The sequence below is a fragment of the Vibrio sp. 10N.237.312.B06 genome, assembly GCF_041464685.1.
GTDB classification, from domain to species: domain Bacteria; phylum Pseudomonadota; class Gammaproteobacteria; order Enterobacterales; family Vibrionaceae; genus Vibrio; species Vibrio tasmaniensis_A.
This window is the reverse complement of record NZ_JBFSPI010000017.1, coordinates 1-57,671: the sequence shown is the minus strand read 5'-3', so window position 1 is coordinate 57,671 and position 57,671 is coordinate 1. Positions and strand designations below refer to the sequence as shown.

The window sequence follows — 57,671 nt, the reverse complement described above, 5'->3', positions numbered from 1 at the left end:
CTCGTGGGCTTTCTAAGTTAGCCCTTTTGCTTGCGAGGCTATCAGTTGTACTGAGGCTGATCACCGAAAAAGCGACGACGATACCGACTACCACTGATACACACCATCCGTAGAAGCGCTTCTTGGTCGAGAACTTGTAAAGGTAAGGCAGAATGCAGACAAACCCGATTACGGCAGCCAACCATCCTGTACGTGATGCAATGATGATCAGCAAAGGTACGGTTAAGGTTGGTGTCAGGTATAGTAAGAATGACTCGCTAATTTTGCGATTATATTTAGCAGGCTGTCTCGCTAAAAGATAAGCTGAAAGCACAAAACCGGTAGCTAAAAAGCTGGCCATAACATTCGGTTGTTGAAATATCCCATAAGGTCTATTGGCCGCAGTGTTATAACCAAATAGGTTGCCAGGTTCCAGTAAGAAATATTGCACATAGCCAAAAAGTGCTTGTAGGACGACAGCAAGAACAATGAACCACAACATGCGTTGTTTGTGTTTGTTACTGAATTTAAATTGCTGAAGCACCACGAATAAAGCGAAGCCCGCCCACAATCCCAGTAGTCGGCCTGATGCGGCTTGAGGAGCGGCGTTGCTGTATAAAATCGGCAGTGTGAGTATGATGCAGCTTATCAACAAGCCAATCGTTAATTTGGAATACTTGAGTACTCGGTTAGTAGCAAGTTGGTAGAAGCCAATCGCCAACGTAAAGCTAAGAGCTAACCAAGTGGTTGGATTAAAGGATAAAGCGAGGCCTGAGCCTCCAGGATTGGGCATGAAAAAGTGCATGGCTAATAAGAATATAACAGCTAAAGAGGCAAGGAATGCCTTGTTAAGCGGAAGCTGAGTTCTCTGATTTTCTAGCTGGGTACCGCTAGTATGTATTGTTGCCATAAATCCCTAACCTTATAAAAACAGAGCTTGTTCCTTCTGAAAAAAGCCCTGTTACTTTAACATTTTTCTGTCTGCTCGCAGGGAGCTATTTTACACCTACTTCAAATTTAACATAGGCTTAAGGAAGCGAGCAGTGTGCGAACCTTCGACTAACGCCACATCTTCAGGTGTACCTTCTGCAACAATTTCACCGCCTCCTTGACCACCTTCAGGGCCAAGATCTAGGATCCAGTCCGCTGTTTTGACGACGTCTAGGTTATGCTCAATCACGACAACCGTATTACCGTGATCCCGTAATCTATGCAGTACCGTTAACAGTTGCTGGATATCGTGGAAATGTAGGCCTGTTGTTGGCTCATCGAGAATGTATAAGGTTTTCCCCGTGTCTCGCTTAGATAACTCTCTTGCCAACTTAACACGTTGTGCTTCACCGCCAGACAAGGTTGTTGCTGCTTGTCCGAGGCGAATGTAGGAAAGGCCAACATCCATCAATGTTTGCAGCTTACGAGCAATAACAGGAACAGGGTTGAAGTATTCTCGAGCATCTTCGACAGTCATCTCTAGAACTTCGTCAATGGTTTTCCCCTTGTAGCGGACCTCTAGCGTTTCACGGTTATAACGCTTACCTTTACACACATCGCACGGTACATACACATCTGGCAAGAAATGCATCTCTACTTTGATGACGCCGTCTCCCTGACACGCTTCACAACGACCACCACGAACGTTAAAACTGAATCGACCTGGCTTGTAGCCACGAGATCGTGATTCTTGTGTACCTGCAAATAACTCTCGAATTGGAGTGAAAATACCAGTGTAGGTTGCAGGATTCGATCTTGGTGTTCGACCGATAGGGCTTTGATCAATATCGATTACTTTGTCGAAATGCTCTAAGCCTTTAATCTTTTTGTGCTGCGCCGGAACTGCAGTTGTTGCACCGTTCAATTGAGTGTGGGCGACTTTAAAGAAGGTGTCATTGATGAGTGTTGATTTACCGGATCCCGATACACCGGTAATACAGCTGAACAAGCCTACAGGGATTGTCGCAGTGACATTCTTTAGGTTGTTCCCAGTCGCGCCAACGATCTCGACGACCTTTTTCTTATCGATAGGCGTTCTTTGTTTGGGGATCGCAATTTCTTTGGCGCCGCTGAGGTATTGCCCAGTTAAAGAATTCGGATTTTCGATGATGTCTTGCATGGTGCCTTCAGCGACCACGTGACCACCATGAACACCTGCGCCTGGGCCTATATCGATAACATGGTCAGCGCAACGAATCGCATCTTCGTCATGCTCAACAACAAGTACGGTATTTCCTAAGTCTCTTAGGTGAACCAGAGTTTGCAGTAGACGTTCATTATCACGCTGGTGGAGGCCAATCGATGGTTCATCCAGCACATACATAACGCCAACTAAACCGGCCCCAATTTGACTTGCTAGACGAATTCTTTGCGCTTCACCACCTGACAGTGTTTCTGCACTGCGTGATAGGTTCAGGTAATTCAAACCAACGTTCACCAAAAAATGCAGACGATCATTGATCTCTTTCATCACTTTATCAGCAATTTGTCCACGCTGGCCGTCTAACTTCAACTCTTGGAAAAATTGTAGTGCGTCAGCAATGCTGAGCTGAACGATTTCTGGCAGTGTGGTATCGCCAATAAAGACATTTCGAGCTTCTAATCTTAAGCGTGTACCATCACAGCTAGAACATGATTTCGTTGATATGTACTTGGCAAGGTCTTCACGCACCGCGCTAGATTCAGTGTCGCGGTAACGGCGTTCTAACGTATTTAAAATGCCTTCAAAGGGGTGGCGTTTTACTCGGATATCACCACGGTCATTGATGTATTTGAATTCAACTTCAGTTCTACCAGAGCCCTTGAGGATGATCTCTTGGGTTTTCTTTGGTAGAGAATTAAATGGCGCATAAAGGTCAAAACCATAATGGTCTGATAGCGATGTCAGCATCTGGAAATAGTAATAATTCTTCTGATCCCAGCCTTTAATCGCACCTTCCGCAATACTTAGGTTATCATCTAAAATCACTCTGCTTGGGTCAAAATACTGTTGAATCCCAAGTCCATCACACGTACCACAAGCACCTGCCGGGTTATTGAATGAGAACAGGCGAGGCTCAAGTTCTTGCATGCTGTAACCACACTTTGGACAAGCGAAGTTTGCAGAGAATACGATCTCTTCTTGTTCTTTATCATCCATCCAACCGACTACGGCGATGCCACCAGAGAGCTCTAATGTTGTCTCAAACGATTCAGCTAAACGCTGTTGAAGATCTGGGCGAACCTTAAAGCGATCAACGACAACTTCAATGGTGTGCTTCTTGTGCAGTTCCAATGTTGGTGGATCGGACAAATCACAGGTCTCGCCATCAATACGGGCACGGATAAAGCCTTGAGCCGCTAGATTCTCAAGCGTTTTAACGTGCTCACCTTTACGTTCTTTGACCATCGGAGCCAGCAGCATCATCTTTGAACCAGCAGGCAGTTCTAAGACTTTATCGACCATTTGACTGATGGTTTGTGCTGCAAGAGGGGTATTGTGATCAGGACAGCGTGGTTCACCGACACGAGCATAAAGCAGTCTTAGGTAATCATAGACTTCAGTGATGGTGCCAACCGTTGAACGAGGATTGTGAGAAGTTGATTTCTGTTCGATAGAGATGGCTGGAGATAAACCTTCGATGTGGTCGACATCAGGCTTTTCCATGAGAGATAGAAATTGACGAGCATAGGCCGACAGAGACTCAACATAACGACGTTGACCTTCTGCGTAGAGGGTATCAAACGCAAGTGACGACTTTCCTGAACCTGATAATCCAGTGATAACCGTTAGCTTATCACGAGGTATGGTTAGGTTAATGTCTTTGAGGTTATGCGTACGAGCGCCTCTAATTTCTATTTTATCCATCTCAACAGACCATGTAATTTTAAGTGGCTAAAGTATTACATAGAGTGAGATTTGTGCAAAGTTTTACTGGATAAAAAAACAGTAAACAAAAAAGGGTGACTCAAAGAGCCACCCTTTCTACCAATTTAAACGTTGATTATTAACCCGTTGTCACGCTTCTTTCTTTGTCGAGTGTTTACCTAGTTCGATTTGCTTTTGGTCTTTTTTGTATAGATTTTCAAAGCAGTAGTTTGTTGCTTCGATATAACCTTCAACACTACCGCAATCAAAACGTTGGCCTTTAAATTTGTAAGCCAACACACAGCCTGCTTTTGCTTGTTTTAGCAATGCATCAGTGATCTGGATCTCACCGCCTTTGCCTGGTTCAGTCTGCTCGATCAGTTCAAAGATATCTGGAGTCAGAATGTAGCGGCCAATGATCGCTAGGTTGCTTGGTGCAGTACCTGGTTCTGGCTTTTCTACCATGTCATCGACACGGAAAAGATCGTCTTTGATCATCTCGCCCGAGATAACACCGTATTTATGAGTTTCGTTTTCAGGCACTTCTTGTACTGCAACGATTGAGCAACGGAACTGCTTGTATAGCGCAACCATTTGAGCCAGAACGCCTTGCTGCTCGTTCACACAAAGGTCATCAGCAAGCACAACGGCGAAAGGCTCATCACCCACAAGTTCACGACCAGTCAAGATAGCATGGCCTAGACCTTTCATTTCGCGTTGACGAATGTAGGTAAAGTTTGCTGCTTCAATCGTCTCACGAATATTGATCAGCAAGTCTTCTTTATTGGTACCGCTAATTTGGTGCTCTAGCTCGTAGTTCTTATCAAAGTGATCCATCAGAGAATGCTTACCACGACCGGTAACGATGCACATTCCATCCATACCGGCTTCGATAGCTTCCTCTACACCGTATTCAATCAGAGGTTTGTTTACTACAGGCATCATTTCTTTCGGCATTGACTTAGTTGCTGGTAAAAAACGTGTACCGTAGCCTGCTGCCGGGAAAAGGCACTTTTTGATCATGATAAGACCCTTTATCTATAATAATTATTGATTCAACTGATTTGTTGATATTTCTGAGGGCAACTCTAGCATATGTTATGTCGAAATTTCAGCAACAATACCAATGATTACTCGAGCTTCCCTCAAAATTATTGTCAGATTAGAGGCGGAGTGGTTATGCAAGCAAGTTTTGGTTTGCCCATGCAATAGCTTGGACTCTATTTTTCACCGCTAACTTACGGAATATTTGATAGAGGTGGGATTTGACCGTGAATTCGCTAATGAAAAGGTCATCGGCTATTTGAGTATTTGATGATCCTGATTGAAGGCAGCGAATGACTTGGATTTCACGAATAGTTAAATCAACATTGGTTGGGGTCGTATTGGTATTGACCATGTTACGATAATAAAACAGAAGTTGATTAGTCACCTTCCTAGGTAGCCAGTTGTCACCATCGCTCACTTCTTGAAGACCACGAGCAATCTTGTCCTTTTGTTCAGTGTTGTAAAAGAGTCCTTTTAGTACCCCATAGGTAAGAAGCTCTGAGGTTGGAAGTTGCTGGGGGACATTGAATAAAATGATTTCGTGATTTTTCCACATAACAGTCAGGTTAGGACAAATAACCAGTAGTTGTGGTACCTCTCTATAATCGACGAGCAAGATCCGGTTACTCTGCTTTCTATCAACTAACATTAATTCGTCGGGTGTCATTTTGTAGAGAATAATAGATAAGTGCTTTTCTATCTCCTTTACATGTAGATAGGTATCGTTTGGGTCGATGCACAGAAAGTGTAAAGTGCGAGCGTATCTTGATTTTCTCATTGAAACGTCCTGTTTGAGTGGGATTAGATTCCACGTTGTCATGCAGGCTTTCGCTTCTCTAGCGCCTTGATAGTGACTTGCGTTGAATATCAATTATCAAAGTAAATGAGTGGTTTGTAAGTGGAGAAAAAAGCAACATCGCTCTGAATATCATGATTTGTTACGTTTTTATTCTTTGTGGTGGAGTGAGAATAGGAAGCGATTTATCACAGCAGAAAAGCATGCTATTCTTGTGCGCTAAAATTTTCTGAGACTATGAATTTAGACGGAGCAAATCATGGCTAGCCGTGGAGTTAACAAAGTTATATTAGTGGGTAACCTAGGTAATGACCCTGAAATTCGTTACATGCCAAATGGCGGTGCAGTAGCGAACATTACCATTGCAACGTCAGAGTCATGGCGTGACAAAGCAACTGGCGAACAGCGCGAAAAAACAGAATGGCACCGTGTTGCTCTGTTTGGCAAGCTGGCGGAAGTTGCTGGTGAGTACCTACGTAAAGGTTCCCAAGTTTACATTGAAGGTCAACTTCAAACGCGTAAATGGCAAGATCAAAGCGGTCAAGATCGCTACACAACAGAAGTCGTTGTTCAAGGCTTCAACGGTGTAATGCAAATGCTTGGCGGTCGTGCTCAAGGCGGTGCTCCTGCCCAAGGTGGTATGGGTAACAACCAACAGCAAGGTAGTTGGGGGCAACCACAGCAGCCACAACAACAGCAGCAACAATACAGTGCGCCAGCTCAACAGCAGCCGAAAGCACCTCAACAAGCTCCTCAGCAGGCTCAACCTCAATATAATGAGCCGCCGATGGATTTTGATGATGACATCCCATTTTGAGCACTGTTTTTAATATATTATAAAAGCAGTATTAAATTGGAAGAAGCCGCGTTCATCGCGGCTTTTTGTTACCTACAATTCTTAACGCTTTATTTACAACGTCAATTTATAGTATAAGTAGCAATACGGTATAATGTGAGTTGAAAAGGATTTCGTTATTCATGAGATATACCCCGACACTAAAATTGAGCACTCGATTGGTCGCATTTGTCACCGTGATAGTGATCAGTGCGATGTTCATCCTTTTTATTGGTGGCACACTCTCCTTTAAGCGTATAGGACAGGAATATTTAGATCATTATTTGGTTGGCATTGTTGACGTCGTAGATAAAGAGATGGAAGATCCAGATGCTGCGTATTCAATGCAACGTTGGATGCCGAAGATGTTGCAGGCAAGCAATATTGTTGAGATGAAACTCTCAAACAAAACCGGCATTGTGTATCGCTTCAAAGATACCTCTCCTCAGATTGATCCTAATCGACTTTATGAAAAAAGCTTTGTCCTTGAGCGCAATGAAGGTTATCGAATCGAGTTTAAGGCTCTTCCTCCTTATATAGGCTATAGCTATTCGCTTGAAGCCATGTGGTCAATTACTCTAGCGGTTGCTCTCATTATTTTCTGCTTAGCCCGTGGTGTTCGATGGCTCAAAGAGCAGTTGATGGGTTCAGAAATGCTAGAGGAGCGAGGAAGAATGCTTCTTGCTGGGCAAGTTGAAGCTCATGCTAAAGGGGATGAGCGGGAATGGCCCTATACGGCAAGTGAAGCGCTTGATGTGTTAATTGAAGAGCTACAAGATGCTCGTCAAGAAAGAAGCCGGTTTGATACCTTTATTCGTACCCATACCTTCTTAGATAAACTGACTGGTACAGCCAATCGCGTTCTATTTGATAACAAGCTCGAATCGGCATTGCATGAAAGTGGTGCTCGGGGCGGCGTTTTACTGATACGTATTGATGAATGGGATCAGGTTCGTGATGTGAACGACAAGCAAATCACTGACGGATTTATTATTGAAGTGGGCGAAGTATTGTCGAATATTGTTCAACGCTATCCCGATGTTATCTTTTCTCGTTATTACGATGCTGATTTTGCCGTATTTATTCCGCATCAAGGGGCTAAAGATATTGGTACTCTTGCCGCTCAGTGTTTAAGGCAGTTAGATAAACTAACCCCGCCAGAGCCTTTGGAATCGGATAACTGGTGCCATATTGGTGTGACCATGTACACGGAAGGTGAGCGCCATAGCCAGATCATGGATGAAACGGAAACAGCGCTAAAAAGTGCTCAGTTAGAACGCATCAATAACTGGAGCCGCTACCCTAAATCAAATAAAAATGAGCTTGATCGCGGCAGTGTTCGTTGGAGAACATTACTTGATAAAGCTTTGCTCCCAGAAAATTTAGTAATCTTTGCTCAGCGATGTTACCTTATGCCGGAATCTGGTCAAGCTAATGAATTACATAGAGAAATATTCACTAGAATTCAGGACCCTGAAAAAGGTTTATTGAAATCATCTCGGTTTATGCCGGCTGTCGAGCAAGTCGGTTATCAAGCGCAAATGGATCAATCGGTTTTGACGGTTTTGTTTAAGTCGCTGAAAGTATCAACACAGCCTGTCAATTATTCGGTGAACTTGAGTGTCACTCCGTTTGCAAATAAATCACATTTTAAATGGTTCAGAAGTGAGTTGTTACAGCTCTCTGCTCAGCATCGTTCTCAGCTTGCTTTTGAGTTTTCAGAAGGCCATCTAATTACTCACCTTGATTATATGCGACCAGTGGCGAAGATGTTACGAGGGTTAGGGTGTAAAGTGGTGGTTGGCCAAGCTGGGCGAACCATTGTTAGTACTCATTATATAAAGGATTTGAAGGTTGACTATATTAAGCTTCATCGAAGTTTGGTAAAGAAAATCGATCAAAGGCATGAAAACCAACTGTTTGTTCGAAGTCTGATTGGAGCATGCGGTGATTCTCCAACTGAAGTGATCGCGGTCGGAGTTGAGACAAAGCAAGAAAAGAATACCTTGATAGAGTTAGGCATTAACGGTTATCAAGGGAGATATTTCGACGAAGAACAACAAATCATTCCCTTGCCTACTCAAGGGAAGAAGACAGTGAAAGCTGAATCCGTTGTAAAAGTCGGTCGAAGAAATCGATGGCGTAAGAGTAATAGTTAAGCATGAATTTTAAAGCGATTTTAGACAAAATAAAGCCAACGAATAATAACGGTAGTTCTCAAATTGTCCTTTTGGGTAATGATACCGTTTATATTTCATCGACTGAGTCAAAACCTCAAGTCACCAGTTTCCCTGTGGTTAACGGTGACTGGGAAAGTGCGCTGAAAAAATTGTTGAGCAGTGAGTCGCTTACTAGTGATAGCCTTCAGCTAATTGTATGTGCGAACTACTACCAAACCTATCAAATTGATAAACCGGACATTCCACAGAGTGAATGGTCGGTTGCATTGCCTTTTCTATTGAAAGATCTGATCTCTGAAAGGGTGGCTGATATTACAGCGAGTGCGGTAGCGCTACCGACCTCGAATAAGCTACAAGTGTATGTTTTGCCTAAAAAACTATTGGACAAGCTTGTAAGCATTACTAATTCAGCACAAGTTGATCTTAAAGGTATTGCTCCCGAAGATGAAGTTTGGGGCTACAGTGCTGGTGAGCTCTCTAATTTCATTCTGTTACAACGCAGCCCCAACTCACATTTTAAGCTTGGTGCATTTGTTGAGAACACGGTTTGCTTCCAAAGAACAATCCGCAGTGTTGCCCCCCCCTTAACTGGTACCGCATCAAGTGCATTGCAGTTGGATGGTCTAGCTTTAGAACTCCAACGATCGATTGATTACCTGTCTTCTCAAATTAAAGGCACTCAACTTCATCAGTTAAAAATATGCTGTGATGATGAAGATGAAGCTGAATTACAGAGTGTGTTAAATAGCACATTGAGTTCGACCGTTTCTTTGCTTGTTGAAGGTGAACGCGAAAATTCAGAGAAATGGTTAGTTACGCTCGCGGCTGAAAAGAATATTTTTTACGTTAATCTCTACCCTGAGCACCTTAAGCCTAAAAAAGAGTATTTCACTCTAGTGAATGTGGTTATGGTTTGGGGGCTTGTGTGTACCTTGTTGCTTGGCAGTTATTGTGTAATGCAGTATCAAGCATCGAGTTTGGATGAAGAGCTAGCAGCTTTACAATATGATTTGAATCAGCTTAACCAAGAAGTTAACCAATTAAATAGTAAGTTGGTTCAACATAAACCGTCTCCAGTGAAAGTAGCTGCGGTTGCTCGTCTCACTAGTGAGATACAAGCGAATAAAGAGGCGTTGAAGGCGGTCGGTCAATACGATGAATCCCAGCAAGTCGGGTATTCTGGCGTCATGAACTCCTTCGCTCAATTAGGCCGAAATGACATCTCGCTTTCGCACATATACATGACTCACGATACCTTAGAGCTTAATGGTTTTGCCCGTGATGCAAGTGTAGTTCCAAATTGGGTTGGTCAATTTAAGAATGAACTTAATTTAGTCGGACGTACCTTTGAAAAGATAAAGATAGGTCGTAATGAGCAAGATGTGGTGACGTTTGAGTTAAGTACTCATAGGGAGGGTGAATAATGCAACTGTGGAATCAGCTTAGCGATAAGTTTCTTGCATTAAGCCTAAGAGAGAAATGGCTACTTTTCGTGTGTGGTCTAGTGGGCTTATCCATGCTTGTATTTACCTTATTGATTGAACCTGCATATCTTGATTTACAAGAAAAGAATGTGAAGTCGATGAGCCTTACGCAGTCAAATCAGAAACAACAAGGTGAATTACTTGTTCTACAAGCCAAGTTGAACAAAGACCCAGATAAAGAAATTGCTCTTGAGTTAAAAAAACTATTGGTTGAGAGCCAAGAGCTATCATTTGAGCTCGCTGAAATCGTTGATAGGTTGGTTACGCCTTCTCAAATGGCGCAGTTATTAGAGAGCGTTCTTAATGCAGGTAATGGACTGAAGCTTGAGTCTTTAGAATCGTTACAACCAGAAGCTATTTCGGACAATCAAGAGAACAGTGACAATTCAAAGTACTTTCTCCATCCTGTTAGAATGGAGTTGACGGGTAGCTACTTCGATATTTCAATTTATCTTCAAGCACTTGAGTCACTTCCTGTGAGCTATTATTGGCGCACGTTTGAGTATTCAGTAGAAGAATATCCCAAAGCTCGACTTGTGTTCGAGGTTTACACCCTAGGTACCAGACAGGAGTTTATCGGTGGTTAGAACTCTAGTGTTATCTTTGCTGTTTGGTAGTTCAGTGGTATGGGCAGAACAAGACCCAACTGCGCCATTAGGTTGGCTTTCGCCCCAACAGAAATCAGCATCAGCTAAAAAGGCGCCAGTTCAATATCGTTTACCGTCTCTAGAGAGCATTGTTTGCAAGGGCGATACACCTTGCTATGCGATTATGAATGGTCAGATTCTCGAACAAGGAGAAACGATCAGAGGGTACCGAGTTAAGAACATAGATCCAGAGTACGTCACTCTGCAGAGAAGCTCTAAGCAGTGGAAATTAGAGATGTTCTCTTTAGATGTTAAGAATAATTAAGGTTAGAGTGAAGACATGCGTAAACTTGTAGTAGCAATTCTAGTGTCATCTTTAGTCGGCTGTTCGATGGGGCATAGAGATCCTGTTGAGATAAAAGAGTCTTTAAACGAATCTATTAATGAAGCGAATAGCAAAGCACTTCATGACTTACCTTCGTCGGTACAAGATGACCTTATGCCTCAGCTAAGTTCGGACTCTATGTCTCCGAGTGTGGAAACCGTCAAGCGCTTTCGTATTCAAGCAAAAGGTGTTGAAGCGAGAACCTTTTTTGCAAGCCTAGTGAAAGGTACTGAGTACAGTGCCGCGATTCATCCAAGCGTTGCTGGAAAACTCACTCTAAATCTAACAGACGTGACGTTAGATGAAGTACTGGCTGTTGCTCAGGATATGTATGGTTACGATATTGAAAAGCGTGGCAAGGTCATTCAAATTTACCCTGCTGGCCTGCGTACAGTCACGATTCCAGTGGATTACTTGCAAGTAAAGCGTTCTGGTCGTTCTTTAACGACGATTACTACTGGAACAATTTCCACTTCAGACTCTAACTCGAACTCATCTAACTCGAATTCTAATTCGTCTAACTCGAATTCAAACTCATCGAACTCGAACTCTAATTCGTCTAGCTCCACATCTAACGGTGGTACGGAGATTGAAACGATATCTGAAAGTGATTTTTGGCCGCAGCTTGAAGCGGCAGTCGCTCACTTAATTGGTTCTGGTGATGGGCAAAGCGTTGTGGTTACGCCACAAGCGAGTGTGATTACGGTACGTGCTTACCCCGATGAAATCCGAGAGGTTCGTGAGTTCCTTGGTATTTCTCAGAAACGTTTGCAGCGCCAAGTTATCTTGGAAGCCAAAATCATGGAAGTGACACTTAGTGACGGCTATCAACAAGGCATTAACTGGACCAAGATGTTTTCGTCGAACGGTACTAACTACACGCTAGGTATGGGTTCTATCGTTAAAAATGCAGCCGGTACGATCATCCCAGGCAAACTACCAGGCATGGACCCAATCGGTACCGCTTTAGGTGGTCAATCTAACCTCGTTGTTTCTGGTGGTAGCTTTGAAGCAGTATTGAGTTTTATGGATACACAGGGTGACTTGAATGTGTTATCTAGCCCAAGAGTGACAGCAGCTAATAACCAGAAAGCGGTTATAAAAGTGGGTATAGATAAATATTTCGTGACGAATTTATCAAGTTCGGTCGGTAGTGGTGATAACGCGAATGTTGCCCCTGAAGTTGAGCTAACCCCGTTCTTCTCCGGTATTTCTTTGGATGTGACGCCGCAGATCGATGATAAAGGAAATGTGTTCCTGCATGTTCACCCCGCAGTGATTGAGGTGGAAGAGGAAGTGAAAGAGCTTAATCTTGGCTCAACAACAGGTGTTGTGACGCTGCCGTTGGCTAAAAGCTCTATTCGTGAGTCTGACTCCGTGATTCGAGCGCAAGATGGTGATGTGGTTGTTATTGGCGGATTGATGAAATCAAACACCAGTGACATGACTTCAAAAGTTCCATTTCTTGGTGATATCCCGGCACTCGGTCATTTGTTCCGTAATACCAGTCAACTCACTCAAAAAACTGAACTCGTTATTTTATTAAAGCCAACGGTTGTAGGTGTAAATACTTGGCAATCAGAAATGGAGCGTTCTCGAGATCTTTTACAAGAATGGTTCCCTGATGAATAGTAACCACTCACTTTATCAATGCAGATTGGTAGTGAATTACTAAGCTAGGTCGTCTTATGTATCAAGCTCATTTTGATTTTGAACAGTTACCATTTACGTTAACGCCGAATACCGATTTTTTTTATGGTTTAGCACCTCATTTTGAGGCAATTCAAACGGTCATTTCGGCGTTAGAAATGGGCGAGGGGGTAGTTAAGGTTACAGGAGAGGTCGGCACAGGCAAAACCATGGTGTGCCGAATGCTAGTCAATCATCTCAATGATTGTACTGCTTTAATCTACCTGCCTAACCCAGTGCTATCTGGTGCTGACTTACGACAAGCCGTGGCTAAAGAGCTGGGTTTGACTATTGATAATCCAGCAGCTTTAGTTGATAACATTCAACACAAGCTTATTGAATTGCACAACTCAGGTTTACGAGTGGTTGCGATTCTTGATGAGGCCCAGGCGTTGTCAGATGAAGCTCTAGAGACCTTAAGGTTGTTTGGTAACTTAGAAACTGAAGATAAAAAGCTGCTGCAAATTGTTCTATTAGGGCAGCCGGAATTGGATGCTCGATTAGAGGCTTATCATCTAAGGCAATTTCGTCAAAGAATCACATTTAGTTCGACACTGAGGCCACTGACTCTCGATGAAACGGTAGCTTACATTGATAACCGGATCACTAAATCTGGTGGCAAATATGCTCCCTTTAGCCTGAGCCATAAAAAAGCGATCTGGCGCTCTTCTTTGGGGATCCCAAGGTTGATTAACCAGTTGTGTCATAAAGCTTTGTTGCTTGCTTTTAGTGAAGATAAGCAAAATATAGAAAACCAACATCTCTTTGCTGCAATGCATGAAACATACGATGTGTGTAAACCTAAATTTAAAACGCCAATGCTGTGGGGTTGGAACTAATTATGAGCGTCATTAATAACGCCTTGTCTGAATTGGCAAAAAAAGAGTCAACAGCATCGATTGAAGCTGCGGTGGTACCTAAAGTAAAAACACGCTCTCCATTGGTTTGGGTGGTCGCAGGTTTTACCCTTAGCTTGGCCATGGGGGGCTGGGCTATATCACAAGGCCCAGCTGTCGATAACTCAATATCAACTCGAGATATACAAGTTTCCGTTATTGATACTTCAGAAGGCAATTCAGAGGGTAGTCCTGAAGCGGCCATTACTCAACCTGTATCCTCGCCGACTAAGAAGTTAGTGACGCTAGATTCAGCGAACCTTTCGGCTCACAACACGGCAATACTAAAAAGTACTCAATCTAAATCGGATTCAGTCATTGCTGTATCAACTCAGTCAGTTACAAAGCCTAAAGTAAACCCTGAATCTCAAGCTATACCTAAATCTCAAAGTATACCTAAAGAAAAAGTAGCAAAGCCAATGCTTGTTGCTAGCGTGGCTAAAAAAGATCCCACACCAGTATCGAATCAACCTGAAACGTCTGGCGATTTAGAAAGTAATGGAATGTTGATTGAGCAGGTAGAATTAACGCCTGAACAACTTTCTATTAATGCTCAAGGCCGAGCTCAGAAAGCTCTTGATGCCAATGACCTTTCTGGTGCGTTGAAAGGTTATAACGAAGCGCTTCGTTATGATCCAAGAAATGAAGATGTCCGTCAGAAACTAGCAATTCTCTATTTTGGTAAAGGTGATACTCGCAAAGCGTATGAGTTATTTCAGTCGGGCATCAAACTCAATATCAACAGTGAAAAACTGCGCCTAGGTTTATCGAAGCTACTTGTGAAAGCCAATCAAGCGGAAGCTGCTTTGAGCCCATTAATACACTTACCACCTAGTCCAACTCAAGACTACTTAGCAATGCGCGCTGCATTAAGTCAAAAGTCTCAGCAAGAAGATATTGCGCTAGAGAGCTACCAAAAATTGACTGAGGTCGATTCAGATAATGCTCGCTGGTGGTTAGGTTTAGCGATTCAGCAAGAACGTCAGCTTGATTTCATGGCTGCAAAGCAATCATACCAAGGAGCATTGGTTAGAGTTGGGATCTCATCTCAGTCGCAAGGCTTTGTACGTGATCGTTTAAAAATAATCAATGCTTTAGAGGAGAGTAGCGATGCAAATTAGATTAAGAAAAAGGCTCGGTGATTTGCTCGTAGAAGAGGGCATCATTACTGAAGATCAAGTTGAACAAGCTCTGGCCGCTCAAAAAAGGACAGGCCGTAAGCTTGGTGATGCACTGATCGAGCTTGGCTTTTTATCAGAGCAGCAAATGCTCAGTTTCTTGTCGCAACAGCTTGCTATTCCTCTTATTGATATTAGCCGAGCTAATGTTGACGTCGAAGCTGTGCAGCTTTTACCTGAGGTTCATGCTCGCCGTCTTCGTGCTTTGGTCATTGGGCGTCAAGGTGACACATTACGTGTTGCAATGAGTGATCCTGCCGATCTGTTTGCCCAAGAATCTTTGCTTAGCCAACTAGGCGACTACGCACTCGAATTTGTCGTCGCACAAGAGAGACAATTAGTTGATGGTTTCGATCGTTATTACCGAAGAACCAAAGAGATTGCCTCATTTGCTGAGCAGCTTCATGCTGAGCATAAAGTTAATGAAGCCTTTGATTTTGATATCGCTGAAGAAGACAGCGACGAAGTTACGGTCGTTAAGCTAGTAAACTCGCTGTTTGAAGATGCTATTCAAGTTGGTGCGTCTGATATTCATATTGAACCAGATTCAAACGTATTACGTTTACGTCAACGTATTGATGGTGTTCTGCATGAAACGTTGTTGAATGAAGTGAATATTGCTTCTGCACTGGTTTTGCGTTTGAAGCTGATGGCTAACCTCGACATTTCAGAGAAACGACTGCCTCAAGATGGTCGCTTTAATATTCGCGTTAAAGGTCAATCGGTCGATATTCGTATGTCGACTATGCCAGTACAGCACGGTGAGTCAGTGGTTATGCGTTTGCTTAATCAATCGGCTGGCCTACGTAAATTGGAGTTGTCAGGCATTCCGAGTGATTTGCTCGTTCGTCTTCGTCATCAATTACGCCGCCCACATGGCATGATCCTCGTTACCGGGCCTACGGGCTCAGGTAAAACAACCACTCTATACGGTGCGTTAAGTGAATTAAACGAACCGGGTAAAAAGATCATTACCGCTGAAGACCCTGTAGAATACCGTCTTCCTCGTGTGAATCAGGTTCAGGTAAACCCTAAGATTAACCTCAACTTCTCAACGATTTTGAGAACTTTCCTACGTCAGGACCCGGATATCATTCTTATTGGTGAGATGCGAGATCATGAAACCGTTGAAATTGGTTTGAGAGCGGCACTTACCGGTCACTTAGTGTTAAGTACACTGCATACCAACGATGCAGTAGACAGTGCGCTGCGTATGATGGACATGGGGGCTCCGGGTTATCTGGTAGCCAGTGCTGTTCGAGCCGTGGTCGCACAGCGGTTAGTTCGTAAGGTATGTACTGATTGCAAGGTTGATGATGAGCTGGATGAAGCGCGTAAGCAATGGTTGAGTGTTCGTTTCCCAAACCAGCTAGGTACGCCATTTGTGAAAGGGCGTGGTTGTCAAAATTGTAATTTGACCGGCTACAGTGGTCGTGTTGGTGTGTTTGAAATGTTGGAGCTCGATCAGCCTATGATGGATGCGCTTAGAGCCAATGATGCCGTTGGTTTTGCTCAAACGGCAAGACAGTCTGAAAACTACAAACCGCTGTTAGCTTCTGCGATGGAATTGGCCATGCAGGGTGTTGTGAGCTTTGATGAGGTAATGAACCTTGGCGAAGGCGATGCTTCTGGTGCCACTGATCCAATTTATCTGTAGGGGTAGAGTGATATGCCAACTTATCGTTATGTAGGTCGCAGTTCTGATGGCAGTCAAGTGACAGGCCAGTTGGATGCGAATAACGAAGATCTTGCTGCTGACAGCTTGATGAGTAAAGGGATCATTCCAACTTCGATTAAACTTGGAAAAAGTGGCGGTTCAATCCTGGATATGGATGTATCCAGCCTGTTTTCTCCGAATGTGCCTTTAGAGGTGTTGGTTCTGTTTTGCCGACAGTTGTATAGTTTAACTAAGGCGGGCGTTCCGCTATTAAGATCGATGAAAGGGTTAACTCAACATTGTGAAAATAAGCAACTGAAAGTAGCACTTGAAGAAGTGGTCGCTGAACTTACAAATGGTCGTGGATTAGCAGCATCGATGCAAATGCACCCTAAGGTATTTAGTTCATTGTTTGTATCGATGATCAGTGTTGGTGAAAATACCGGTCGTTTAGACCAGGCATTGTTACAACTGGCTGGATACTACGAACAAGAGGTTGAAACTCGAAAGCGAATCAAAACGGCAATGCGTTACCCAACGTTCGTGATTACTTTTATTACAATCGCTATGTTTGTCTTGAATATATTCGTGATTCCTCAGTTTTCGAGTATGTTCGCGCGTTTTGGGGTCGATTTACCACTTCCAACTCGTATTTTAATGGGGATGTCTGAGTTCTTTGTTAATTACTGGGGGTTAATGCTTGGATTAATCTTTGGTCTTGTTTTTGCTTTTAAAGCATGGGTTAAGACAGATAAAGGGTGGGAAAAGTGGGATCGGCTGCGCTTAAAAATGCCAGTGATTGGTGGGGTGGTCAATCGAGCTCTATTGTCGCGCTTCTCACGTACTTTTGCTTTGATGCTAAAAGCAGGTGTACCGCTTAACCAATCGTTATCGCTATCGGCTGAAGCTTTGGACAATCGTTTTTTAGAACTTCGTGTTCAAGGTATGAAATCGGCAATAGAAGCGGGAAGTACCGTTTCTTCTACCGCGATTAACAGCGAAATTTTCACACCACTCGTGATACAAATGATTTCTGTGGGTGAAGAAACGGGTCGTATTGATGAGTTGCTGCTTGAAGTTGCGGATTTTTACGACCGAGAGGTTGATTACGATCTAAAAACGTTAACCGCTAGAATTGAACCTATTCTGTTGACGATCGTTGCGGGAATGGTGCTGGTTTTAGCTCTGGGTATTTTCTTGCCAATGTGGGGAATGCTGGATGCAATCAAAGGTTAGGGGATGCTGAATAACCTACAGCGCTCACGTTTTGTTATTTGGGTTGCGGTTATTCTTTTTCTCGTTATGGGATTGCTTTCTGTATGGAAAACAGTAGAAGAAGAAGCAACGAACACGGCATTAATCGTTGCGAGCAAGCGAATTCTTGAGCAAGCGAATTTGTTCAAACAGCAGTATTTGTTATCTGGTGTGGAGCAAAAAAATGATTCGAAACAGGCAAAGATTTACAGCAGAACGGGATGGGTTATGCCAATTCAAGACTCGGCTCGAAATTGCGGTTATTGGTTGGAGCAATTATATCCTAAGGGGCGTATTTTAGGTCTAAGTACTCCAAGTATTGAAGACAAAAGTGATAATATACACTTTCATTGCCGTTATCATTATAGTGATAAGTATCAGATAGATATCTTACTTAAAAAAGAAAGATTTAGTGTCAAAGTCAATATATTGGCCTTGTGAACGTATTGACGCTGTTTTTATGGTTTTATGCATGGTCAAATGTATAATGCGCATTAGCAATTAGATGAGTAGGTAGAAAGTGCTTAAAAATCAAAAGGGTTTCTCCCTAGTCGAGTTAGTCATAGTGATTGTTGTTGTGGGTTTATTAGCTGTTGCAGCTTTACCCCGTTTCTTGGATGTGACAGACGAAGCCAAGAAAGCCAGTATTGAAGGTGTCGCGGGTGGTTTTGCGACAGGAGTACTTTCAGCAAGAGCGCAATGGGAAGCAGAAGCTCGTCCATCAGAAAGAATTGGTGTTGAAACATACAATACTGTAAATTACGATGGTGTTGATTTTTGGCTAACCAGATCAACAAGTAGCAATGGAAGCACTAATTTTAGAGACGGCTACCCATGGTCTATAAACACAAATTCAGCTTCAGCTCCGTCTAATGATGTGACTGATGCTTCGTGTGTTGAGCTAATGGAAAATCTACTTCAGAATCCTCCTAAGGTTGGAACATTAACCAATGTGGCTAATGGTTCGAATTACAAATATTCAGCGCAAGCGGATAATAGCAATGACTACTGCACTTACATTCAATTGGAAGGCGGTACTCAGCATCAATTCGTTTACGAGATTAGAACTGGTCGTGTGACCGTAACACTGCAGTAAACCTGCGTTTAAATATACATAGAGAGAAAAGACTATGAAAAAACAAAGCGGTTTCACCCTAATAGAACTAGTGGTGGTAATTGTTATTCTAGGTATTCTTGCAGTTACTGCAGCACCTCGTTTTCTTAATCTACAAGGTGATGCTCGCACGTCGTCACTGCAAGGCCTGCGTGGCGCAATGGCTGGCGCGACAGGTATTGTTTATGGCGGCTCAGCAGTTGATGGAGAAGAAGCTTTAGGAAAAACACAAGCTGATGGTCAAAATAATACGCCACCACAATCGAATGGTGTTACGACTCATTTGGGCTTCCCTACTGCTAATACCGCTGGCATTGAAGCTGCTGTGACTGGTTTAACTGGTACAGATTGGGTTGCTGTAACTGTGAATCCAACAGGCGTTACTCCCGCTTATATTGCATACTCATTTTCGGGAACAAACCCACTGGCAGTAAGCAATGGTTTTGTATACGATGCAACTACACCTGCGAATAACAATGGCTGTTTTGTCATTTATGTTGAAGCTGCCAATGCCACAACACCAGCATTTGTTGATGTTGTCACTACTGGTGCGAATGGCTGTTAATAGTATTATTCGTATTATCAAGGCCAGCATTGCTGGCCTTTTTTCTGTCTGAAATTCAGGTAAGCAACAAAGACAACCTCCCTTCCCTGAGTTACACTTAATCTTTAAATTATCAAATATTTAGCGGATTGGATTTCGGTGAATCAATTCAATAGAACATACAGGAAAAATGGTCTTCAGCAACTAGGCTTCACTTTGGTTGAGCTAATCACTGTGATCTTGTTGATCGCGATTGTCTCTGCCTACGCTGCTAGCCGTCTTTCCGGAAGGGACAGTTTTTCTGCCTTTGCAGCTCAAGAGCAAGTGGTTTCTGTTATTCGTCAAGTTCAAATCAATCGTATGCAATCCAATGTGGACCTTGGGGCCGTCGTTGGGGATAGCAATTTTATTCTCGCTATCGTTGGCAATTGCGTCGGATCCGAAGTTAGCTGTACCGCGCAAAACCAAGCGCGTAGTGATTGGGTTATGCTCAATGGGGTTACCTTAACGGCGGCATCTAATACCACTCCAACCATTCCCCTATCTCTAGTTAACTTTGATTTATTAGGCAACCCTACAACAGGTGAAACACCTGCAGGCGCTGTCGTTAACGTTGCAGCAGGTGTGATGATTACGATTGCTTCAAATGTGAATACCTGCCGTGTAGAAATTAACGCGCAAGGTTATGTCGAAAATGGGGGGTGCTCATGAATAGCATTCATATACCACCTGAAAAAGAACGCGGTTTCACACTTATTGAAAGTGTGATCGTGATTGTGGTTATGGGGCTCGCCATGATGACCATCATTAACTTTTTAGTACCTCAGATTGAGCGCTCTGGCGACCCTCACTATCAAACTCGTTCAGCCGCGTTAGGGCAAAGTGTGATGTCGATAATTCTTGCTCGAGAGTTCGATGAGAATAGTGACTTTGGTGGCGGGGAATTTAGATGCGGTGAGGGGGCGTCTGGTGTGAATTGCACTGCTGAGGCTAACTTTGGCCCAGAAGAGGCTGACATTGCTCTATACAATGATGTCGATGACTATGATGGGTGTTGGGAACCCGGTACAACTAACGGGTGTCGAGACCTTAATCTATTACTGGATGAAAATGGCGCAACAACCTACAGAAACTACCGCCTAGATGTTGATGTGACGTACCAAATGGTCGATCAACTGAAAAGAATCAACCTAACGATCTCGGCCTCAAATTATCCTCCTATCGTGCTGGATGCCTATCGAGGGAATTACTAATGAGAAGGCAAGGTTTCACTCTTATTGAAATGATTATCACCATGATTGTTGGTAGCATTTTAGTTGTAGGCATTGCTGGGTTTGTTGAATTGGGTGCGCGTGGCTATGCGGACACCGTAGATAGGCAGCGTTTACAAACTCAAGCCAAGTTTGTCTTGGAAAAAATCACTCGTGAAGTGCGTCATGCTGTACCGAATATGTTCAATCAGAATGCTGTCGTCCCGGGAGCTCGCTGTGTTTCATTTTTCCCTATCGTTACCTCTGGGATTTATGCGGTGTCGGGCGATGATATTCAATTTGTTACGGCTGATAATACACTGACGACAGCTGCGCTAACCCCATTATCTTTAGTGATAAACCCTACAGAGGCGGCGCCGACCAATAATATTTTCCCCTTAGCTACTGTAACTGCAACCAATAATACTTTCTTGCTTGCTAATGAGTCTGTAAACCTTGTGGGTAATTCGGTTTCAAATCGACACTATATTTACAATCCTAATGGCCGCGTCAACTATTGCATTGTGAATGGCCGAGTATGGAGAAGTGAAGGCAATGGGGCGCTAATCCCAATTTCGGATACGGGAGTGACTGGGACTTTAGACTATCAACCCGCAAATGTTCAGCGTAATGGTGTCGTCCATCTTGAGTTTGAATTTAGAAACCAAGTCGGGGATGAACTGACTAACTTCCAGCAAGACATACAGGTGATCAATGTTCCTTAAAAAAAGACAAATCGGAAGCCTGTATATTGTCGTCATCTTTGTCTTGGTGGTGATGGGGTTTCTTGCTACAACCTTAAGCCGCATAGAGTGGTCCAATAATGACGCACATACAAAAGATGTGATTGGTATTCAAGCCCATCTTTTAGCTCATTCGGCAATAGAGCAAGTTTTAGTGCAAATATATCCTCCTAGAGCCAATATAACGGTTCCATTTGATGTGGCTTCAGCGTGTACAAACTTGGACGGATCCACTATGAACTTCGCAACGACAATTACATGTGCAGATGTTCAAATAACATGCTCATCAACAGGTGGTCCACTTGTCGATAATTCTCAGTTATATACAGTAAGAGCGGTCGCAATGTGCGGAACGGGTGTAAATGTAATGCAGCGTAGTCAAGATGTTTGGGTGAAGGAGTAACAGGAATGCGCCTATTTAGTAGAATTAGTGTCGTACTTTTTATTCTTTGCAGTGTACTTTTTCAAACCAAGGCATTGGCGAATCAGTGTTTAACGAAAGGGGCATGGGTAGATGCTCGAAATGGTTTTTGTTTCACTTTTCAAATTGATTCTGATGGAAAAAATCGTGCTCGTTTGGAAGGAGCTTACTATTTCCCAATTTGGACCGATGATACTGTTTATCAAGGTTATAGCTCTAATGTTTATGAAAGAGACTATGTATCAGAAAGAAAACAAAGAACTTTCCAAGTTAAATTTACACGAACTTCAAATTATAATGCTAGGCATATTAAAGGCATAATTACCTACTCTGTTGATGGAGTAGTAAAAGGTTCTCCTTTTGCGATCAATTTGTCTCAAAAAACAGGTGTTGATAAATTTTACCCATATTTGAGATTGAACTTAAAAGGAACACAATTTTACGATAGCGATAAATATTGTATTAGTAGTGGTAGCTGTGGAGCATTACCTGTTCCGCCAGTGACGAAATTTGATGACGCTCGCTATGAATTTGGGCGTTTAGATTCCGCCGGCTGTAAGTCGAGCGACTGTGCTATCACCTTCAGTAAAACCTATAGAACCACTCCATTGGTGTTTCTGATGCCAACGATCGATCCTATCAACCCCGATAACGATGCTCCTGCAACGCTTTCAATTAAAAGCATCAATTCAACGCAAGCGACATTCCATCAAGACGTGGCACCTCAAGACTGGAGTTACAATCTGGCTTCTAAACCAATGTCTTCGATTAGCTACCTTGTTGTTGAGCCCGGAACCATAACATTTAGTGATGGACATAAGGCAATTGCGGGATATATAGAGACTAAAGCGTATCAAGCTCATGGAAAAAAAAGTAACCCTAAATGGGAATCTGCTTCTTATTCAAAATTTAGCTCACACCGAATACAGGATGATGATCCCGTTGTATTTACACAGGTTAATAGTTCAACAAGCCGATGGTTAACGGCAGGCGTAGACGGTGCGGGAAGAACGAGTGCTAAATTCTTTTTAGAGTTAACACGTGTGAATACAAACAATCCGCCTTCTCAAACAGAAAAAATAGCATTTTTAATTTCAGATGAGCACGATGGTACGTCAAACGGCATTAAGTATGAGTTTGGTCGAATTTCTCTTGATGATGACAGTGGCTCCTCAACACCGCTCCTTAAATCTTGTAATGATATGCATGACCTTGAAAATGAATATCAGTCATTGCCGGGAATTATCGCGAGTAAGCTCACTCGAATAGGAGGGCAAGGTGGTTGGTTAAGGCTTTGTAGCGTGAAACGTGATGGAGATTATGGCTATCAAGTAGGGCTTGTGGTTGATGAGGACCTTTCTTTGAATGGTTCCAAGGGGTGGAGATCTCATACAGACGAAGAGATCGGATATTTTGCTTTCCAAGTGAGCAAGCTCCCTAAGTTTACGAAAAACTACTGTTCGGCTTTTCCTTCCGCCGTTCAAGGTTGGAAGAACTCGTCTGGTAGTAGTATTGAGATGTGGAACCAATCTAAAATAACTAATGCATTATTGGAAGGTGGTCAAAGAAAAGTTGGATTTGGGACTGCTCAATTTGGTAATGCAGTGAAATGTGATGGGATATCGTGCACTAACGACCCCTCTAAGCAAATCGTCCAATCTAAATTGGATGACTTCTTGATAACAAATTCAGGTAGTGATATTTGGAATACAACAAAAACGTTAATGCCTTTATCTCAAAAGAGCTTATCAATTGGTCAGTCAACCGTGACACTGACGGCTGGCGATTACTATTTTAACTCTTTGAATATTAACTCCCACTCTTCTTTGAATATTCAAGGGAAAGTGATTATCCATACTCGGTACTTAAATTTATCGAATAATTCCAGAATTAATAATTCAGGAAATGCCGATAACCTTGTCATCGTTGGTTATGACCCGACTAAAGGTTCATCTGGGCAAGCATGTCCAGCGTATGGTTGTAAAATAGATTTATCGAGTCAATCACAAGTAAAAGCTCTGATTTACAGCGAGGGGGAGGTCCGTTTATCTAACGGATCACACGTGTACGGTGCAGTTACTACTCGTGATCTTCATATGAGTGGTTCATCTCAAATTACTGGGGAAAGCCAGTGTTTTTCTGAGCCAGAGTTGGTTATTACTCCTGGCTCTAGCTCAGGGCTAGCCTGCGCAGGAATTCCTATTACCTTCAAACTGGTCGATAAAATAACCAAGCAACCTGTTAATAATTATACGGGAACTCTTGATGTGACAATTCCAAATAATAGTTCGAGGGATGCGTGTTGGTTAAATTCAGATGGAACCTGTTCTGCATCCTTGAGTCACGATTTCGTAGCAGGGCAGACAGCTACTTACACCAAGTCACTGTCAAGTATTGGCCTATCTCCGGTTTCAATCTCTGCTTCTATTCGGGGGCAAAGTAACATCAGTGCAACCGGTGGACCGTATCAGTTTGTGCCTTACGGATTTAAAATTGAAGATAAACAAAGGGTTGATGGAGGTAAGGGGCAGGTTGCTTTCCGAACATTTGAGACCGAAGTTACTGCAGTAGCATCAGGGGCTTCTAACCCAAGGGCATGTCAGAAAATATCGGATTATGATGGAACTAAATCACTTTATGCTTCCTATGAGCAGATAACTCAAGGCAATAGTGGTTGGAATAATGAGCTATTTCTCAATTCGTATAGCATTAAGATCGGCAGTTCACCTTTAAATGGAACTAAAGTGAACAATATTGTTTTTCAGAATGGTGTTGCAAAACTGACTTCTCAATACTGGTCGGCTGGTCATATAAAACTTCATTTGGCAGATGCTGACTGGCAACCCACGAATCAATCTATACCCAATTGGAAAGGCTTACAGAGTTCTACTGATGTGTATGTTAGGCCATTTGCTTTGGTGAGTTGCCAAGATAACTCCGGTGTACCAAATGCCCCATTCCCTTCCGGTAGCTCAACAGGAGGAGCTTCATTTATCGCCGCAGGTAATACTGCTTACTTAGCGGTTAGTGCGATAGCTTGGGAGCCTAGTGCTGATCGTAATAATGACGGTCTCATTGACAGTTCATTTTCGGGGGATTTATGTAGGGCTCTTTCAGTATCTGGCTTTGATGATGAAGTTGTGTATGTCAATTATGCTCTTGAAAGCCCGAGTAATGGCCATAATGGCGTATTAAGCGTTGGTAATAAAAACAGTGGTGATGAATTGTCACCGCAACCTATCCCTGCTGATATGTGGTTGAATGGCTACGCGTATAAGAGCTTAGCTTGGTCTGAAGTAGGTAGCATTAAACTATGGGCAGACAAACCGGACTACCTGAATGGGATGACGGTGCCAGGTTATAAAACAACCGCTGGTCGTTTTTATCCTAAATATTTTCAAGTGGTGAACAATGCGGTGTGGGATTACCCGGGAAATCAATCATATGCATACATGAATCAGCCTTTTGACGGCGTTACATTTGATGTGGAAGCACTGAGTCTACAACTCACTGCGGTGAAGAACTATGGATATTTTAATCCAACAATTACCGCTAACTTTGCTTTGTATGAGGCTAACCCTGTTTTTGTCAGTCGTTTTCATTCTGGGACTCCGAGTAAGTCGTGGGCTTCCGCCTCGGATAAGAGTATTGGCACATTTACGCTACATGAGAATTCGCCTTCTACTAACTGTGCTAGCGAGTTGTGTTGGGCTAAAGCAGCACCTGCTGATGGCTATGAGGATGGACCATTCAATACCGCGGTAAGTGCAACCTCGACGATTTCAATTGATGCTGTGGGGAACAACGTCGATCCTATTAGCTATCACTATAATGGTACTCCTCGATTACTAACGGTTCAGCCTACTATTCGCTTTGGTCGTGCGGTCATGGATAGTGTTGGTAGTGTCGCTGGAGGTGGTATGAATATTCCGCTTCGTATTGAGCATTGGGATGGAACAAGTTTTGTCACTCATGAAGGTGATAACTCGACTAATTTAGCCGGTATAAATACGGAAGGTGACAACCGAGATATTTGGGTTGAAACGGGAGCTACGGCCGCTGATGTAAATTTTTCAGGGGGTGGTGGTGTTGTTAATGGTATATCTAATTCAATACAGGTGGCTCAGTCAAATCCGATCCGACAGCAAACTCAACTTTGGTTAGAGCTGAATCGTGGTGGAAATGTTGCTCCTTGGCTTCGTTATCGTTGGCAAGATGCGAATCGAGTTGAAGTTGACGGTGAAGAAGATCCATCAACAGTAGTCACCTTTGGTATCCATCGCGGGAACGATCGTGTGATCTACCGAGGTGAAAGTGGCTTAATAGGTCAGCAATAATATGATTTTTTGGCTGTTAAGTTAGGAATCTGTAAGAAATTGTGGGTTTCAGTCCATGTTTATACTTCAATGCCTTGCCGTGACAGCAAGGCATTGGTACATTTAGTGCAATTTTTGTCTTCTAATTCTTGCAGGATGAGCGAAGAATATGTTTAAAAAGCTTCGTGGCATGTTTTCAAACGACCTATCGATTGATTTAGGTACTGCCAATACCCTTATATATGTAAAAGGCCAAGGCATTGTTCTTGATGAGCCTTCAGTTGTAGCTATCCGCCAAGATCGTGCGGGTTCTGCAAAGAGTGTCGCTGCGGTTGGTCACGCTGCTAAGCAAATGCTTGGTCGTACGCCTGGTAATATCTCAGCAATCCGTCCAATGAAAGACGGCGTAATTGCTGACTTTTACGTAACGGAAAAAATGCTTCAGCACTTCATTAAGCAAGTGCATGATAATAGTGTTCTTAAACCAAGCCCTCGCGTATTGGTTTGTGTTCCTTGTGGTTCAACGCAAGTTGAGCGCCGTGCAATCCGTGAATCAGCACTGGGTGCTGGTGCTCGTGAAGTTTACCTAATCGATGAGCCTATGGCTGCTGCGATTGGTGCCGGCCTACGTGTATCTGAGCCAACAGGTTCAATGGTTGTTGATATCGGTGGTGGTACGACGGAAGTTGCCGTTATCTCACTAAACGGTGTGGTTTACTCGTCTTCTGTACGTATCGGTGGTGACCGTTTTGATGAAGCTATCATCAACTACGTTCGTCGTAACTACGGCAGCTTGATCGGTGAAGCAACAGCCGAAAAGATCAAACACGAAATCGGTTCTGCTTACCCAGGCGATGAAGTCGATGAGATTGAAGTACGTGGTCGTAACCTTGCTGAAGGTGTTCCTCGTAGCTTTAGCCTAAACTCAAACGAAATCCTTGAAGCGCTTCAAGAACCTTTATCTGGCATCGTATCTGCAGTCATGGTTGCACTTGAACAGTGTCCACCAGAGCTTGCCTCTGATATCTCAGAAAACGGTATGGTACTGACAGGTGGTGGTGCACTGCTTAAAGACCTTGATCGCCTGCTAACTGAAGAGACGGGTATCCCTGTTGTTGTGGCGGAAGAGCCATTAACGTGTGTTGCTCTAGGCGGTGGTAAAGCTCTAGAGATGATCGACATGCACGGCGGTGATCTTTTCAGCGAAGAATAGTATCTAGTGTTAGGCTCTTTTCTTGTCTAGTTTTATGTAAAGAGCCTAAGACCTTGTCTATAGGATCAAATGTCGCTCTAGGACCAAATATAGAATGAAGCCAATTTTTGGTAGAGGTCCCTCTCTACAATTGCGCCTGTTTTTTGCTGTAACATTATCAGCCAGCCTTATGCTGGCTGATAGTCGTTTAGATGCATTCTCAAATGTCCGCTATCTATTAAACAGCATGGTTGCGCCAATTCAGTATGCCGCTAATTTGCCTCGCACCATGTTTGATGGCGTATACGACCGTTTTAGTACTCGCAAAGGGCTAATTGAATCCAACCATAATATTAAACGAGAAGTCTTGCGATTGAAGAGCGAGTTGATTCTGCTTGAGCAATATCAAGAAGAAAACAAGCGCCTTCGTAAGCTGTTAGGCTCTCCGTTTATCCGTGATGAGAAGAAGGTCGTCACAGAGGTTATGGCGGTGGATACTTCACCATATCGACATCAAGTGGTGATCGATAAAGGTCAGATTGATGGGGTGTATGAAGGTCAGCCTGTGATTAACGAAAAAGGCATTGTTGGCCAAGTCACTTTCGTTGCTGCTCATAATAGTCGTGTTTTACTACTGACAGATGCAAATAACGCAATTCCTGTTCAGGTTATTCGTAACGATATACGTGTTATTGCTTCTGGTAATGGCATGATTGATGAGATCCAGTTAGAGCACATTCCAACCAGTACTGACATACAAGAAGAAGATCTGCTGGTGACATCTGGACTTGGTGGTGTATATCCAGAGGGTTACCCAGTCGCTTATGTGACTGCTGTTGATTATGATCCAAAGCGTGAGTTCGCCGTTATTAAAGCAGAACCTGTAGTTGAGTTTGATAAGCTCAGATACTTGTTGCTTGTGTGGCCTGATGAAAATAAACAGATGCAAGCAGAACAATCCAGTATCGAACAAGCATTGTTAGAAGGTGAAAATGGCCAATAGCGTTTTAAGAAGCAAAGTCGTAATTGGCTGCTCATTTTTGATAGCACTTATTCTACAAACGATCCCTTGGCCGGGTAGTTTAGACCTATTCAGGCCATCTTGGTTATTACTGGTTACCTGCTATTGGGTTTTAGCGTTACCTTACAGAGTTAACGTTGGTAGTGCTCTAGTGCTGGGCTTATTGTGGGACCTTTTGATCGGTTCGACGCTCGGTATTAGAGGCATGATGCTGGCAATAGTAATGTACATTATTGCAATGAACTTCCTCGTGATTCGAAATATGGCGCTATGGCAGCAAGCGATAATCATTGCAGCCTTAACAGTGTTGTTTGAAGTGCTGATATTCTTTGGTGAATATTTGATCCAAGATGTCGTTTTCAATCCGTTATCGCTATGGAGCGCATTGATAAACTGTATACTTTGGCCTTGGATGTTTTTATTAATGAGACGTGTACGTCGCCATTGGCATGTAAGGTAGAGTGACGATGGAAAAGAAACATTTAGTTTTGGCATCCGGCTCTCCACGCCGCAAAGAATTGTTATCTCAACTCGGTTATGAGTTTTCTGTCCTTGTAACTGATGTCGAAGAATGTAAACACGCTCAAGAAACCGCCGAAGAGTACGTTAAGCGACTATCTTTAGATAAAGCCTTAGCTGCGTTGTCTTTATTGAAAGGTAACCCTTCTGAAAAACAGCATGTTGCTTCTGGTTCTGATACTGTAGTTGCTAGTTCTCTTGATTCTGAAACAGTGGTTCTGGGCTCTGACACAGTCGTCGTAAGCCAAGGGCAAGTGCTCGAGAAGCCAATAGACCTTGCTGACTCTAAGCGTATGCTTACTCAGTTAGCGAATGATCGTCACCAAGTGATGACGGCAGTTTCTGTTGTATCGGAAGAAAAACAAAAGACAGAAATCATTATTACCGACGTATGGTTTAAACCCCTCAGTGAAAAAGAAATAGAACAATACTGGCAAACAGGGGAGCCATGCGATAAAGCTGGTAGCTATGGGATCCAAGGTTTGGGCGGACGCTTTGTTACCCGAATCGAAGGTAGTTATTACGCCGTTGTCGGCTTACCTTTATTTGAAACGGACCAGCTACTGCAAGAATTCTTATAATTACTAATCTGAGGTGCACCATGAGTGCTGAATTGTTGCTGAACGTGACCCCGAGTGAGACTCGTGTGGCCATGATTGAAGGGGGAGCTCTTCAAGAGATCCATGTCGAACGAGATGCTCGACGCGGGATCGTAGGAAATATCTACAAAGGACGTGTAAGCCGTGTTTTGCCTGGAATGCAGGCGGCATTTGTGGATATTGGCCTTGATAAAGCAGCTTTTTTGCACGCCTCTGATATTGTCCCCCACACTGAATGTGTTGCTGAGAATGAAAAGAAGCAATTTCAGGTTCGTGATATTTCAGAGCTTGTTCGCCAAGGGCAAGATATTGTCGTTCAAGTGGTCAAAGATCCTCTTGGTACCAAAGGTGCCCGTCTAACCACAGACATTACTTTGCCATCTCGTTATCTGGTATTCATGCCGGGCGCAAGCCACGTTGGTGTTTCTCAGAGAATTGATAGTGAGTCAGAACGCAACCGCCTAAAAAAAGTCGTGTCTCGTTACTGTGACGAGCACGGTGGCTTTATCATCCGCACGGCAGCAGAAGGCGCAGATTCAAATGAGTTGGCGCAAGATGCCGCATTCTTGAAGCGATTATGGCTAAAGGTGTTAGAACGTCGTGGTAAGCACAAAGCTCGTACTCGCTTGTATGGTGAGTTGTGCTTAAGCCAACGTATCTTACGTGATTTTGTCGGTACTGAGCTGAGCAAGATTCAGGTCGATTCTCGTCTAGAATATGAAAATCTAAAAGAGTTTACTTCTGAATACGTGCCTGAGCTAACAGACAAGCTTGAGTTGTATGAAGGTGATAAGCCTATCTTTGATATGTACGATACCGAGAACGAAATTCAACGTTCATTGGATCGCAAAGTCGAATTGAAGTCTGGTGGGTATCTGATTATCGACCAAACAGAAGCGATGACAACCGTCGACATCAATACTGGTGCCTTTGTTGGTCGTCGTAATCTAGAAGAGACGATTTTCAATACTAACGTCGAAGCGACACAAGCTATTGCTCGTCAACTTCGCCTTCGTAACTTAGGCGGCATCATCATTATCGATTTTATTGATATGCTGTCTGAAGAACACCGTAAGCGAGTACTAACTTCTTTAGAAGCTGCATTAGACAAAGACCGTGTGAAAACCAACATTAATGGCTTCACACAGCTTGGTTTGGTTGAGATGACTCGTAAACGTACTCGTGAAAGTATTGAGCATATTCTGTGTTCTAGCTGCCCTGCTTGTGAAGGTCGCGGTAGCGTGAAGACAGTTGAAACCGTTTGTTATGAAATTCTTCGAGAGATCACACGAGTGAATCGCGCGTATGACGCCGATAAGTTTGTTGTTTATGCGGCGGCTGCCGTTGCCGAGGCGTTAGAAGGCGAGGAATCTCACGCGCTTGCTGAGCTTGAAGTGTTTATTGGTAAGCAAGTTAAAATCCAGGCTGAGCCTCTGTACATACAAGAGCAGTTTGATGTTGTTATGATGTAATGGATATTTTGTGAGTTCAAGCGTTACTCTGATTCTTCGTACATGTCTATGGTTAGTGGTTACTCTCTTAGTAACACTAGCCATTGCTGTCACTACACTGCGTGTAGCCTTACCCAATTTAAATAAGTATCAATCTGAAATTGAGCTTTGGGTAAACCAACATTCCGGTTTTGAGTTTTCTATTCAAGATGTGGGTGGTTTTTGGCGTAACACTCATCCCTCTATTGCTCTGCAAGGTGTTAAGGCTAGCCTTCCCAACGCAGAAGATGTAGCTTTCTCTGTTGAGCGTGTTGAAGTTGAGTTTGACTTGATTCAATCGGTCGTGCAGATGCGTCCTGTCGTGGCCGATTTGGTCATGAATCAAATGTACCTCGACATCCGCTCAATTGATCTATTTGCCGGGCAAAACGGTAAAGATGTACCTAAAGACCCCGGCTCTTCCAAGCGAGTGATGCAGGAGCTGGACAATTTACTTTTAAAAACTTTGGTGGATGTGACCGCTAAAGATTCCTCTCTTCTATATCGAACTATCTCTGGTGAAGAACGTCAGCTTGATATCGAAACTTTAAAATGGCAAAACTCAGGTAAACATCACCTTGCAGAGGGTGTAGTAAGTATTAAAGACGCTAACCTCAACTCTTTGTCAGTAAGTGCTAACTTTGTTGATGGTGGTTCTTTAACTGATATGACGGGCGAGTTTTATGTCAGCGCGGATAGTATCTCAGTAATGCCTTGGTTAACTCGTTATATGCAGGCAGAATCCGGCATTGAGACGGGCACGGTGAGCTTGAATAGCTGGCTAACGCTACGAAATAGCAAGCCAGTTAGCGCTTATGTTGAGGTATTACCTTCAGAACTGACTTGGAATGAAGATGGTCAGCATGACTTGATGCTTGAGTCGGGTGTTTTTAAATTATCCCCCATTGATGGTGGATGGCAGGTTAATGGTCACTCACTAAATCTAAGAACGGATGACAGGCCTTGGCCTGAAGTTGATGTCGCTTTCAAGTGGAATGAAGGCCCGTGGGAACTTAATGTTTCTGAACTTGATGTTGAAACCATTACTCCGTTGATCAAGTTGATGCCAGATTCTTCGCAATCTACCCAAATGATCAATGCATTGGCACCGGGCGGTATCGTTTCAGACATTCGCGTTGCGATGGACTCTGGAATTGAAAGCTTGCGTTACTCTGCGAACTTTTCCGATTTGGCGATCGAACAATGGGAGTTAGTCCCTGGCTTTAGCCAAGTATCAGGGCATGTGTTTGGCTCGGCTTCGGAAGCGAAAGCCAGCTTATATGTTATTGATGATGTGTTTCCTTATGGTGACGTTTTCCAAGCGCCTCTGAATATCAAACAAGGTCAGGTTGATATTGTTTGGCAGCAAGATGAAAACGGCTGGAAACTGTGGTCGGACAAAATCACTGCAGCCACGCCAGATTTACAAGTACTAGGCGCATTTCGCTTGGACTTTCCAAATAACGCTAGCCCTTACCTTTCTTTTTATGGTGAAGCGGACGCTTACAACGTCGGTGAGACATGGCGCTATTTGCCGACATTGGCACTTGGCCAAGACTTAACCGATTACCTTTCAACAGCGATTCAAGCGGGTAAGGCCGACACCGTTAAATTACTTTGGCATGGTGAATTAGCCCAATACCCGTACACCAATCATGATGGTATTTTCCAAGTTTGGGTTGGCTTAGAAGACGCTAAGTTCAGCTTCGATACCGCGTGGCCATTGATAACCGACCTTCAACTTGACCTGTTATTTGAAAATGATGCGATGTATTTAGACTCTCGCTCCGCTCAATTGATGGATGTGGCGGCAGATCGAATCACTGGTCGTATTCCTTATTTAGGGGAAGGCGGTCATATCGAAATTGAAGCTAAAGCAACGGCGTCTGGTAATGCAGTTCGAAATTACATGACTGCTTCGCCACTCGTAGATTCTGTGGGTGCTGCGTTAACTGCGCTTAAAGTGAGTGGTGATGTCTCTTCTGAGTTCCAGCTTAATATTCCGTTTGATTCTGAACAAGAACCTAGAGCGTGGGGATATGCAGATCTGAGTGGTAATCATGTTGAGATTGAAGCTCCACCAATGGTGCTAGAGAACACCACTGGTCGTATTGAATTTGATAATGATGTCGTGACAGCAAGTGGTCTTGCCGCTGATTTGCTTAATCAAGGTATCTCGGTTGACTTTAAAGGTCTTAATGATGGACCTGGCTATGCAGTGGATCTTGATGTGTTAGGTGATTGGGACGTCAATCCTCTAAAGCCGTATGTCGGAGAGCAGTGGTTAAGCCGTTTGTCGGGCCATGCACAATGGCAAAGCCAGATCGATATTCAACTTAATGATATTGGTTTTACTTACCAACTCGACTTACAGTCAGACCTCAAATACTTAGCGAGTGATTACCCATACCCATTAGCCAAAAAGTCATTAGAAAGTGGTTCGGCAAGGCTACAAGCCTCGGGCAATCAAGAATCGATTACCGCGCGTCTGCAATTACCGAGCACTAAATACCAAGCTGAGATAGATATTTCCGGCGATGTTCCTGAATTAACGGCGACCAATTTAGTCCTTGGTCGTGGTGGCTACAAAATTAGCCCCGTGGTAGGGCACCATGCCTTGATTCGTACCGATAAGTTCAATGCCGATGACTGGCTGTCAGTAGTCATGGAGCCAGTGCAACCATCAGATGCAGTCCTTAGTCAGATGAACACGCCAACCATTCCTGCGCCACGTCGCATCACCTTCGAGAGCAAAGAACTGATCTTAGGTGGTATTTCTTGGAATGATGTCGATTTTAGCGCTCGAAAAAATAAGCAAGCGTGGCAAATGGAAGTCTCTAGTCAAGAGTTAGAAGGTGATGTCAATTACTTGCCTCCTTATGATTTGACTGTTTCATTGGATCGCCTGCATCTGTTTGTTCCTGAGTGGAGTGACAAGAAAAACCAAGATCAACTGCTACAGCGTAAGGCGCAAGAAGCACCGTTGATCTCTGAATTGGATAGAAAGCTCCATGATGCGATGCCGAATTTGACGCTGACCCTGAACGACTTTTGGCTGCAAGGGTATAAAGTTGGCAAGGTCGATGTTGAGATGACTAGGCAGGAAGATCGCATTGAGTGGAATAAGATTCAGGTTCGAAGCGGCGGAAATAAAGCGGATATCAGTGGCTGGTGGGAACTGCAAGGTGATAAGAGTCACTCATCGTTAACTCTTGATGTTGAAGGTGAAAACAACAGCGAGTTAATGGAACGCTTCGGTATTACTTCCGGGATTCAAAAAGCGCCCTTTGAGTTAGAAGGTCAATTGAATTGGGATGGTTCGCCTTGGGGGATCAAAATGGATACCCTTGATGGCAACGTTAAAACCCAATTTGGTAAAGGTATTATCTCGGATGTGAGTGGCGCAGCTCGATTACTGGGGCTGTTTAGCCTAGATTCGATTATCCGTAAGATGCAGCTCGACTTCTCGGACGTTTTTGATAATGGCATGGCATTCAACAGCATCACAGGAACTGGCGAGATTCAAAATGGTATCTTTCTGACTAACGATCTGAATATGGATGCGGTCGCCGGTGAGATGAAAATAAAAGGGATCGCCAACCTCAATACACGCGAGGTCGATGCTGAAGTGAACTTCACCCCAGATATCACCTCCGGGATTCCAGTATTAACGGCTTTTGCGGTAACGCCTCAAACAGCGCTATACGTGTTAGCGGTGACTACGGTTATTTCACCGGTTGTTGAAGTCTTTACCCAAGTTAATTATTCGGTGAAAGGGCCGTTGGATTCACCAACAGTGAGCGAGCTTTCTCGCAGTTCTGGAGAATTCCAGCTACCAGAAAAACTCAGAAAATTGGCCGAATAAGCCTTAAATTAGCCAAATGAACCTTAAATTAGCCGAAAAGACCTTAGTATCCTAATCAGCTAATATACGGTGAAATGCTGATTTCTGAATCATAATGAATGGAGGAGCGATACACATGGATTGTGTTGGGTTGATTCAAATGACATCAGGCCCTCGCCCTGACTTGAACTTTGATTATCTTGCTCAAGAAGTAGCAAAGTGCAAAGAGTTGGGGGCTAAGTGGGTTGTGTGCCCTGAAAACGCGTTAGTCTTTGGCTGTAAAGCCGACTATCACCAGTATGCTGAGCCTCTAAATGATGGCCCACTGCAAAAGAAAGTCTCTGAGCTAGCAAAGCTTTACCGAATTTGGATTGTTATTGGCAGTATGCCGATAAGCACAGCTAAAGGCGTGACTACCACAACCTTGGTGGTTGATGATTTTGGTTGTCTAGTGGCCCATTACGATAAGTTACACATGTTTGATGTGGATGTTGCTGATGCACATAAGTGCTATCGAGAATCGGATATTTTCACGCCCGGTGACCGAGTGGTAACAACGGAAACGCCTTTTGGTCGCTTAGGTTTGAGTATTTGTTATGATGTGCGCTTTCCGCACTTGTATTCAGAGTTACGCAAGCAAGGTGCACAAATCATAGTGGTACCGGCAGCTTTTACCGCAGTAACAGGGCAAGCTCACTGGGAAGCATTATTAAGATGCCGCGCGATCGAAACGCAATCATGGATTATCGCGGTAGGGCAAGGCGGAAATCACCCTTGCCAAAGAGAAACATGGGGACACTCAATGGTGGTTGATCCATGGGGACGAGTGGTTGCACAGCTAGACCAAGATCCTAAAAGTATGGTGGTTGAGATAGACACATCCAGTTGCGAATCAATCAGGCAAAATATGCCAATCGCGCAGCATTCTCGATTTACCAATCAATTTTAATTACAAATAAGAGCCATTTATGAGCATCAATCAAATTGAAGAAGCGCTACTGAACCCAACAGGGCTGACGGAGCAAAATATCGCAGATACATTGGCGAGCATTGCTACCCGCCAAATTGATTATGCTGATATCTACTTTCAGTCAAGCTGGCATGAATCTTTAGTGCTAGAAGACAGCATTATTAAAGACGGCTCTTTCAATATCGATTGTGGTCTTGGTGTACGAGCGGTATCTGGTGAAAAAACCGGTTTTGCTTACTCTGACCAAATCCAATTGGATGGCCTTAAACAGAGTGCAATCGCGGCTCGCGGTATCGCTAAGCAAGGGCAAAACGGTAAGGTACAAGCTTTCAAGCGTAACTCTAACCAAGCTTACTATGATGCAGTTAATCCGCTAGCAAGCTGGGAAAAGCAGCAAAAGACAGAATTACTTAAAGCGCTTGATGCTTACATTCGTACTAAAGAACCGATGGTAACTGAAGTATCGGTGAGCCTAAGTGGTGTACATGAACAGATGCTTGTTGCGGCAACTGATGGTACTTTCGCTGGTGATATTCGCCCGTTGGTTCGTCTATCAATTAGCGTACTTGCACAGAAAGGCGATCGTCGTGAACGTGGCAGTGCCGGTGGCGGTGGTCGTTTTGGTTACGATTTTTTCTTAAGTGATGCTAACGGTTCTCAAGTTGCTTACCAGTTCGCTGATGAAGCCATTCGCCAAGCATTAGTTAACCTTGAAGCGGTTGCTGCGCCTGCTGGTGCAATGCCTGTGGTTCTTGGTTCTGGTTGGCCTGGTGTTCTACTGCATGAAGCGGTAGGCCACGGCTTAGAAGGTGATTTCAACCGTAAAGAGTCTTCAGTATTTTCTGGCAAGATCGGCGAGCAAGTTACATCAAGCCTATGTACGATTGTTGATGACGGCACATTAACGGATCTACGCGGTTCATTGAACGTTGATGATGAGGGTGTTAATGGTCAGTACAATACGCTAATCGAAAACGGCATCCTAAAAGGTTACATGCAAGATAAGCTAAACGCTCGTCTAATGGGTGTAGCGCCGACAGGTAATGGTCGTCGTGAGTCTTACGCGCATCTTCCAATGCCACGTATGACGAATACATACATGCTGCCGGGCGAACACACACCGGAAGAGATCATTGCAACGGTTGAGAAAGGCATCTACGCACCGAACTTCGGTGGCGGTCAGGTTGATATCACATCAGGTAAGTTTGTGTTCTCAGCTTCTGAAGCGTACATGATTGAAAACGGCCAGATCACTCACCCAGTGAAGGGCGCGACGCTGATCGGTTCTGGTATCGAAGCAATGCAGCAGGTGTCTATGGTCGGTAATGACCTAAGCATTGACCGTGGTGTTGGTGTGTGTGGTAAGGCTGGTCAAAGTGTGCCAGTGGGTGTTGGTCAGCCAACATTGAAGCTAGACTCGCTAACCGTCGGTGGTACTGAGTAAAGCAGATTAGCCTCTGAAAAATCACTATAAAGATAAATTGAAAAGCGCCTCTATTGTGAGGCGCTTTTTGTTTATAGGTTACTGGTTCTGTGAGCGCGCAGAGTCTACATGTTCTCTTCCGCGAACTCAGCCAGTCGGCTACGCACTACACCATTGAGGTGGATGTTGGCACTGCCTTCGAAGTTTTTAAAACGCTCGACCATGTAGGTGAGCCCCGAGGTCACAGGAGTTAGGTAGGAAGAATCTATCTGCGCTAGGTTTCCTGAGCAGACAATTTTGGTCCCTTCACCACAACGGGTGATGATGGTTTTGATTTGTGAAGCGGTCAGGTTCTGACACTCATCCAAAAGCACAAATGCATTCTGAATTGAACGGCCACGCATAAAGTTAATCGATTTGAACTGGATGTTGGCTTTATCACAGATGTACTTCATCGAGCCTTCTGTGCAGTGATCGTTCTTGTGCAGCGCTTCCAGTGTATCAGTCACTGCAGCTAACCAAGGCAACATCTTCTCTTCCTCTGTACCCGGAAGAAACCCTATCGACTCACCTATATCAGGTGTGTTTCGGGTTACGATGATCTTATCGAACTGTTTACGTTCAATAGTTTGTTCAAGTGCAGCTGCCATGGCTAACAGTGTCTTACCACTCCCCGCAGCGCCAGTGAGAATCACCAGATCAATATCAGGGTCGAGCAGGGCATCGATCGCCATACCTTGGTATACGTTTTTGGGTGTGATGTCCCATGCTCTGCGATTCATTAGTCTTTCGCGACTGAGGTCTCTTAGTGTAATGCTTTCAGTTTCAATCTCTTCGACTCGAGCGGCAAAGTCACTTTCTTCGTCAATCACATACTGGTTGAGAAAGGTTGGCTCGAACGGCGCTCTTGCTAAGGTGTGCAGCGTCTTTCCGCCTAAACTTCTGCTCTCGACATTATCGATACCATCCCAAAATGAGCCTTCCAGTTGTTGGAAGCCTTTGGTGAGGTATTGGATATCATCAATCAATTGGTCGGTTTGATAGTCTTCAACAAAACGGACACCGGCGCCTTTGGCTCGTAAACGCATGTTGATGTCTTTGGTGATAAGAACCACTTCGCGTGGCGCGCGTTTATTTTGAAGATAGAGGACTGCGTTGAGGATTCGGTTATCGCCAGCTTTGTCATCGGCGAAGGCTTTGATGCTTTCTTGAAGTTCGTAGTCAGCGAGTATTGAAATACTGCCAGATGCGTTTATGTCTTTAGAAAAAGGGATGCCTTCCGATATTTGGTCTGGTGTGGCTTCCCTGAACAGGTCTTCGAGCGTTCGAATCGCAATTCTCGCATCTCGAGCCACATCTCTTTTACTGTCTTTGATTCTGTCGAGTTCTTCTAGCACTGTCATTGGGATAACGACATCGTGCTCTTGGAAAGAAAATATAGCGAAGGGTTCGTGAAGTAGGATATTGGTGTCTAAAACAAATAGCTTCCGGTTGGTCTCGCCCATAGCATCTCCTTGCCGACGTGCGGCTTGCCTTGCATTCATTGAACGTAGATTAAGCTCATATAAAGGTTAGTATCTGATTCTAGTGATAGTCAACAACTCACCTAAACTTCATTTGAGAGCTGCATTCTGCTCTCCATAGAATAACCATGATTTTTTGACAGTTTGATTGCACTTATGAAAACAGAAAAAAAGTATGAAATCGTCTCCTTTAGGCGTGACCTAAATCACAGCATCGAGTAAGATTAGCGACCTTTTTCTGCACCATTTTCTCAAGATATTTATTATTAAGAGCGCACTTAAAAAGTGGCTGCAAACTAGGCATTTTTGGCTATATTTTTAGTTCAAGAGCAATAACGTTCTTGTTTGAAATTGCAGTTAGAAAGACCAAATTCCAACTATAAGATTGAGGTAGTCGATTCATGACATTTGCTTTGGGGCAACGCTGGATAAGCGATACGGAGAGCGATTTAGGTTTAGGTACCGTTGTAGCAATGGATGCTCGCACAGTGACAGTAATGTTTGCTGCGTCAGAAGAAAACCGCGTCTATGCACGCACAGATGCTCCCGTAACCCGAGTGGCGTTCAATGTAGGCGATGTCATCGAATGCCAAGAAGGTTGGTCTTTATCTGTTGAAGAAGTTATCGAAGATAAAGGGCTACTGACTTATTTGGGTACTCGTGAAGATACTCAAGAGACAGAGGTGACTCTGCGTGAAATCTTTTTAAGTAACCAGATCCGCTTTAACAAGCCACAAGATAAGCTGTACGCAGGTCAAATCGACCGTATGGATAACTTTGTGTTGCGCTACCGTGCTTTAAGCAACCAATACCAACAACATAAGAGCCCAATGCGCGGCTTGTGTGGTATGCGTGCAGGTCTTATCCCTCATCAGCTTTACATTGCTCATGAAGTGGGTCGTCGTCACGCTCCGCGCGTTTTACTGGCTGATGAAGTTGGCCTAGGTAAAACCATAGAAGCGGGCATGATCATCCACCAACAGGTGTTGTCTGGCCGTGCTGAACGTATTCTGATTGTGGTTCCTGAAACTCTACAACACCAGTGGCTAGTAGAGATGATGCGCCGTTTCAACCTGCACTTCTCTATCTTTGATGAAGAGCGTTGCATAGAATCTTTTGCAGAATCAGATAATCCATTCGAGACACAGCAATACGTTCTGTGCTCTTTGGATTTCCTACGCAAGAGCCGTAAGCGCTACGAGCAAGCACTTGAAGGTGAATGGGATTTGTTGGTTGTCGATGAAGCGCACCACCTTGAGTGGAGCCAAGACAAACCGAGCCGCGAATACCAAGTGGTTGAAGGATTAGCTGAAAACACATCTGGCGTATTACTACTGACAGCGACCCCTGAACAGCTTGGTCGTGAGAGTCACTTTGCGCGTCTGCGTCTGCTTGATCCTGATCGCTTTTACGATTACGAAGCATTCGTTGAAGAAGAAGACCAATACGCGCCAGTTGCTGATGCTGTAACGGCATTGTTCTCTGGCGTGAAGCTTGAAAACAGCGCGAAGAACCAAATTACAGAACTTCTGTCTGAGCAAGATGTTGAGCCACTGTTCCGTGTTATCGAAGGTGATAGCAGCGAAGAAGAGCAAGCCTTAGCTCGCCAAGAACTGATTGATAACCTTATGGATCGCCATGGTACAGGTCGTGTTCTTTTCAGAAACACACGTGCTGCAATCAAAGGCTTCCCTAAGCGCAATGTAAACTTACTGCCGATGGATATCCCAACGCAGTACACAACCTCTATGCGTGTATCAGGCATGATCGGTGGCAAAATGGCTCCCGAAGCTCGTGCGATGAAGATGCTGTACCCAGAAGAGATCTTCCAAGAATTTGAAGGTGAAGATTCAAGCTGGTGGCAGTTCGATTCACGTGTGAACTGGTTGATTGAAAAAATCCAAGACAAGCGCAGCGAAAAGATCCTAGTGATCGCTTCTCGAGCAAGTACTGCTTTGCAATTAGAACAAGCACTGCGTGAGCGTGAAGGTGTACGTGCAACGGTATTCCACGAAGGCATGTCGATTCTAGAGCGTGATAAAGCTGCGGCTTACTTTGCTCAAGAAGAGGGTGGTGCTCAGGTGCTTATCTGTAGCGAAATCGGCTCTGAAGGTCGTAACTTCCAGTTTGCTAACCAATTAGTGATGTTTGATCTACCGTTCAACCCAGATTTGCTTGAGCAACGTATTGGTCGTTTGGACCGTATCGGACAGCTTCGTGATATCGACATTCATGTCCCTTACCTAAAAGGCACGTCACAAGCGATTCTAGCGCGTTGGTTCGATGAAGGATTGAATGCGTTCGCAGAGACTTGTCCTACTGGTCGTACAGTTTACGATAAGTATTCTGATGTACTGATCGAAATGTTGGCTTCTGGTAACACCGAGCAGCTTGATGAAGTGATTGAAGAGTCAGCGAAGCTCAATCAAAGCCTGAAATCGGATCTAGAAAAAGGCCGAGATCGACTATTAGAAATGCATTCAAATGGTGGCGATAAAGCCCATGAGATTGCTGAAAAGATCGCGTCTACTGATGGTGATACTAACCTAGTTTCTTTTGCACTGAGCCTGTTTGACACCATTGGTCTGAACCAAGATGACAAGGGTGAAAATGCACTAGTTGTGACACCTTCTGAACACATGATGGTGCCAAGCTACCCAGGCTTACCTTATGAAGGTGCAACGATTACGTTTGACCGTGAAACCGCGCTTTCTCGTGAAGACATGAATTTTATTAGCTGGGAACACCCAATGATTCAGGGCGGTATTGATCTGCTATTGAGTGAAGGTGTGGGTGCGTCTGCGGTATCTCTACTGAAGAACAAAGCGCTGCCAGTCGGTACGATTCTACTTGAGTTGGTTTACCTTGTTGATGCACAAGCGCCAAAGCGCAGCGGTATCAGCCAGTTCCTGCCTAAGACGCCGATTCGCTTGATGATGGATGGTCGTGGTAACGATTTATCTGCTCAGGTTGAATTCGATAGCTTTAACCGTCAACTAAGCCCGGTAAACCGTCATTTAGCGAGCAAGCTAGTGAACTCGGTACAAGGTGATATTCACAAACTAATCGAAGCAGGTGAGACGCATGTACTGCCGAAGGTTGAAGAAGTTCGTCAACAAGCTCAGAAAGATATGCAAACTAACTTGAACGGTGAGTTAGAGCGTCTACAAGCGCTTAAAGCGGTTAACCCTAACATTCGTGATGAAGAGCTAGAGGTTATCGAAGCTCAAATCAACGAACTGACAGGTTACATCAGCAAGGCTCAGGTTCAGCTTGATTCGCTACGTTTGATTGTGGTTTCTCACAACTAGTTTTGAATTAGCTAAATGCTTTAACGAAATAAGGCCTTCATCATGAAGGCCTTATTTGTATCTATAACTTAGTTAAGAGCTTGGTTAACAGTTTGGCTAAGAATTTGGAGAGCAGATTACATCAACCATTTCCACCAAACGAACAGAGCTAAGAAGCCAAATAGGTAAACAAGGCCTACCACAGACAACCATTTTAGCTTAGTGCCAATCGCCAACCCTTCAGGAAGCTTAGTTTTGCTTACTAAGATGAAGTTAAGCAATGCGAAGAATGGCGTAGTAGCAAAGGCAAGCACCATCGCAAAATCAAGCATTGGCATCAGTGCTGCGCTGAAGAACATCACAATTGCGAGTGCCGCGAGAGAGACAATGATGATCCAGCCTTGCAGCATTTTTGGGCTCGATTCTTTTTTCAATAACAGGCGCTGTGATTCGGCAAGCACGCGTGAGTAACCATCGATAACGGTAATGGTACTGCCAAAGATACAGAAGAAGGCGATAAGAGCGATCAGTGGGCGAGACCATTCACCAATCGTGGAAGCGTAGATGCCGACCAATTGATGGGTGAAGCCAACACCAGAGCGAGACAATTCAACGCCTGTTCCATGAAGTACTAGTGTACCTAAAGCAACGAATACCAAAGCAAGCAGTGCCGTACCAATGTAGCCTACGTTGAAATCGAACAGTGCAGATTGAGCGGTCACTTCTTGTTTCTCTTTTTGGCTTTTTAGCCACATAGAGGTGATGCTTGATATCTCGATAGGCGCGGGCATCCAACCCATAGTGACAACGATAAAGCCAATAGCTGCCAATGACCAAGGTGATGGTGGAACAAAAGCCGCATCAGGTTCAACTGGAGAGCCGATAGCAATAGCGACTGCAGCCAAGGTTGTGATGGTCAGGATCGCCATGATCGCTTTAGACAGTGTATCGAGCGCGCGATAATGGCCAGCGAATAGAATGATCAAGCACGTAGCTAAAACGATCATGCACAATGTGCTGGTGGCCAAATCAAAAGGAATAAAGTAACTCAGTAAGCTTGCACTGAATAGCAGTAAGGCTGCGGTATTTACCACGGCGGAAATGGCACTTAGTATCGAAAAGATAACAAGGTAAGGTCGACCGAGGTTAGAATATCCTTCCACCAAGCTTTGCCCAGTACCAAGGGTATATTGGATGCCGGCTCTAAAGAATGGGTACTTAAATACGTTAACTAAAAGAATCAGTGCGGCTAGTTGCCATCCATAAATAGCGCCAGCTTTCGTTGAAGCGACTAAGTGAGATCCACCGACCGCAGCTGCGGCCATCATGATTCCTGGGCCAAAAGATTTAATCAGGCTTGAAAGTGGTGTGGAGGTTGGTGTTGAGGTGGTTTTAGCCGTACTTTCCATCGTTTTTCCTTTGAGGCTTAGTTCTTATTTTCCGTTACCTTATCAATACCATGTTTCGTGATTTCGTCAACTTTTATGTACAAAAGTGTTTAAAATTGTATTTTTTAATAAACGAATCGACCATGAGTTATTTATTAACCAGTAATTAAGAGGCTCTAATGGCGTTAGAACAGTACACACCACCACGTGAACCGTGGACTGATATTATCTATCAAGATGATGATATTCTTGTGGTGAACAAGCCAGCAGGCCTGCTTTCGGTGCCGGGGAGACTGCCGGAGCACTACGACAGTATGTGGAGTCGGTTGGTTGTCGAATTTCCGGAGATTCAAGTTGTGCATCGGTTGGATATGTCTACATCAGGCTTGATGCTATTGGCTAAGCATAAACAGGCTGAGCGGCATTTGAAGAAGCAGTTTCAATATCGACTGACACACAAACTTTATTACGCACGAGTGTGTGGTTCAATGGAAGACAAGGCAGGTTTGATTGACCTTCCTCTTATTTGCGATTGGACGAATCGCCCTAGACAGAAAGTGTGTTTCGACGATGGTAAACCATCTCAGACTCGCTATGTGGTTGAGCAACAAGAGCCTCAAACGACATTATTGAAATTGCTGCCGATCACTGGTCGCTCTCATCAGTTGCGTGTTCACTGCATGGAACTAGGGAATCCAATTGTGGGCGACGAGTTTTATGCAACACAAGATGCGTTTAATTATAGCGATAGGTTAGCTTTACACGCATGTGAACTGAGTTTTTATCATCCGGCTAATAATCAGCTTTTCAAAGCCTTCGTGCCATGTGATTTTTATCCTCAAGCTTCACCACAAATCGAACAGCACTTTGAAATTGCGCCAGAGCTTCCAGACTACAGTAAGCTAAAAGCTTAGAATGGTTAAACTAATACCAATGCAAGGACGTACAATGCCGAAGTTGAAAGTGGTCTTTCTCGACCGAGCGACCATCCCATCTCAAATACATTTAAAACCTCTTAGCTTTGAACATCAATGGGTTGAGTATGATTTAACTTCGCCGGAGCAAGTGTCTGAACGAGTTGAAGACGCTGATGTGGTTATTACCAATAAGGTTGTGCTCAACGAATCGAATTTAGCTCAAGCACAACAACTTAAGCTAATAGCTGTTTCAGCAACGGGTATGAACAATGTCGATGTAGAGTACTGCAAGGGTAACAATATCGCAGTGGCTAACGTACAGGGCTATGCGACTCAATCGGTACCTGAACATGTTATCGCGATGCTGTTTACGCTTAAGCGAAACCTCGTTGGTTATCATCAAGATATCGAGGCTGGCGAGTGGCAAAAGGACAAACAATTCTGTTTCTTTACTCATCCGATTCAAGATGTTGCAGGCAGTACATTGGGCTTAATCGGGAGTGGTAGCTTAGGGCAAGCGACCGCGATATTAGCAAAAGCGATTGGTATGAATGTCATCTTTACTGAGCGTAAAGGGGCTGATTCTTGTCGAGAAGGGTATCTACCTTTTGATACGGTGTTACAGCAAGCGGATGCGATCAGCTTACATTGTCCATTGACTGAAGCGACTCGAAATCTGATTTCAGAGCGAGAGCTAACCATGATGAAATCAAGTGCGGTATTAATTAATGCTGGCCGTGGTGGACTTGTCGATGAGCAGGCCTTAGTTGAAGCTTTGAAAAGTAATGAGATTGCAGGTGCGGGCATGGATGTGTTTACACAAGAACCTGCAGATAATTCGAATCCACTATTGGCTAACAGTCACTTACCTAATTTACTGCTAACACCACATGTGGCGTGGGGCAGCGACAGTTCAATTCAAAAACTGTCTGATATCTTAATCGATAATATTGATGGGTTTGTTGCAGGTAATCCGCAGAACTTAGTGAGTTGATTGAAGAATTGAATGGTGCAATCACAAAATCTAAAAAGGTTGGCTATTAGGCCAACCTTTTTAGATTTAGATCGTTGTGTCGATTAAGTGATTTAGCCTTGCGGCTTAACTACCAATACATTGATTGGTGAGTTCTGAACCACTTTGCTTGCAACAGAACCAAGTACAACCTTGTCGATTTTTGAACGCTTATGACTAGGCATCACGATAAGATCTGCCCCTAGTTTCTCTGCGCAATCAAGAATCGTTGTGTAGGTCTTGCCTTCGGCAACGTGAACTTTATAGATCACATCATCGTCGATATGCTTATCAGCAAATTCTTTCAGCTGATTTTTAACATCAAGCTTCATTTGGTTTGCTGCATCTTTCGGGAAGTAAGACGCTACCATCGACATGTGGATGCCCGGTAATACGTTCAGAATGTGGATCTCAGCATTACTGTGTTTCGCGTGCCATACCGCTAGCTCGACCGCTTTATCAGAAAAGCCTTTGTCGTTCAGATCAACGGGAACAAGGATTTGTCTATACATGTATTCGTCTCTTTTTGATCAGCGCCGAGTACATACCAAGCGCTGTAATTATCTTTTCCATGTAGTAAAAAAGCCAAATAGAGTAGAGCGCTATTTGGCTCTATCCATTACGCGCTAATCTCATCCTTACGAGCACGCCTTCTTTGGTTCATCGCTAAACCAATCAAAATTAATAGGGCAGGTAAGAATACCCACTCTTTCATTGGTCGTTCTGCATCTTGGATAACGGATTTAATTTCCCAATCAAAGTCAATGCCAGCAGCTTCAGCAGGGCTACCAAACTCAACCATATCAACAATCATCTTGTCGTCAGCTTGGGTCAGCATTAGGCCCATTGAAGCAATGCGGTCTTCACTTGTTGTCGCAGAATCTTCAAACGGAAGGCGAACTGTTTTCTCAGAATAGTTACCTTCTAAGTTTTCGCCACCGACTCTCAATTCCAGTGATTGTCCCACAGATAGATTTTCTGTGATTTGAGCGATCTCAACTCCAGGTGAAAGAACTTTCTCTGGATAAATCATGTCCCACCAGAAGCCAGGGCGGAAGAAAGAGAAGGTCAGAACGATAAGCAGTATAGTTTCCCACCACTTGTTCTTAGTGAACCACCAACCTTGTGTCGCTGCTGCAAAGATAAGTACCGCAGTAACCGAAGAGAAAATCGTCAGTGCTAAGTGCCACCAAGAATCAATGCCCATCAACAGTAGTTGGGTGTTGAAGATGAACATGAACGGCAATATCGCGGTCCGGATATCGTAGGTAAAACCTTGAATACCGGTACGAATCGGGTCTGATTTAGCAATCGCAGCGGCCGCAAATGCAGCCAAACCTACCGGAGGTGTATCGTCCGCAAGAATACCGAAGTAGAACACGAATAAGTGAACCGCAATCAGTGGAATGATCAAGCCGTGCGCTGCACCTAAGGTAACAATTACTGGTGCCATCAATGTTGATACAACGATGTAGTTCGCCGTTGTTGGCAAGCCCATACCTAAGATCAAGCTGATTACCGCAGTGAATAACAACATTAGAATGATGCTACCGCCTGAGATGAACTCAACAAAATCGGTCATTACAAGGCCGATACCTGTCAGCGTTACCACGCCTACAACCGTACCTGCTGCAGCTGTCGCTACACCGATACCGATCATGTTACGTGCGCCTGAAACTAAGCTCTCTGCTAGATCAACGAAGCCTGCTTTTGTTTGTTCTGCGAGATCGTCTGATTTGTTCATCAGAGTCATTAAAGGACGCTGAGTGATCAGAATGAAGATCATGAACACGGTCGCCCAGAATGCCGATAGACCTGGAGAGAAACGTTCAACCGTTAAACACCAAACTAGAACTACGATAGGCAGTAGGAAGTGAAGGCCAGACTTAATCGTTGGGCCTGGATCAGGAACTTCTGTTAGGTTCTCATCGATTTCCATGCCACCTTCAGCTGCGTATTTAGCAGAAACACGAACCAGAGCGACATAAGAGACTAATAGAGCAACAGTCACAATTGGTGTGGCTGCAGCGCCAAAGACATCTTTTGTCCAACCGACACCGTAGTAAACCGCAGCACTGATGACACATAGGCCTAAGATAGTACCAGTGAAAGAGAGTAGGCTTTGCACGATAGTTGGTGTGTGACGACGAGGTAGGCCCGTCATGCCTGCTTTACATGCCTCTAAATGAACAATGTAAATCAGGGCGATGTAAGAGATCAGAGCGGGCAGTAGTGCTGCTTTGATTACTTCTACGTAAGAGATGCCCACATACTCAACCATCAAGAATGCTGCTGCACCCATGATCGGTGGTGTTAATTGACCATTGGTTGAAGCTGCGACTTCTACCGCACCCGCTTTTGTACCCGGGAAACCGACCCGCTTCATTAACGGAATAGTAAAGGTACCTGTGGTTACTACGTTAGCAATCGAAGAACCTGATACCAGACCAGATAAACCTGACGCTACAACGGCCGCTTTCGCTGGGCCGCCTTTCATGTGGCCAAGTAGTGAGAATGCGACCTTGATAAAGTAAGCACCCGCGCCAGCACGTTCTAGCATTGCACCGAACAGTACGAACAAGAATACAAATGACGTTGATACGCCAAGAGCAACACCGAACACACCCTCTGTTGTTAACCACAGATGCGACATTGCCTTGTTCAGGCTCGCACCTTTGTGGGCGATAACGTCTGGCATGTGTGGACCGCCAAAGGTGTAAAGTAGGAAGACTGCTGCCACAACCATAAGAGGTGGACCTAAAGCGCGTCGTGTTGCCTCAAGCAGTAGAACCATACCGAATACGGCCGCAACAATATCGAATGTTGTTGGTGCCCCCGAGCGTTCTGCGAGCTGAGTATAGAAAATATAGATATAAGAAGCTGAAAAGCTACCTACAAACGCTAATATCCAGTCGACAGCTGGGATGCGATCCCTAGGCGAATTCTTCATGGCTGGATAAGCGGTAAAGGCTAGAAAAATAGCAAACGTAAGGTGAATTGCTCGAGCTTCAGTGTCGTTTAAAATTGCGAAGTTAAAAATGAATGGCAGCGGAGATGCATACCAAAGTTGGAACAGTGACCAACATAGAGGCACAAACCATAAAATACGGCCTTGGATACCACGAGGGCTACGCGCACCAGTATCTGATTGTGCCACCATTTCTTGCACATCTGGAGACGGTGATGTTGTCTGCGTCATGTACTTTATCCTTATTATTGATGGTCTGCCTTTTGTTACGAACAACTAAACGTGATTTCTTTCCTATCTAGTGTAGTGAATGGATAGAGAAATGCGTTCTTTGTTCGTCTTTGTCTTAGGCTTGATACGAAGGTAAGTCCTCCAAATTGGAGAAACTTAAAGGGTTGTTCTTTTCACTTAAATTATTTTTATAAAACGTGAAAAGCCAATAAGGAGGACTAGCCTCCTTATTGGTTTAGTAGGCTTAAAGTAGAGTTACTTTAGAAGACCTACTTCTTTGTAGTATTTTGCGGCACCTGGGTGAAGAGGGATAGAGATACCCGCTTTAACCATGTCTTCTTTTTTCAGGTTAGCAAATGCTGGGTGCAGACGTTTGAATGTTGCGAAGTTTTCAAATACTGCTTTAGCAACGTTGTATGCTACTTCATCCGAAACGTCTGAAGTTGTTACCATAGTTGCAGCAACACCGAAGCTATTTACGTCAGCATCTGTACCGCGGTACATACCAGCAGGTACTGTGCTGTATGCGTAGTATGGGTTTTCAGCTACGATCTTGTCGATCTGTGGACCTGTTGCAGAAACCAGTTTTGCATCACAAGACGTTGTCGCTTCTTTAATTGATCCGTTCGGGTGACCAACCATGTAGATGAATGCATCAATCTTGTTATCACAAAGTGCTTGTGAACGCTCAGAACCTTTCAGTTCAGAAGCAAGCTTGAAGCTATCGTTAGTCCAGCCCATAGAGTCCATTACAACACCCATCGTTGCACGGTCGCCAGAACCAGGGTTACCAATGTTGACACGCTTACCAGCTAGGTCTGAAACATTGTTAATACCTGCATCGGTGCGAGCGATGATGTTGAACGGTTCTGTATGTAGAGAGAACATAGCACGAAGTTTCTTGTATTCGCCTTGGTCTTTGAACTTACTTGTACCGTTGTAGCCGTGGTATTGCCAGTCCGATTGAACAACACCGAAATCTAGTTCACCAGCACGGATGGTATTAACGTTGTAGATTGAACCGCCAGTAGACTCGACAGAACAACGAATGTTGTGGTCTTTACGGCCTTTGTTCACTAGCTTACAAATTGCACCACCAGTCGGGTAATAAACACCCGTTACTGAACCAGTACCAATTGTGATGAACTCTTGAGCGTTAACTGCGCCAGCGCCCATTACAGCAGCTGCAATAGCCCCAACTTTAATCAGTTTGGTAAATGCCATGAATTTCCCTTCCTTTATTCATTATTAACCCTGAAACAAGTGTAGTCGTTTCTGGAGTTTCCTATTTGGAAACGGCACCTTTTTCAATCCATGTGATGAAAAAGTGGCTGAATAATATCAAAAATTGGCAGAAAATTACTCAAATGTTAAAAGATATAGCGAAAAAATCTAACAAATGACGGTTGGATCTCGTGTTTGATTTGCTATTGAGTTTTTTAAAATCAATGAGTTAGTGATTTTTGGGAGAGGCGGGATTGATATCTTAGGATGTGATTTGGATCACGAACTAAATAGGTGTTTGTGATCCAATAGTAATGGCTGATAGTTATGAAACTGTGAGCAATTATCCTGCGTATTCAAACAGTTCGCATACAGAATCGAACAGTTGCTTAGTGGTAACTGATAAGGTTGGAGTAATGAAGATAGTATCATCTCCAGCAACTACCCCCAGTATGCCTTCTGACTTACCTAATGAATCTAATAAGCGAGCAATAAGCTGCGCGGCACCAGGGCCAGTGTGTATCACAACCAATGCATTGTTGTGGTCAATATCTAACACTAACTCTCTTAAAGAGCTCGAAACCGTCGGAACACCAAGTTCAGCAGGAAGACAGTAAACCATCTCCATTTTTGCATTGCGTGTTCGCACTGCGCCAAACTTAGTTAACATACGCGAAACTTTAGATTGGTTGATACTTTCAAAGCCTTCATGCTTCAGGGCATCGACAATCTCGCCTTGCGAACCAAAACGTTCTTCTTTTAGTAGTGATTTAAAAGCTCGAACTAAGTTGTCTTGTTTTTCTGTATTGCGCATATGTCATTCTTATTCATTAACAAAGATGTTTGCATATTCTCGCATACATATTCAGTTCTCGCCAAAATATCACGGTAATTTGTTAGTCATATCACTGTAAAAATTTAATAGGATAATGTGTTATTTAAGACGAGTTGTTTTGTCATTTCAAATGATTATCGCCATAATGCGAACTTGCTGTGTAGCACGGTTTTATTGACTTGCGCGAAGTCGCAAAGCTAGCGTTAATTGATTGTAATCACTTTGTGATTAATATAGTTTTTTAACTTAAATTTAGCTCAAGAATTACCCTACAAAGAATCTATAAGAGAAAGCTCTCAAGGAGAATAACAATGAAAGTAGCTGTTATTGGTGCCGCTGGTGGCATCGGTCAAGCCCTAGCCCTACTACTAAAGAACCGCCTGCCTGCTGGTTCAGATCTTGCACTTTACGACATCGCTCCGGTAACCCCGGGGGTTGCTGCCGATCTTAGCCATATCCCAACGCCTGTTTCGATCAAAGGTTACGCGGGTGAAGATCCAACTCCAGCACTTGAAGGTGCGGATGTTGTGCTTATTTCTGCGGGTGTTGCTCGTAAACCTGGTATGGATCGTGCGGATCTTTTCAATGTGAACGCTGGCATTGTTAAGTCTCTAGCTGAAAAAATTGCCGTTACTTGTCCTACTGCTTGTGTTGGTATCATTACTAACCCAGTAAATACAACAGTGCCAATCGCTGCTGAAGTACTTAAGAAAGCGGGCGTTTACGACAAGCGTCGTTTATTCGGTATTACTACTCTTGATGTCATTCGTTCTGAAACGTTCGTTGCTGAACTGAAAGATAAAGATCCAGGCGACATTCGTGTTCCTGTTATCGGTGGTCACTCAGGTGTAACGATCCTTCCTCTGCTTTCTCAAGTTGAAGGTGTTGAGTTTACTGGCGAAGAAATCGCAGCGCTAACAACTCGCATCCAAAACGCGGGTACTGAAGTAGTAGAAGCTAAAGCGGGTGGCGGTAGTGCGACTCTATCTATGGGTCAAGCGGCTTGTCGCTTCGGTCTTGCTCTAGTGAAAGCACTTCAAGGCGAAGAGAACGTGATTGAGTGTGCCTACGTTGAAGGTGAAGGCGAGCACGCACCATTCTTCGCACAACCAGTTAAACTTGGCAAAGAAGGCGCTGAAGCGATTCTTAGCTACGGTGAACTGAGCGACTTCGAACGCAATGCACTAGACAGCATGCTAGAAACGCTAAATGGCGATATTGAGATTGGTGTTGAATTCGCTAAATAAGCGATAGATAACTGAACTCTGCTAAAACGACAGTTAACGAAAGCCGATCATTGCGATCGGCTTTTTTGATCCTTGTATTCAATCCACTCGTAATCTTTTTCTAACCACGAAGAATTAGGGTATTGAACGATGACTAGAGTACAAAAAGGGATGAATGTTAACTATCTAGGTCGCTTGGGCAAGATATTGGTTATCGATGAGCAAGAGCAGTTCGCGTTGTTTGAGTCTTACAATAGTCATAAGCAATATGCAGTTCCGTTGGAAGAACTTGAAGAGATCGAAGCGCAACTACCTCTATCGTTAGAATCGAGTCGTTATTGAGACCCAGTGTATTATCTAGCAGGATCAAAAAAAGAGCCAACAGGCTCTTTTTTTTTGTATAGCTGTCTACTTACTGCTTAGCCTCTATTTACTTGCTACGTTTTACTGCAAGGTGAGCTAGCGTAGTTAAAGCTTGCTTATATTCTGAATTAGGAAGAATAGAAAGCTCAGCAATGGCTTTATCAGCTTCTTCGTAGGCTTTATTGGTCGTGTACTCTAACGAGCCAGTCTCTTTCATGACAGACATAATGTCGTCGAGACGTTCCATACCATTAGCTTTTTCAATCGCTTCACGAATCATGCTTGCTTGGTCTGGGGAACCATTGCGCATTGCGTAAAGCAACGGTAACGTCGGTTTGCCTTCTGCTAGGTCATCACCAACATTTTTACCCATCTCTTTACCATCAGCAGTGTAATCCATCACATCATCAATCAATTGGAATGCAGTACCTAGGTATTTACCGTAGTTTTGCATAGCCGTTTCGATTTCAGGTGATGATTCGCTAAGAATTGCACCGATTTGCGTTGCAGCTTCAAACAAACGAGCGGTCTTCGAGTAGATGACCTGCATGTAACTTTCTTCTGTAGTGTCCGGGTTATTACAGTTCATTAATTGTTGAACTTCACCCTCGGCAATCACGTTAACTGCTTCACTCATTAACTCAAGGATCTTTAAGGATCCTAGCGTTGTCATCATCTGGAACGAGCGAGTGTAGATAAAGTCACCCACCAAAACGCTAGCTGCATTACCAAAAGCTGCGTTGGCTGTCGCTTTACCGCGTCTCATGTCCGACTCGTCGACGACATCATCATGGAGAAGGGTAGCGGTGTGAATAAACTCGATAAAAGCTGCAGAGGTGATATGAGCTTCACCTTGATAACCAAGTGCACGAGCAGATAAAAGAGCAAGCAAAGGACGTAGGCGTTTGCCACCACCGCTAACGATATAAAAACCAAGCTGGTTGATTAAACTTACGTCAGAATTAAGTTGGGCTTGAATTGTTTCATTCACTTTTGCCATATCATTGGCAGTAAGCGTTTGGATAGCTTTAAAATCCATTGTTCATCCGGCTGAAGTTAGACCCTGTAAGGCTTATACGTTGTATTTAATTGTTGAATAATACACTAAAAAACGTTGATTAATACATCACTTAAAGGCATCATTGCCGCACTTTTCTTTGGCGAACATGTTTTCGCCAATATTTTAAAAATATGGCTTGTCATAGCGGCATGATTCCCGTAGAATCTGCGCCCTATTGATTAGTTTAGCGCACACCCGAGTTGTAGAATTAACAACCATAGGCTGTGCGGAAAAAGCGGAGTAAAATATGTACGCTGTTTTCCAATCTGGTGGCAAACAACACCGAGTAAGCGAAGGTCAAACACTTCGTTTAGAGAAATTAGACGTTGAAACTGGTGCAACTGTAGAATTTGATAAAGTTCTTCTTGTTGCTAACGGCGAAGAAATCGCTGTTGGTGCACCTCTTGTTGAAGGTGGCAAAGTTACTGCAGAAGTAGTACAACACGGTCGTGGCGATAAAGTAAAAATCGTTAAGTTCCGTCGTCGTAAGCACTCGCGTAAGCAAGCTGGTCACCGTCAGTGGTTCACAGAAGTGAAAATCACTGGCATTAACGCTTAAGTATTAGGAGAGTTTAACAATGGCACATAAAAAAGCTGGCGGTTCTACTAATAACGGCCGCGATTCAGAAAGCAAACGTCTTGGTGTTAAGCGTTTTGGTGGTGAATCTGTTCTTGCAGGTAACATCATCGTTCGTCAACGTGGTACTAAGTTCCACGCTGGCACAAACGTTGGCATCGGTAAAGACCATACTCTTTTCGCTCTTACTGAAGGTAAAGTGAAATTTGCAGTAAAAGGTCCTAAAAACCGTAAGTTTGTAAGCATCGAAGCTGAGTAATTTAATCTTTTATTAGATTATTTATACTAGCTTTCAAGCTGAATTCAAAAGCCCTGCCGATTCGGCAGGGTTTTTTATTTATAGCGGGAATAAAAAAGTAGACGCTCTTGTTTTGGTTTTGAGAAGCCGTTTTATTTTTGAGAAACAGTTTGGTTTTATTAAGAAGCCGTTTGTTTTTTAGGATACAGAAAGCAAAGAACCTCTCCTTATTTGTTCCTTGGTTGCAGATCGATCTAGATCTTAGGTGATCGATCTAAACACGGATCTGCTAGAATTTATATCACTCCTTGATGAGTGGTAACGCAACGTAAGTGCGGAGTTAAAAAATGAAATTCGTTGATGAAGCATCAGTAAAAATAGAAGCCGGTGATGGCGGTAATGGTACAGTAAGCTTTTGGCGCGAAAAATTCGTCGCTAAAGGTGGTCCTGACGGCGGTGATGGCGGTGATGGTGGTGATGTTTACATTCAAGCGGATGAGAACTTAAACACGCTTATCGATTACCGTTTCCAACGTTTTTACAATGCAGAGCGTGGCGAAAATGGCCGCGGTGGTAACTGTACGGGTAAACGTGGTAAAGATATGACAATGAAAGTACCAGTAGGTACTCGCGCTGTTGATATCCACACTAATGAAATCGTTGCTGAAGTTGCTGAGCATGGCAAGAAAGTCATGGTTGGTAAAGGTGGTTGGCACGGTCTTGGTAACACGCGTTTTAAGTCGTCTGTTAACCGTGCTCCTCGTCAAAAGACAATGGGTACTAAAGGTGAAGTTCGCGAACTACGTTTAGAGCTTCTTCTGCTTGCGGATGTTGGTATGCTTGGCTTGCCAAACGCTGGTAAATCTACGTTTATTCGCTCAGTATCTGCTGCAAAACCAAAAGTGGCTGATTACCCGTTTACGACGTTAATCCCTAGCTTAGGTGTGGTAAGTGTTGTTCCTGAAAAGAGCTTCGTTGTTGCCGATATCCCTGGCTTGATCGAAGGCGCAGCTGATGGCGCTGGTCTTGGTATTCGTTTCTTGAAGCACCTTGAGCGTTGTCGCGTTCTTCTGCATATGATCGATATTTTGCCGATCGATGGTTCTGATCCTATTCAGAATGCACTGACGATCATCGATGAGCTTGAGCAATATAGTGAGAAAGTTGCACAGAAACCTCGTTGGTTAGTGTTCAACAAAGTTGACCTAATGCCTGAAGAAGAAGCTGACGAAAAGATTCAAGAAATCGTCGAAGCTTTAGGTTGGGAAGGCGAGTACTTCAAGATCTCTGCTGTAAACAAGATCGGTACCAAAGATCTTTGCTTTAAACTGGGTGAGTTCATGGAGAACCTACCTCGTGAAGTTGAAGCAATTGAAGAAGAAGAAAAAGTTAACTTTATGTGGGATGACTACCATAAAGATGCGATGGCCGGTAAGAATGTCGTTACTGAAGATGACGACGACTGGGATGATTGGGATGACGAAGAAGATGACGGTCATGTTATCTATGTTCGTGATTAATAATCCTCGTAGTTTCTTATAAGCACTTTGGTCGCTTTTTCTAAGATACGCTGATAGTTTTATTAAACCGCAATGAAAATTGCGGTTTTTTTGTATCTAAATCATGACGTCTTGCTGTTTTTTATGCAAAATTTATCTTTAGATAATTAACGCCTATGGGAAGGAAATCATGGCATCAAAACAAAGAGCGATCTCAAGGTTAGTCGCTCAATCAGGACAAATGTTATTAGCTCATGGCGCCGAGAGCACATTGGTCGGTGACATAATGCGCCGCATTGGTATTGCTTGTGGGGTGAATGAGGTTGAAGTTGCACTGTCAGCCAATGCGTTGGTCGTGACAACAGTAATGGATGATCATTGCATAACGACGACTCGAAGCTGTGCTGATCGTGGCATTAACATGCAGGTTATCACCGACATTCAACGCATTTGCATCATGATGGAGAAGGGAATTCTCGATTATGATTTAGCTTATAAGAAGATCCAAGGGATCAGTCCTGAACGCTACAACCGTTGGTTAGTTGTCGTAATGATAGGGCTATCGTGTGCTTCTTTTAGCCGTCTTGCTGGCGGAGATTGGCATGTCTTTATGATGACGTTTATAGCTTCGGCTTGCGGTATGATCGTGAGACAAGAGATCGGTCATCGCCATTTCAATCCGTTATTAAATTTCGCTATTACCGCTTTTGTCACCACCACTATCTCAGCTCAGGCAGTGCTCTACAATATTGGTGGTCAACCCACTATCGTGATGGCTTCGTCAGTATTGATGCTAGTGCCCGGTTTTCCTTTGATCAACTCCGTAGCAGATATGCTTAAAGGCCACATTAATATGGGTCTCGCACGCTTCACCATGGCCAGTTTATTAACGTTGGCTACAAGCTTAGGTATTGTCGCAGCTATGAGCCTATCTGACGTATGGGGGTGGGTGAACTAATGACTATTTTTGAACTTTTTGTTGGGTTACTCAACGACATGTTTTTTGCTGCGATTCCTGCGGTTGGTTTTGCGTTGGTGTTTAACGTCCCGCAACGAGCATTAATTTATTGTGCTCTCGGAGGCTCCATTGGCCACGGTAGCCGTTACTTAATGATGCATTTCGGCATTCCCATTGAATGGGCGACGTTCTTTGCTGCTACATTGGTCGGCATGATAGGGGTGCATTGGTCGCATAAATTGTTAGCACACCCGAAAGTATTTACGGTTGCAGCCTTGATTCCGATGGTCCCTGGCGTGTTTGCCTTTAAGGCGATGATTGCCATGGTTGAGATTAACCGAGCAGGATACAACCCAGAACTATTGGCATTGTTGATGGAGAACTTTTTGAAATCGATGTTCATTATCGCAGGGCTTGCGGTTGGCTTAGCAGTACCTGGGCTGTTATTCTACCGTCGTAGACCTATCGTCTAGCTTCAACTTCATTTTCAAGTAAGGACAGGACTTTCGATTTATGATCATCAGCATGATAGCGGCAATGGCGAACAACCGTGTAATTGGTAAAGACAATCAGATGCCTTGGCATTTACCTGCAGATTTCGCATGGTTTAAACGCTCAACTATGGGCAAACCTGTCGTGATGGGGCGTAAGACTTACGATTCAATTGGTCGCCCTTTGCCGGGGAGGCTGAACGTTGTAATCAGCCGCGACGAGAGTTTAGAAATCGAAGGCGTAACGACGGTAACTTCGATTGAAAAAGCACTAGAGCTGGTAAGTGATGTTGATGAAGTGATGATCATCGGTGGTGGTTCAATCTATGAAACCTGCTTACCAAAAGCGAACAAGTTATACCTGACTTATATCGATTTTGATGTGGATGGTGATACTCAATTCCCAGACTGGGGGGAAGGTTGGAAGCAGAGCTTTAATGATACTTATCAAGCGGATGAGAAAAACAAGCACGATATGGAGTTTGTGGTTCTCGAGCGTTAACGGTGGTTATTAAGCGTTAGGCTCTGAAAATGCTTGCGTTACTGCGCCCAGCTAGCGCAAGCTTCTCGTATCTCGTATCTCGTATCTCGTATCTCGTATCTCGTATCTCGTATCTCGT

General features: G+C 43.9%; 48 protein-coding genes (1 of these 48 running past the window's edge). 37 read left to right on the top strand and 11 right to left on the bottom strand.

Going from position 1 to position 57,671, the window contains the following annotated elements:
- From AB6C75_RS06885 to AB6C75_RS06870, 4 genes are all read right to left on the bottom strand, one after another.
- Positions 1-889, bottom strand: partial view of a PglL family O-oligosaccharyltransferase gene (locus AB6C75_RS06885; protein WP_372107450.1) — the 5' portion only. The gene continues 875 nt to the left of window position 1, outside the view; only the first 889 of its 1,764 coding nucleotides appear in the window; it begins with the start codon at positions 887-889; the stop codon falls past the left edge of the window.
- Positions 890-985: 96 nt separating this feature from the next.
- Positions 986-3,817: an excinuclease ABC subunit UvrA gene (gene uvrA / locus AB6C75_RS06880; protein WP_372047214.1), complete on the bottom strand. Its 2,832-nt coding sequence runs from the start codon at positions 3,815-3,817 to the stop codon at positions 986-988.
- A gap of 150 nt (positions 3,818-3,967) precedes the next feature.
- The gene (gene galU / locus AB6C75_RS06875) at positions 3,968-4,840 is read right to left on the bottom strand and encodes a UTP--glucose-1-phosphate uridylyltransferase GalU (RefSeq protein WP_135384584.1); all 873 of its coding nucleotides are present in this window, start codon (positions 4,838-4,840) and stop codon (positions 3,968-3,970) included.
- A 154-nt stretch (positions 4,841-4,994) separates the two neighbouring features.
- Positions 4,995-5,642, bottom strand: coding sequence for a LuxR C-terminal-related transcriptional regulator (locus AB6C75_RS06870; RefSeq protein ID WP_372107449.1), 648 nt, complete (start codon positions 5,640-5,642; stop codon positions 4,995-4,997).
- 277 nt (positions 5,643-5,919) lie between these two features.
- Here AB6C75_RS06870 and AB6C75_RS06865 point away from each other — a divergent pair, with 277 nt between their 5' ends.
- From AB6C75_RS06865 to tldD, 26 genes are all read left to right on the top strand, one after another.
- Complete coding sequence (locus AB6C75_RS06865; RefSeq protein WP_009847868.1) at positions 5,920-6,477, top strand: single-stranded DNA-binding protein; 558 nt, start codon at positions 5,920-5,922, stop codon at positions 6,475-6,477.
- A 161-nt stretch (positions 6,478-6,638) separates the two neighbouring features.
- Positions 6,639-8,654: an RNase E specificity factor CsrD gene (csrD, locus tag AB6C75_RS06860; protein WP_372107448.1), complete on the top strand. Its 2,016-nt coding sequence runs from the start codon at positions 6,639-6,641 to the stop codon at positions 8,652-8,654.
- Between the two features lie 2 nt (positions 8,655-8,656).
- Complete coding sequence (locus tag AB6C75_RS06855) at positions 8,657-10,099, top strand: MSHA biogenesis protein MshI (protein ID WP_372107447.1); 1,443 nt, start codon at positions 8,657-8,659, stop codon at positions 10,097-10,099.
- Positions 10,099-10,746, top strand: a complete 648-nt coding sequence (gene pilO, locus AB6C75_RS06850) for a type 4a pilus biogenesis protein PilO (protein ID WP_372107446.1) — start codon at positions 10,099-10,101, stop codon at positions 10,744-10,746. The genes AB6C75_RS06855 and pilO overlap by 1 nt, the downstream gene beginning before the upstream one ends.
- On the top strand, positions 10,739-11,071 hold the full coding sequence (locus AB6C75_RS06845) for a hypothetical protein (protein ID WP_009847864.1): 333 nt from the start codon (positions 10,739-10,741) through the stop codon (positions 11,069-11,071). The genes pilO and AB6C75_RS06845 overlap by 8 nt, the downstream gene beginning before the upstream one ends.
- Before the next feature lie 15 nt (positions 11,072-11,086).
- Entirely contained in the window at positions 11,087-12,763 is a 1,677-nt protein-coding gene (mshL, locus tag AB6C75_RS06840; protein ID WP_017102912.1) for a pilus (MSHA type) biogenesis protein MshL, read from the top strand.
- A gap of 56 nt (positions 12,764-12,819) precedes the next feature.
- Entirely contained in the window at positions 12,820-13,659 is an 840-nt protein-coding gene (locus tag AB6C75_RS06835) for an ExeA family protein (protein ID WP_372107445.1), read from the top strand.
- Between the two features lie 2 nt (positions 13,660-13,661).
- On the top strand, positions 13,662-14,837 hold the full coding sequence (locus tag AB6C75_RS06830) for a tetratricopeptide repeat protein (protein WP_372107444.1): 1,176 nt from the start codon (positions 13,662-13,664) through the stop codon (positions 14,835-14,837).
- Positions 14,827-16,551, top strand: a complete 1,725-nt coding sequence (locus tag AB6C75_RS06825) for a GspE/PulE family protein (RefSeq protein WP_372107443.1) — start codon at positions 14,827-14,829, stop codon at positions 16,549-16,551. Before AB6C75_RS06830 ends, AB6C75_RS06825 begins: the two co-directional genes overlap by 11 nt.
- Before the next feature lie 12 nt (positions 16,552-16,563).
- Positions 16,564-17,787 (top strand): type II secretion system F family protein, encoded by a 1,224-nt coding sequence (locus AB6C75_RS06820; protein ID WP_009847859.1) that lies wholly within the window; start codon positions 16,564-16,566, stop codon positions 17,785-17,787.
- 3 nt (positions 17,788-17,790) lie between these two features.
- On the top strand, positions 17,791-18,246 hold the full coding sequence (locus tag AB6C75_RS06815) for an MSHA biogenesis protein MshF (RefSeq protein ID WP_372047229.1): 456 nt from the start codon (positions 17,791-17,793) through the stop codon (positions 18,244-18,246).
- Between the two features lie 79 nt (positions 18,247-18,325).
- Entirely contained in the window at positions 18,326-18,901 is a 576-nt protein-coding gene (locus tag AB6C75_RS06810) for a prepilin-type N-terminal cleavage/methylation domain-containing protein (RefSeq protein ID WP_372047231.1), read from the top strand.
- Between the two features lie 34 nt (positions 18,902-18,935).
- Entirely contained in the window at positions 18,936-19,484 is a 549-nt protein-coding gene (locus tag AB6C75_RS06805) for a type II secretion system protein (RefSeq protein WP_372107442.1), read from the top strand.
- A 138-nt stretch (positions 19,485-19,622) separates the two neighbouring features.
- The gene (locus tag AB6C75_RS06800) at positions 19,623-20,174 is read left to right on the top strand and encodes a type II secretion system protein (RefSeq protein ID WP_372107441.1); all 552 of its coding nucleotides are present in this window, start codon (positions 19,623-19,625) and stop codon (positions 20,172-20,174) included.
- Positions 20,165-20,716, top strand: coding sequence for a prepilin-type N-terminal cleavage/methylation domain-containing protein (locus AB6C75_RS06795; RefSeq protein WP_372107440.1), 552 nt, complete (start codon positions 20,165-20,167; stop codon positions 20,714-20,716). The genes AB6C75_RS06800 and AB6C75_RS06795 overlap by 10 nt, the downstream gene beginning before the upstream one ends.
- Positions 20,716-21,438 carry a PilW family protein gene (locus AB6C75_RS06790; protein ID WP_372107439.1) on the top strand — a complete coding sequence of 241 codons (723 nt, stop codon included), beginning with the start codon at positions 20,716-20,718 and terminating at the stop codon, positions 21,436-21,438. Before AB6C75_RS06795 ends, AB6C75_RS06790 begins: the two co-directional genes overlap by 1 nt.
- Positions 21,428-21,859 carry an MSHA biogenesis protein MshP gene (locus AB6C75_RS06785; protein WP_372107438.1) on the top strand — a complete coding sequence of 144 codons (432 nt, stop codon included), beginning with the start codon at positions 21,428-21,430 and terminating at the stop codon, positions 21,857-21,859. The genes AB6C75_RS06790 and AB6C75_RS06785 overlap by 11 nt, the downstream gene beginning before the upstream one ends.
- Before the next feature lie 5 nt (positions 21,860-21,864).
- Positions 21,865-26,214 (top strand): DUF6701 domain-containing protein, encoded by a 4,350-nt coding sequence (locus AB6C75_RS06780; protein WP_372107437.1) that lies wholly within the window; start codon positions 21,865-21,867, stop codon positions 26,212-26,214.
- Between the two features lie 148 nt (positions 26,215-26,362).
- Positions 26,363-27,406, top strand: coding sequence for a rod shape-determining protein (locus tag AB6C75_RS06775; RefSeq protein ID WP_009847850.1), 1,044 nt, complete (start codon positions 26,363-26,365; stop codon positions 27,404-27,406).
- A gap of 94 nt (positions 27,407-27,500) precedes the next feature.
- Positions 27,501-28,388, top strand: a complete 888-nt coding sequence (gene mreC / locus AB6C75_RS06770) for a rod shape-determining protein MreC (RefSeq protein ID WP_012603147.1) — start codon at positions 27,501-27,503, stop codon at positions 28,386-28,388.
- Positions 28,378-28,866 (top strand): rod shape-determining protein MreD, encoded by a 489-nt coding sequence (gene mreD, locus AB6C75_RS06765; protein WP_135382239.1) that lies wholly within the window; start codon positions 28,378-28,380, stop codon positions 28,864-28,866. The genes mreC and mreD overlap by 11 nt, the downstream gene beginning before the upstream one ends.
- Positions 28,867-28,873: 7 nt before the next feature.
- The gene (locus AB6C75_RS06760) at positions 28,874-29,506 is read left to right on the top strand and encodes a nucleoside triphosphate pyrophosphatase (RefSeq protein ID WP_017098896.1); all 633 of its coding nucleotides are present in this window, start codon (positions 28,874-28,876) and stop codon (positions 29,504-29,506) included.
- 20 nt (positions 29,507-29,526) lie between these two features.
- Complete coding sequence (gene rng / locus AB6C75_RS06755) at positions 29,527-30,996, top strand: ribonuclease G (protein WP_009847846.1); 1,470 nt, start codon at positions 29,527-29,529, stop codon at positions 30,994-30,996.
- 10 nt (positions 30,997-31,006) lie between these two features.
- Entirely contained in the window at positions 31,007-34,879 is a 3,873-nt protein-coding gene (locus tag AB6C75_RS06750; protein WP_372107436.1) for a YhdP family protein, read from the top strand.
- A gap of 115 nt (positions 34,880-34,994) precedes the next feature.
- On the top strand, positions 34,995-35,807 hold the full coding sequence (locus AB6C75_RS06745; RefSeq protein ID WP_135384574.1) for a carbon-nitrogen hydrolase family protein: 813 nt from the start codon (positions 34,995-34,997) through the stop codon (positions 35,805-35,807).
- Positions 35,808-35,826: 19 nt separating this feature from the next.
- On the top strand, positions 35,827-37,272 hold the full coding sequence (gene tldD / locus AB6C75_RS06740) for a metalloprotease TldD (RefSeq protein ID WP_372107435.1): 1,446 nt from the start codon (positions 35,827-35,829) through the stop codon (positions 37,270-37,272).
- 104 nt (positions 37,273-37,376) lie between these two features.
- Here the strand turns inward: tldD and AB6C75_RS06735 are convergent, their stop codons facing one another.
- Positions 37,377-38,756 (bottom strand): PhoH family protein, encoded by a 1,380-nt coding sequence (locus AB6C75_RS06735; protein WP_009847842.1) that lies wholly within the window; start codon positions 38,754-38,756, stop codon positions 37,377-37,379.
- A 419-nt stretch (positions 38,757-39,175) separates the two neighbouring features.
- Here AB6C75_RS06735 and rapA point away from each other — a divergent pair, with 419 nt between their 5' ends.
- A complete protein-coding gene (gene rapA, locus AB6C75_RS06730; protein WP_372107434.1) occupies positions 39,176-42,085 on the top strand; it encodes an RNA polymerase-associated protein RapA in 2,910 nt (969 codons plus the stop codon).
- 116 nt (positions 42,086-42,201) lie between these two features.
- Here rapA and AB6C75_RS06725 read toward each other — a convergent pair whose 3' ends face one another.
- Positions 42,202-43,473, bottom strand: coding sequence for an NRAMP family divalent metal transporter (locus AB6C75_RS06725; RefSeq protein ID WP_009847840.1), 1,272 nt, complete (start codon positions 43,471-43,473; stop codon positions 42,202-42,204).
- A 158-nt stretch (positions 43,474-43,631) separates the two neighbouring features.
- Here AB6C75_RS06725 and AB6C75_RS06720 point away from each other — a divergent pair, with 158 nt between their 5' ends.
- Both AB6C75_RS06720 and AB6C75_RS06715 read left to right on the top strand, forming a co-directional pair.
- Positions 43,632-44,366 carry a pseudouridine synthase gene (locus AB6C75_RS06720; protein ID WP_372107433.1) on the top strand — a complete coding sequence of 245 codons (735 nt, stop codon included), beginning with the start codon at positions 43,632-43,634 and terminating at the stop codon, positions 44,364-44,366.
- 34 nt (positions 44,367-44,400) lie between these two features.
- Complete coding sequence (locus tag AB6C75_RS06715) at positions 44,401-45,363, top strand: D-2-hydroxyacid dehydrogenase (RefSeq protein ID WP_372107432.1); 963 nt, start codon at positions 44,401-44,403, stop codon at positions 45,361-45,363.
- Between the two features lie 92 nt (positions 45,364-45,455).
- Here the strand turns inward: AB6C75_RS06715 and AB6C75_RS06710 are convergent, their stop codons facing one another.
- The 4 genes from AB6C75_RS06710 to argR all read right to left on the bottom strand — a co-directional run bounded on the left by AB6C75_RS06710 (position 45,456) and on the right by argR (position 50,618).
- Positions 45,456-45,893, bottom strand: coding sequence for a universal stress protein (locus AB6C75_RS06710; RefSeq protein WP_029222921.1), 438 nt, complete (start codon positions 45,891-45,893; stop codon positions 45,456-45,458).
- Positions 45,894-46,000: 107 nt separating this feature from the next.
- Complete coding sequence (locus tag AB6C75_RS06705) at positions 46,001-48,580, bottom strand: TRAP transporter permease (RefSeq protein ID WP_372107431.1); 2,580 nt, start codon at positions 48,578-48,580, stop codon at positions 46,001-46,003.
- Between the two features lie 255 nt (positions 48,581-48,835).
- Entirely contained in the window at positions 48,836-49,804 is a 969-nt protein-coding gene (locus tag AB6C75_RS06700; RefSeq protein WP_009847835.1) for a TAXI family TRAP transporter solute-binding subunit, read from the bottom strand.
- 343 nt (positions 49,805-50,147) lie between these two features.
- Positions 50,148-50,618, bottom strand: coding sequence for a transcriptional regulator ArgR (argR, locus tag AB6C75_RS06695; RefSeq protein ID WP_004735909.1), 471 nt, complete (start codon positions 50,616-50,618; stop codon positions 50,148-50,150).
- Positions 50,619-50,950: 332 nt separating this feature from the next.
- Between argR and mdh the strand changes: the two genes are divergently transcribed.
- Together mdh and AB6C75_RS06685 are read left to right on the top strand one after the other, a co-directional pair.
- A complete protein-coding gene (mdh, locus tag AB6C75_RS06690; protein WP_372107429.1) occupies positions 50,951-51,886 on the top strand; it encodes a malate dehydrogenase in 936 nt (311 codons plus the stop codon).
- Positions 51,887-52,015: 129 nt separating this feature from the next.
- Complete coding sequence (locus AB6C75_RS06685) at positions 52,016-52,207, top strand: hypothetical protein (protein ID WP_009847833.1); 192 nt, start codon at positions 52,016-52,018, stop codon at positions 52,205-52,207.
- Positions 52,208-52,295: 88 nt separating this feature from the next.
- Here the strand turns inward: AB6C75_RS06685 and ispB are convergent, their stop codons facing one another.
- Positions 52,296-53,267, bottom strand: a complete 972-nt coding sequence (gene ispB / locus AB6C75_RS06680) for an octaprenyl diphosphate synthase (protein ID WP_065680145.1) — start codon at positions 53,265-53,267, stop codon at positions 52,296-52,298.
- Between the two features lie 268 nt (positions 53,268-53,535).
- Here ispB and rplU point away from each other — a divergent pair, with 268 nt between their 5' ends.
- The 6 genes from rplU to folA all read left to right on the top strand — a co-directional run bounded on the left by rplU (position 53,536) and on the right by folA (position 57,553).
- The gene (gene rplU, locus AB6C75_RS06675) at positions 53,536-53,847 is read left to right on the top strand and encodes a 50S ribosomal protein L21 (protein WP_004740823.1); all 312 of its coding nucleotides are present in this window, start codon (positions 53,536-53,538) and stop codon (positions 53,845-53,847) included.
- Positions 53,848-53,866: 19 nt separating this feature from the next.
- On the top strand, positions 53,867-54,124 hold the full coding sequence (rpmA, locus tag AB6C75_RS06670; protein WP_004735905.1) for a 50S ribosomal protein L27: 258 nt from the start codon (positions 53,867-53,869) through the stop codon (positions 54,122-54,124).
- Between the two features lie 326 nt (positions 54,125-54,450).
- Entirely contained in the window at positions 54,451-55,623 is a 1,173-nt protein-coding gene (cgtA, locus tag AB6C75_RS06665; protein ID WP_009847831.1) for an Obg family GTPase CgtA, read from the top strand.
- Between the two features lie 169 nt (positions 55,624-55,792).
- On the top strand, positions 55,793-56,560 hold the full coding sequence (locus tag AB6C75_RS06660) for a threonine/serine exporter family protein (protein WP_372107426.1): 768 nt from the start codon (positions 55,793-55,795) through the stop codon (positions 56,558-56,560).
- Positions 56,560-57,033 (top strand): threonine/serine exporter family protein, encoded by a 474-nt coding sequence (locus AB6C75_RS06655; protein WP_009847830.1) that lies wholly within the window; start codon positions 56,560-56,562, stop codon positions 57,031-57,033. Before AB6C75_RS06660 ends, AB6C75_RS06655 begins: the two co-directional genes overlap by 1 nt.
- A gap of 40 nt (positions 57,034-57,073) precedes the next feature.
- Positions 57,074-57,553, top strand: a complete 480-nt coding sequence (gene folA / locus AB6C75_RS06650) for a type 3 dihydrofolate reductase (protein WP_017087003.1) — start codon at positions 57,074-57,076, stop codon at positions 57,551-57,553.
- Positions 57,554-57,671: the final 118 nt, after the last annotated feature.

Coding starts and splice junctions, on each gene's coding strand:
- AB6C75_RS06745 (WP_135384574.1), top strand. CDS start 34,995: ATGGATTGTGTTGGGTTGATTCAAATGACATCAGGCCCTCGCCCTGAC.
- mdh (WP_372107429.1), top strand. CDS start 50,951: ATGAAAGTAGCTGTTATTGGTGCCGCTGGTGGCATCGGTCAAGCCCTA.
- mreD (WP_135382239.1), top strand. CDS start 28,378: ATGGCCAATAGCGTTTTAAGAAGCAAAGTCGTAATTGGCTGCTCATTT.
- AB6C75_RS06710 (WP_029222921.1), bottom strand. CDS start 45,893: ATGTATAGACAAATCCTTGTTCCCGTTGATCTGAACGACAAAGGCTTT.
- rplU (WP_004740823.1), top strand. CDS start 53,536: ATGTACGCTGTTTTCCAATCTGGTGGCAAACAACACCGAGTAAGCGAA.
- argR (WP_004735909.1), bottom strand. CDS start 50,618: ATGCGCAATACAGAAAAACAAGACAACTTAGTTCGAGCTTTTAAATCA.
- tldD (WP_372107435.1), top strand. CDS start 35,827: ATGAGCATCAATCAAATTGAAGAAGCGCTACTGAACCCAACAGGGCTG.
- AB6C75_RS06825 (WP_372107443.1), top strand. CDS start 14,827: ATGCAAATTAGATTAAGAAAAAGGCTCGGTGATTTGCTCGTAGAAGAG.
- AB6C75_RS06720 (WP_372107433.1), top strand. CDS start 43,632: ATGGCGTTAGAACAGTACACACCACCACGTGAACCGTGGACTGATATT.
- AB6C75_RS06660 (WP_372107426.1), top strand. CDS start 55,793: ATGGCATCAAAACAAAGAGCGATCTCAAGGTTAGTCGCTCAATCAGGA.
- AB6C75_RS06705 (WP_372107431.1), bottom strand. CDS start 48,580: ATGACGCAGACAACATCACCGTCTCCAGATGTGCAAGAAATGGTGGCA.
- AB6C75_RS06685 (WP_009847833.1), top strand. CDS start 52,016: ATGACTAGAGTACAAAAAGGGATGAATGTTAACTATCTAGGTCGCTTG.
- AB6C75_RS06780 (WP_372107437.1), top strand. CDS start 21,865: ATGCGCCTATTTAGTAGAATTAGTGTCGTACTTTTTATTCTTTGCAGT.
- mshL (WP_017102912.1), top strand. CDS start 11,087: ATGCGTAAACTTGTAGTAGCAATTCTAGTGTCATCTTTAGTCGGCTGT.
- AB6C75_RS06760 (WP_017098896.1), top strand. CDS start 28,874: ATGGAAAAGAAACATTTAGTTTTGGCATCCGGCTCTCCACGCCGCAAA.
- rng (WP_009847846.1), top strand. CDS start 29,527: ATGAGTGCTGAATTGTTGCTGAACGTGACCCCGAGTGAGACTCGTGTG.
- AB6C75_RS06655 (WP_009847830.1), top strand. CDS start 56,560: ATGACTATTTTTGAACTTTTTGTTGGGTTACTCAACGACATGTTTTTT.
- uvrA (WP_372047214.1), bottom strand. CDS start 3,817: ATGGATAAAATAGAAATTAGAGGCGCTCGTACGCATAACCTCAAAGAC.
- AB6C75_RS06790 (WP_372107439.1), top strand. CDS start 20,716: ATGAGAAGGCAAGGTTTCACTCTTATTGAAATGATTATCACCATGATT.
- AB6C75_RS06815 (WP_372047229.1), top strand. CDS start 17,791: ATGCTGAATAACCTACAGCGCTCACGTTTTGTTATTTGGGTTGCGGTT.
- pilO (WP_372107446.1), top strand. CDS start 10,099: ATGCAACTGTGGAATCAGCTTAGCGATAAGTTTCTTGCATTAAGCCTA.
- rapA (WP_372107434.1), top strand. CDS start 39,176: ATGACATTTGCTTTGGGGCAACGCTGGATAAGCGATACGGAGAGCGAT.
- AB6C75_RS06715 (WP_372107432.1), top strand. CDS start 44,401: ATGCCGAAGTTGAAAGTGGTCTTTCTCGACCGAGCGACCATCCCATCT.
- AB6C75_RS06830 (WP_372107444.1), top strand. CDS start 13,662: ATGAGCGTCATTAATAACGCCTTGTCTGAATTGGCAAAAAAAGAGTCA.
- AB6C75_RS06855 (WP_372107447.1), top strand. CDS start 8,657: ATGAATTTTAAAGCGATTTTAGACAAAATAAAGCCAACGAATAATAAC.
- AB6C75_RS06735 (WP_009847842.1), bottom strand. CDS start 38,756: ATGGGCGAGACCAACCGGAAGCTATTTGTTTTAGACACCAATATCCTA.
- rpmA (WP_004735905.1), top strand. CDS start 53,867: ATGGCACATAAAAAAGCTGGCGGTTCTACTAATAACGGCCGCGATTCA.
- AB6C75_RS06835 (WP_372107445.1), top strand. CDS start 12,820: ATGTATCAAGCTCATTTTGATTTTGAACAGTTACCATTTACGTTAACG.
- AB6C75_RS06700 (WP_009847835.1), bottom strand. CDS start 49,804: ATGGCATTTACCAAACTGATTAAAGTTGGGGCTATTGCAGCTGCTGTA.
- AB6C75_RS06775 (WP_009847850.1), top strand. CDS start 26,363: ATGTTTAAAAAGCTTCGTGGCATGTTTTCAAACGACCTATCGATTGAT.
- AB6C75_RS06865 (WP_009847868.1), top strand. CDS start 5,920: ATGGCTAGCCGTGGAGTTAACAAAGTTATATTAGTGGGTAACCTAGGT.
- folA (WP_017087003.1), top strand. CDS start 57,074: ATGATCATCAGCATGATAGCGGCAATGGCGAACAACCGTGTAATTGGT.
- mreC (WP_012603147.1), top strand. CDS start 27,501: ATGAAGCCAATTTTTGGTAGAGGTCCCTCTCTACAATTGCGCCTGTTT.
- ispB (WP_065680145.1), bottom strand. CDS start 53,267: ATGGATTTTAAAGCTATCCAAACGCTTACTGCCAATGATATGGCAAAA.
- galU (WP_135384584.1), bottom strand. CDS start 4,840: ATGATCAAAAAGTGCCTTTTCCCGGCAGCAGGCTACGGTACACGTTTT.
- csrD (WP_372107448.1), top strand. CDS start 6,639: ATGAGATATACCCCGACACTAAAATTGAGCACTCGATTGGTCGCATTT.
- cgtA (WP_009847831.1), top strand. CDS start 54,451: ATGAAATTCGTTGATGAAGCATCAGTAAAAATAGAAGCCGGTGATGGC.
- AB6C75_RS06820 (WP_009847859.1), top strand. CDS start 16,564: ATGCCAACTTATCGTTATGTAGGTCGCAGTTCTGATGGCAGTCAAGTG.
- AB6C75_RS06785 (WP_372107438.1), top strand. CDS start 21,428: ATGTTCCTTAAAAAAAGACAAATCGGAAGCCTGTATATTGTCGTCATC.
- AB6C75_RS06870 (WP_372107449.1), bottom strand. CDS start 5,642: ATGAGAAAATCAAGATACGCTCGCACTTTACACTTTCTGTGCATCGAC.
- AB6C75_RS06805 (WP_372107442.1), top strand. CDS start 18,936: ATGAAAAAACAAAGCGGTTTCACCCTAATAGAACTAGTGGTGGTAATT.
- AB6C75_RS06725 (WP_009847840.1), bottom strand. CDS start 43,473: ATGGAAAGTACGGCTAAAACCACCTCAACACCAACCTCCACACCACTT.